This is a genomic window from Cytophagales bacterium (assembly GCA_033344775.1).
In the GTDB taxonomy this organism is placed as follows: Bacteria; Bacteroidota; Bacteroidia; order Cytophagales; family Cyclobacteriaceae; genus JAWPMT01.
The window spans coordinates 2576374-2634044 of the sequence record JAWPMT010000005.1; the positions used below are offsets into that span (position 1 = coordinate 2576374).

A 57671-nucleotide genomic window follows, 5' to 3' on the forward strand; every position below is an offset into this window, starting at 1 on the left:
CTCTAACAGGAAGAGATGGTGGAAAGCTTGCCGGGATGACTGATCATGAGATACGAGTCCCGCATCAAGGTCACTCTGACCGCATTCAGGAGGTGCACATCAAGGTCTTGCATGTCCTGATCCTACTCATCGAAAAACAACTAACTTAATATGCTATCAAAATCTTATGGAAGCGCCGTATACGGTGTGAATGCCACCACTATTACCGTAGAGGTAAGCGTTGGTCAGGGTACTAAATTTTTCATGGTGGGTTTACCGGACTCAGCGGTGAAAGAAAGTGAACAGCGCGTCGAAGCTGCGCTCAAATATTATGATTTTCGGATGCCGCGACAGAAAGTTGTCGTTAATTTGGCTCCGGCAGATATCCGAAAGGAAGGGTCTTCGTATGACCTGCCCATTGCACTGGGTATCCTGGCCGCCTCCGAACAGATCCACGCTCCCGAATTAGAAAAGTATATTATCATGGGCGAGCTATCTCTGGATGGCATTTTACGACCAATCAAAGGAGCGCTACCTATTGCCATTGAAGCACGTAAAAAAGGGTTCAAAGGGTTTATCTTGCCAAAACCCAACGCTTCTGAAGCCGCCATAGTCGATAACCTGGAAGTGATTGGCGTAGAAAACATCATGGAAGCCATTCAACACCTGGATGGTAGCAAGCCGATGGCTCCTTTGGATCATGATACACGTGATATTTTCCAATATGAGCAGGATACCTATGCCGTAGATTTTGGCGACGTGCAAGGACAGGAAAACATCAAACGGGCCATGGAAATTGCCGCAGCTGGTGGCCACAATGTTGTCATGGTTGGTCCTCCTGGAGCGGGCAAAACCATGTTGGCCAAGCGCATTCCTTCGATCTTGCCACCTCTTTCTCTTCATGAGGCACTAGAAACCACGAAGATCCATTCAGTAGCTGGCAAATTGGGTGAAGATGCTAACCTGTTGGCCATTCGTCCATTTCGATCACCGCATCATACCATCAGTGATGTAGCCCTGGTCGGTGGAGGTGGAGTCCCACAGCCTGGAGAGATCTCTCTAGCGCATAATGGGGTACTGTTCCTGGATGAGCTTCCTGAATTCAAACGTACCGTACTGGAAGTACTGAGACAGCCACTGGAAGAAAGGCACGTGACCATCAGTCGTGCCAAAATCTCGGTGGATTTCCCGGCGAATTTCATGCTGATAGCCAGTATGAATCCATGTCCATGTGGTTATTACAATCACCCGGACAAAGAATGCGTCTGCCCTCCTGGAGGCGTTCAACGCTACCTCAATAAAGTCAGCGGGCCACTACTAGATCGCATTGACTTGCATGTGGAAGTCACTCCGGTTTCCTTTGACCAGATGACCGCTGATCGAAAAGCCGAATCGAGCCAAGTGATCCGTGAGCGAGTAATCATTGCTCGGGAAACACAGAAAGAACGATTTAAGGAACAGAAAGACATCCATCACAATGCCATGATGGCCAGTCAAATGGTGAAAGACGTCTGTAAGATCAATGAAGCCGGGAAAATCCTCCTAAAAACGGCCATGGAAAGACTTGGGCTTTCTGCCCGTGCTTATGATCGTATTCTTCGGGTTTCCCGAACCATCGCGGACCTGTCCCAAAGTGAAGAAATCAAAATTGAACACCTAGCCGAGGCCATCCAGTACCGCAGTTTGGATAGAGAGAACTGGGCGAATCATTGATCAATCTTTTGGGTTTATCTGTTCTCGACATGCCCTACGGAACATGTCGAGACGCGAGGCACAATCATAGGGGAATCTGGCTTTCACTTCAACCGTTCATATATGATCATTGAATGCTGAACAAGTGCGATTGCGACTGACGTAACTCGAAGTACTACTCTCAGCGATGTTTATGCTCCAAAACAGTTCTACTGTAAAATATTTCCAAATAACTGCATTTATACTGATATTTATTAGCGGGATCATTGTGGGGCATTCGATGATGAGAAGTGTATCCTAGCTGAATCCATTAAAATAATCGCAATAGACAAGTTAAATACAACCTACCATGAACACATCCATTACCATCATAGGTACAAGATACACCGTCACTGGAACGGTAAAAAACCGCACAGATACCCAAGGCATCCCAGGGCTACATGTCCTGGTTTATGACAAAGACACCCTGACCAAAGATGACTACCTGGACACCACAACTACTGATGCACAAGGAAAATTCATCGCTACTTTCAACTTATTGGATTTTAGCAGCTTTTTGGGAGATCGGAAACCCGACCTTTACTTTATTGTAAAAGACGGAGCTGAAGTGCTTCTAAATACGCAAGATGATCCCATCAAGAATGCCGACGAATCCACGGGACCCATTGAACTCTGGGTCAATGATTTCGACAGCAATGCACCAGGAGCAGGGAAGGTACCAGCACTTGGCTGGGTAGGTGGATTTGTAGAAACCAATCCGGATTTTGCTTACCCCAAGCACGATTTAAGTTCATTAGGCCCTTTGAAAGGAAACATGGATAACATCGGCCTTCTCCAACGTCAGCAAAAAGTACTTTGGCCGGAGTTCAGCTGGGAAACTGATCCCGGGAATGCAGATTCTCGTTGCTATACCATGTTTGCGCCGGACATTTCCAGGTTAGGCTACACTAATGAAGGTCGTGTATATTCCATCATTTGTCCACAGCAAGGAACTTGTCTCACCGGACTAGGCTGTATGAATGTGGAAGTCACTGTGACTGGTAATCGCGGTTGGGCCGATGAAACCTCAAAAGCCCTTTATGCTGATATGGGGGTAATCGGGCAGATCTGGTTTAGCCCTAGTGCACACCAAAATCCAATTATCAAAAGACTTTGGGATAAGTTCGCAGCAAGTAAACTTCCATTCCCTACGGATAAAGCGAACGCCATCCAAATCGTTACCTACCTTCCTGGCGGCAAACCAGAAACAACATTCCCCCTATTGAAGGGCCAAACACCTGCTTCTGAGTTTCCTATTCCAGACTTTGCTAAACATGAAGCGGACGCCTGGAATGTGGCCCACCTGGATGTAGAAATAGGTCCCATCAAATCAAAAAATAATGAGATCGTTGATGAGTTCAACCAAATTGTCCTGGACTTATTCAATGATGCCTCCGGCCACATGCTGCAAGATGGAAATACCTTGTCATGGAACGTTTGGTTCATTGCTCCACAGCATGTCGATCAGGAAGAATGGAAAAACCATGCCGAAAAATGGCGAAAGTCAATCGATGCAGATCACGGCAGCCCGATGGGTGGCGGGACCAGTCCAAGGTATTTTGATGGAAGTCCGTTCAAGCCTGTTAAATCATTGCTAGATGGTGCAAAAGATAAGATTCTGGAATTTGAACAGAAGCATTTTTAAACGATTAGTGATCTGATGAGCCAGGCTTTGCATCGGTGTGGCCCAAATTGAAGAAATCAAAATCGAACATCTCTCCGGGCCATCCAGTACCGCAGTTTAGGTCGGGAGAACTGCGTGAATCATTGATGGGTTAATAGATGAGTAAGCATAAATAATGCAGAATAAGATTCAGTCGCAATACAATTGCGACTGAGCTGTGTTGTTTAATTGTGTGAATTTTGAAGCTAACTCTATTTCCACCAATCAATACTTTCAATTCTCATGGCTTCTTCTATTTCCTCCTGGGTATAGGATTCAAAATCGTCAGAGCTTCTGGATTCAGTACTGTAGAAATCTTTAGGTACTGACACATATCGGTTATACGCAGCTATTACATAGGTTTTCCAGCCACGATGCATAAATGCTGAATTGAAAATATGGAACTCATTGTCATAATGCCTGAATAAATTATCCTTTTGAGTTGGAGGAATGATAAGCCCCCAGGCACAATACTTAGGTTGATCACTATTGTAATCTTTCCATGTACCAACGAATTCAGTACCTCGATAAACAGAACTCACTGTGTTTGAAGCATAAGAAAACTTGGAATTAAGGTCTCCTTTGAAGGTGCCGACATGTTGTTGTGTTAAGTCCTCGTTCATCACATAAGAGGCAGTGACATATCCATAAGGGTAGTCTGCTCCTTCACAATAAGGATTCGTTTGATCAACTACAAAAACCGTGTCGATTTTGATGATCCCCTGGAAATCGCAGATGTTTTTATTGACTTTTGATTTTCCTATGACCCGATATTGACTGTTTGACTTGTCTGATTTCTTTATATCTAAAAACCTAACCGAGATACGCTGGTTAGCATTTCCGATCGTTCCTTGAAAGGTTTTATTGAGCCAAAGGATTGAATAATCGTTGTTTAGTGCATCGCTCGATGGGTGATAGCATTCCTGTGAAAGTGACTGGAAGCCTGTAAAGAGCAAGGCAATGAAGGCTAGCTTTTTCATTTATTCATTCCTGTAATTGAATGTACTGATTTGAATTTATCAAATCCTGATCGGCTGTGGAAATTCAACTAATACGTCTTTGTCATATCACTATCCACACAGATAATAAAATCGGCTTTGCTTTGATTTTCTTCTAAAAATTGATTGACATCATCCTGAGAAACCGTACTGATTGTCGCGTATTGCAAATCGGCCCGTGCTCGTTTCAGGTACCAAATGATCCCTTCGTAATAATCAGAATGATAGGCGCCATTGTAGTGGATGAATTGATGTCCTGATCGATAGTTTGTCAAAATAAAATGGGCCATCGTGGCATCTTTCATCGCTTGTGCTTTGACCAATTCGGGCGTACCATGATCTCCCATTTCTTCGAGTATCTTTTGATAAGTAGGCAACTCAGGATCAAAAGGAATGGGCAAAGGAGCTATCCATGATTTTTCTTCCGCTGAAAGTGAATCGAGTGACCCAAATCCCTTTTTGTAAACTAAGCTGGCGTACCTTCTGGGGATGTTCGTAGCAATGAATGGAAGCTGTTTTTCTTTGGCAAAGTCAACTAATGGCGCGTAATCCGTTTTGTAATTGCGCCACAACCTGGCCAACGAATCCAATTCTGCATAAGCAATATCATTGTCGAGATAATCATCAAGGAATAGCTGATTATCAGCTTCCAGCATTTCCGCTCCCAAAATTAGCTCTCTTGAGCTGTACAAATCTGAAGTTAATTCGTATTCCAGCCAGTGAGCAATAGGGTTATTATGTAGTTCACCGAACAAGACAATGTCTTTCTTCAGCAAAGCTTTCTTCATCTTTTCATAACTCACCTTTTTGCCTTTTGCATTATAGATCACATAAGGTGTCTTTTGGCCAAAGGCATATCCAGCCACGACAAAAAGGCTCAAAATCAAAACAACTTTTCTCATCTTATTTTTCTGATGAAGTCATAAGTCCACAATTACACCTTCGAAACTAGTGAAACTGTGCTATGGCCACAAAGCGTCCCATTAATCATGAAAGCTTCAGCTCATGTGTCACTGATCACATTTCCTTTTGACATTAAAATTGCTCTTTCTACATTGGCTATTCTATAAACCTAATCTGAATATGATCCGCTTTTTATCATTAACCTTCACTTTTTGTTTGCTTGTGCTTGGTTCCATGGCGCAGGAAGTTGATTCAAAGACTTTTGCAGGACTGAAATTTCGAAGTATCGGTCCGGCATTGACCTCAGGAAGAATTGCTGATATTGCCATTCATCCCGATAATGAAAATGTCTGGTATGTAGCTGTTGGCTCCGGTGGTGTCTGGAAGACAGTCAACTCAGGAACAACCTGGACACCCATTTTTGATGGTCAGGACAGCTACTCAATTGGATGTGTAACCATCGATCCTAACAACTCAGAAACGATCTGGGTAGGAACAGGTGAAAACGTAGGTGGACGTCACGTCGGATTTGGTGACGGTATCTATGTCAGTTATGATGGGGGAAAGAGCTGGAAAAATAAAGGACTTAAAACCTCGGAACACCTTTCTAAAATCATTGTTCATCCTACCAATCCTGATGTCATCTGGGTCGCAGCACAAGGGCCACTTTGGAGCAAGGGAGGCGAAAGAGGATTGTACAAGTCTACCGATGGCGGAGATACCTGGAAAAAAACATTGGGAGACAGTGAATGGATTGGAGCAACCGATCTCGTGATCGATCCGAGAAATCCGGACGTGCTTTATGCCGCTACCTGGCAAAGACACAGGACTGTAGCAGCATTGATGGGTGGCGGACCCGGTTCTGGCATTCATAAAAGTACAGATGGCGGAGAATCCTGGACCAAACTAAGTTCAGGCTTACCCGCAGGACCAATGGGAAAAATCGGCTTAGCAATCAGCTCTTTCAATCCTGACCAGGTATATGCCGTCATTGAGGAGATCAGATCTAAAGGAGGCACTTATATGACGACCAACCAGGGCACGACTTGGACCAAAATGTCGGATCAAATCTCCGGAGGAACCGGACCGCATTACTATCAAGAACTCTATACTTCACCGCATCAGGAAGGAAGATTGTACCTCATGAATAATGTCGTGATGATCTCCGACGACCATGGCAAGACCTTCAAGGCCATGAATGAGGACAAGAAACACGTGGATACACATGCCATGGCCTTTAAGATGTCAGATCCTAATTATGCGCTTTTTGGAACAGATGGCGGACTTTATGAGACCTTTGACCTTACCAAAACGTGGAAATACATCGCCAACCTCCCTGTGGTTCAGTACTACAAAGTGGCCGTGGATGATTCCTCGCCTTTTTACAATGTTTATGGCGGAACGCAAGACAATGGTAGCCACGGCGGACCTTCCAGAACCGCCAATGATGCAGGTATTCGCAATGCAGATTGGTGGATCACTTTGGGTGCGGATGGCCACCAGAGTGCAATTGAGCCTGGAAACCCCGACATCACCTATGGTGAATTCCAACAAGGATGGTTGTGGAGAATCGATCAAACGACCGGTGAAATTGTCTTCATCCAGCCACAACCAAAGGCTGGAGATCCTCACGAAAGATTCAATTGGGATGCGCCAATCTTGGTCAGTCCGCATAATCCTACGCGGTTGTATTTTGCTTCTTACCGGGTATGGAAATCAGAAAACCGTGGTGATGACTGGACCTCCATCTCCGGAGACCTTACCCGAAACGAGGAACGCCTGGCCTTGCCAATCATGGGAAGGACCCAAAGCTATGACAATGCATGGGACGTGGGCGCCATGTCCAACTACAATACCATCACCTCGCTAGCTGAATCTCCGATACAGGAAGGGTTGATCTATGCAGGAACTGATGATGGTATCCTACAAGTAACGGAAGATGGTGGTCAAAACTGGAGAAAAGTTGAATTGGGCAATATCAAAGGAATTCCATCCACGCCATTTGTGAATGATGTTCGTGCTGATCTTCACGATGCGAATACGGTTTACCTGATTTTGGATAATCATAAGTACGGTGATTTTAAACCCTATGTCTTACGAAGTACCGACAAAGGAAAATCATGGACTATCATCAATAACAATCTACCAGACCGCTTGCTGACTTGGAGAATCGTTCAGGATCATGAGAAGAAAGAACTATTGTTTCTGGCCACAGAGTTTGGTGTTTATTTCTCTAATGACAGTGGTAGCAAGTGGATCAAATTGACAGGTGGTCTTCCCACCATTTCATTCAGAGATATCACGATCCAGCGAAGAGAAAATGATCTGGTTGGAGCGTCCTTTGGTCGTGGATTCTACATCCTCGAAGACATCTCACCTTTGAGGGATTGGGACAATGCCATGCAGAATGCGGAGGCCACAGTATTCAATACCAAACCTGCGCACTGGTACGTACCACGCGATGAGATCTATGGGCAAGGTAACGCAGATTATCAGGCCAAGAATCCTCCATTTGGTGCCGTTTTCACATACTATCTGAAGGATAAATACAAGTCTCTGGCCGATGGCAGAAAGGAAACAGAAAAAGACTTGAATAAGAACCAATCAAATGTTTCCTTTCCTGGGTTTGATGCGCTGGATAAGGAGCTTTCACAGAACAAACCTATGGTTATACTCACCATTCGGGATGCGGATGGGAACGTAGTGAAGCACGTCACCGGAACGAATGCAAAAGGATTTAACCGCGTCGCATGGGACTTGTCTTACGTCAACAGAAGTGGAGAGCAATTGAATTCCGGAGGCGGAGGCGGGTTCTTCTTCGGAGGGGGAGCGAAAGCCACTCCCGGAACCTATACCATGACTTTATCCAAAGTGATTGACGGGGTATGGACAGAGTTGTCCGAACCGCAGAAATTTGAAGTCATCAAGCTCAGAGAAGGAGCCTTACCCGCCAAAGATGTTTCAGAAATTGACGCCTTTCGAAAAAGATTTGTGGCCTTTCAGCAAGACATGACTTCTGTGAATTCGGTCTTGTCTCGAAGTAAGTCTTTGGTAGATGCCATGAACAGGGCGTTAAGCAGTGCGACGAAACCAACTGCCGAACTGGCAAAATCAATAGAAGACGCCAGAACTGCGTTGTTGAAGCTGGATCGAAAAATGAATGGTAGCAAAGCCAGAAATGAAGTAGGAGAAAGAAACCCACCTGCACCTGGTGATGGACAGTTTGTAGGAATCGTTGCGCTGAGCAGCACATACGGACCAACGGGTAATCATATAGCCGCATTTGAAAGAGCCGTTGCTCAGTTGGCTGAGGTCAAATCCGAACTAAAAATTATTAGTGAAATGACATTACCAGGCTTGAGATCGGCATTAAAAGATGCAGGAGCTCCCTGGATTGAAGGAGATGGATTAAGGTAATTTAACTCAATAGAAATCGGAAGCCAGATCGAAACATATTGATCTGGCTTTTTTCTTTATGCTTTAGAAAGTGTTATGACTAGTGCGAATTCTATCCATAAACCATCAACTTTTTAATTCTGCAAGATTTGATCGGTCTTTCTAAGATGCTTAGGAAGTTACACATTATTGGAATCGTGACTTTCACGGTGAATGACGTCTTTGCACAAATTGACTATGGGGTCAAAGCAGTGCTAAACCATGTCAATGTCGTCCGTACAGACCTTACCACAAACTTCAGAAAACATAAACAGTCTTTCCACTTGGGCGGGTATGTGAACTTGAATCTTGGTGATGAGTTGATCACTCAAGTTGAATTACTTTATTCAAACAAAGGTTACAAGAATGATACAAACAGCGTCACCGAGATAGGTCATACCAATCTGAATTACATCAATATGCCTGTTTTATTGAGATATCAGCTTTTCAACAAAGTTAGTTTCAGTTTTGGTCCAGAATTCGGTTACTTGATCTCAGCTTTTCGTCGGGATGGCGATATCAAGCAAAGCCAAAAATGAATTTTGGGATAACAAACTCGACCTGGGGGAATCGTAGGACACAGTATCAACGTCCTTCCAAAGTTGATATTGGACTTTAGGTATACACACGGGTTCCGTTCAGTAGCTAAAAACTTTGTTCCTCCTCCGGGTCTTGGAACAGAAGGCAGGCTGATCTATTTAAATCGGGCCTTGCAACTATCCGTACTTTTCAGCCTGAAAAAGTAACATCCGTATTAGCCCATAATCGGTAAGCAGAGAATAGAACTCCTGTTGAAAAATCGCTGCTAGAAGCTACGAACCGGAAAAATCATCAAGCTTGTAATCGCCTGACTCGCCAGCCCGTTGGGGTCTTTTGATAACAAGAAAAAAAGCCCCGAATTTCTTCGAGGCTTGCTTATTTACTGCCTGGGATATTGGAGTTCCAGGATCTCTTTTGGGAATGTATCTTCCCAACAACAAGCGATAAATTCCTTCATCTCCAGTACTTCCATCTTTCGGTCCGTATCGAATAAAAGCACCCTCAATTCCTTGTCTTTTTCAGCAAAATAAATGTCGCTTGGTGCTGTGTCAATCCGGAGTATTCTGTCCGGCTTTTCTTGCAACTGATAATCAAGCAACTTTTTCTCTACCTGATAAGCACTCCTTGCCAGTAGTTTTTCATGGTAACAAAAAACATTCGATTCTTCGGCATTACCAACTACCTCTTGATCCTGATTGAAAATGACACCATAACTGATGGGAAAGTCAACCTCTTTTCTGTACAACACTTTCAGTTTTTCAATAGCAGCCCCCTCCAGAAATAATTCAGGACTGGGCTGCTCTTCAAAATCGTAAGTGTAAATAAAGAACATACTGAAATCGTCCGATGATTTGAAGCACTTGGTGGCTTCAAACTGCCCAAGAAGCTCCTTTTCTTGCTTGCTGACCCGCTTAGCTTCTGGTGCTACCCCTAAAAGAATATTGCCCTGTGCCATGGTACAGAAAACGATTAAAATCAATGTAGAAAAGCAAATTAGCTTCTTCATTTCAATCACGGGAAGAATAAGAATGTATTGTAAGCATTGATCAATGTACTGTTAGATATATTAACGTATTGACCAACAGCAGGATTCATCACTTCAACAATAAGCTTGTTCACTACTTTTCCAGAAACTTTTGTGATCGTCCTCTCCGTGATTCGATTAATTGTCACTGCATGTCCCACGCTGGTGGTACCCCGGATGTTATAAGTCACATCATATCCACTTCGCATGTATTGCAATGCGCGATTTGGATCCAGTCCTCCGGCAATTGCCCTGTTTCTGATCCCGGATTGAGCCGTGAATTCGTTGGCAACATGTAAATCGCCTAGTGGAGTTGTATTTGCATTACCTCCCAAACTATTTCTAATTGATTGCTGAGTTACGCCTCCACCACGAGATTGACTGATAGATTCACAATTGGCAGGTCCACAGTTCATGTTTCCTTGTTGCCGTACAAATTGAAGTTGTCTATCAACTAATACTTGATCTTGCACCGTGGCGCCATCAAAGAACCTTCTTCCATCTTTGACCGCTTTGTATCCACCCGCAACTCCTCCAATCAGACCTCTGGACAGGCCACCGATAGCTCCCTCTCTAAGACCTGACCTCAGGGCTTCCTCAATGTTTTCTCCACCGACCAAACCATTTCCTAGTCCGGTAACAAAACCGGATCCCACTCCAGCAATACCACCAATAGCCGCTCCGGAAAAGAAGCTGGTCGTGGCGGCGGTCAGACCGGAACCAGCCAAGCCCGCACTCCCCGAAAATGCTGCCGAAAATCCTGCCCCGAAGCCAGTACCACCCAACGCCGAACTAACTCCCGCTGAAAGACCTCCACCTAAAGCTCCTGCTGCTGCTCCAACCGCAGCGTAACCTAGACCATCCCAGAAGTTATTTATGTTGCCTTCATAGGCGTTGATGCCCACATTCACCGCTGCCCCAATGATAATCGGTACGAACCAGGCAATCTCTCCATCTGGATCCACCATCATTACCGGATTGTTACCCATGGCCGTATAAGGTGATGAAAACTGATTTTGGGGGTCAGTAGAGTAAAATGCTCCGAGCGTGGCGTCGTAAAACCGTGCTCGATAATTATAAACGCCAGTCTCGTTATCGTACTCCTGACCGGTGTATCGATAGGTGCTCAGTTGGTTGTTGTAACTGGCTGCCAGATTGCCATACGTCTTGTAGTCAAACCACGCTGATATTGACCCTCCCTGCTGGAAAAGGACACGGGTCGAACCATGATAATCTTTTACGTGGAAGTAATCAATGTTGTCAATATTGGAGGCGACCAATCCCATAGGGCCATAGATGTAGAACCGTTTCTTAATGGTTCCATTATCATTGATACGCTCAACCAATGGATAATCACTCAGTCCACGGACGTACATGGTCTTGACTTCAGGGGCAGAACCTGACGGATCAGCTCGTTTCATTACCCGCTGATTGTTGGCTCCGTACTGGAACCATGAGTAAGAACCATATCGTGAGAAGTAATCAATCTTGTCAAATCCTTTGTCATACTGCATCGAAGCATAATTGGTCGCATTTGAAGTTTGATTCCCGCTGGCATCATACTGATGCGTCAGACTCGTAGACCCACTACTATTCTTAACACGATTTGTTCCCTCATAGTAGGAGAACTGCTTATGGTTGTAAGAACTATTTCCCGTTCCTTCCTGTCTTCTCAACATGTTACCATTGGCGTCATATTGATTCTCACGTCCATTGTATATCCCTATGTCCAGACCTGAATTAGTCGTGTGATCTGCTACCTTTAACTGACCAATTTTGTCATAATTGTATCGGTACTCATGAGAAGTAGGCTTACTCGCCAGGCCATTGAAAAATGTGGAAGTAGTACGATAAGTATTGACCGTCCTGTTTATTACACCCGTGTTATTCGTGCCACCATAACCACTGGTATAGTAGAGGTTTTGGTCATAATAATAATTGTAGGTGTCGTCGATACTGGTCAAACGACCAGTGATATCGTAGTTGTACTTGAAAGGCTTGGTCTTCCAATCCAGGTACTCATACTCAAGGTTCCCGTTTTTATCGTATGTATAGAACCCGTACTCACTCGAATAACTGCTGGAGCCAATTTCCTTCAGCGCTCCATTCTCTTTGTAGTAACCGTAAAGCACCGGACTGAATCCTGAGCCATAATCGGTAGATAATGCCTGGCCGCTGTTGTTGTAGGTATAACTGATCTTGTGGTACGTGTTGTCAAAATCAACCACTCTTGTTTCATGGTCGGTTATCTGCCCGAAAACATCATAAGTATACCTTTCATACACTTCTACATCACTGCTCTCATCGTTGTTGACCTGCACTTCTCGCAATCTGTTTTTCTCGTACAGTTTTGAGGATGTATAGGAACCATAAAGATATTTTTTCCTCCAGGTAGCTAAGGTGGGCACGCTGGTGCTAGCAGTCAATCCCGTCCAGGACCTGTACCAGTACCCTTCTTCAATCAGGCGATCGTAACTATCGTACTTATGATATTTCACATAATTAGATGAAGAGCCATTGGCATCCTGATAAAACATCAACCTGTTCTCGGAATCGTACAGGTATCTAGTAGTCCCCTGATCCGGTGTTGTAGATGTAGCGATATTGCCCTGATCATCATAGGTATAGGTCGAGGTATAATCATCACGATCCACTCCAGCGGGTGGCAGGTCAAAATAATTCGGATGGTAGATCTTCACTAATTCACCATCATAATTGTAGTCGTACTTTGTCGTGAGGTAGGCATCCTTTTCTATCACTGCGGCATTGCCACAAAGCATGGAGACGCTCACAGATCCGACGTACCCTGAAGTCCAATTGAAATAGACCGTTTGACCACCCGTCAGATTCACGGTATAGGTTCCTGAGCTAGATGAGCTGAAAACATTACTGAGACCATAACCATAAAACCCAGTACCAATTTGGAAGCTCCCGTTGGTACTATACTTAGTCATATTAATGGTAAGGGTCACATCATTGGCAGGTGTATAGGCCTCCTGACCAGGTGTACTGGGTGAAGCATACCAGGAATAATATCTTGAATCCACCACATCATTAGGCGCGCACTCTCGAGTCGAAATTTTTACCGGACCCTCTTTTTCCATGATCAATCGACCCTGCTTATCGCGGAATGTAATTTTCTTGGAACCATCATTATCGGTAACTCTCGTCGCACTATAGGTATTGGCGTTGTAACCCGTTCCCATGTAGAAATCGCTAGTCGAGCTACTGGAGTTCGTACTGTAAGTATAAATGGGGTTCTGACCGCCATTGACGCGATACAAGTATCCCGGCATAGAAGACTCCAACGGTCGACTCAATGGGGTAACCTCATACCTGGTTCTGCTAAATGCATAGCTATCATTGTTGTTCCACGTTTTCACTTCACCTGAAAGAGTCGAAGGTGGTGCTGTACCGGAATTGGTTACAAATCCTGAACGGTAACCAAAGTTAGCTGTGGACGAAGTTCGGGTGGTTTTGGTTGTGATAGCTGCCCTACCAATTTGATCGTAGAAGCTTTCGCTAACCAAAATTTTGTCATTGGGTTCCTCGGTTTGAGTCTGAATGACTTTTCCTCCCGCGTCGATAAAGTTCAATTGATGCACAGGATTTTCATAAACCACCAGGTTATCGATTTTCCATTCGGTGGAACTACCTCGTCCATAATTAAGCAGTCTGATCTTTCTGATCACCGAACTAGCTTTCCTAAAAGTCAAATCTGATTTATATAGTCTACCATTAACATATATATCGGCTTTATCGGTATCTGTATCGGCGATGATCTTTACCCGATGCTGCTTGCCATAATGTACCTGTGAAGTAGCTGTAGACCAGCCGGAAGTTGCCGTACAATTGCTCGAATTACAGTAGTCCAAAATGTTGGCACTCCGAAAAGACAGCATGATTGCTGAAGTGTTACTGTATTGGTTCAAACTTCCGTCTCCAATAGCAATTCCGAAACCTCTATTACCCGTATTGTCCCTTTGTCTCACGTTGAACTCAATGCCTACTCGGCCACTGAAATCTTTGCCGAGATCAATTTTATAAGCATCTGGAGTACTAACGGTATTTCCTCCAAGACTCGATAGCCCCAACTTGCCATTAGTTAGATACCATATAGATTTGGTAGAATAACTCTCAGTAGACCACCTGGGATTGATATGAGCAAAGTCTTCGACAAATCCGGTTAAACCATTGACGGCAGTTGATAAGGCTGTCCCTGGATCACTGCTGACATAGTTACTATTAGAACGGAACCTCGAAGATGAGGCCATATTTGTAGTCTGGGGAATGCCATTTTCATTGATCGATGCAACACTCTGCTGCCAATCGTTGTAAAGACTTTTAGAGATCGCCCCATACTGATCAGTTACTGATTCTAAGGTCTTGAACGTTTTGTCATAGCTGGTAGATTGGGCCACACCGTCCTGCGGATACATCCTGAAATTATCAAAATCTACGGTACAGGAACCGTAGGCTGAAAATCCGTGATAAGCACCGGAACCACTTCCTGGCACATAATGGGATATCACTAAATCCCCATCCACAAATATCTGGAAGTTTGAGTTGTTTTGTCGTTCGATTCGGAAGTGCTTCCATTCGTTGACATTGGTCACCCCCCCATAAGGTGAAGAAACCAGTGCTGTACCATTCCTGACGAGTTGAACGATACCTACATTGGGATAAAATTTGACCACATACTCCCCGTTGCCTGCAGTAGAACTGGTTCCTTTCATTCTGAACCCAACCCATGAGCCATAATTCGACGACCTTACCCGGGCATCATACTCTACGATGAAGCTCGTTGCAGAATGATAGCTGGTCATTGTCAGTGTTCGCTCAGAGGATGCACTGGAACTATTACTGATCACTCCATTAAGATTCGTCCACGAACTGCCATTCCAACTGACAGGCTCTCCATCGGACAGATTACCATCATTGAAATCATCAACAAAAATTTCATGGTCGTACGCATCGTATACCGATAGTAAGGGCAATTCATCATCATAGCCATATCGGAGGGCTGTATATCGATTATCGACATCCCGGCTTTCTTTCACATTACCATTACTGGTTCTTGCCGTAATGTCATTGGTCCTTTCCCAATTTGTAACTGTACCTCCATTGGTAGTCCATGAAGTAAATGTGGGTTCGCTGCCCGTACCCCGCCAGTTATAATTAGAACGTGGCGCCCAGGCCCCGCTTCCCCAATCTTTCCAGGTGGTAACCGATCCTGCTCTCCAGGTTCCGGAATCCTTCCATTTTGTATAAACTACTGGCGACAACAAGTTGTGTTGTTGTGCCGCCGTGGGATAGTATTCCCAAATGTAATATTGATAGTGATTCACATAGTAAGTGCCATACCCTTTGACATAACTTGTTTCTGTCCTCGATAATTGATTTAAGCTATTGTAGTAATAGTTATAGGACCTTTCTAAAGCATCCTTTTTATCCACTTTAGCTACTGGTTGCACCTGATACTGGTAAGCCAATGGCCCTAAAAAGCTGGTAATTGGGGTTTTCACCACTTTCATATAATTGTAGGTGTAGGCTTGCTCCACAGATCCGCTACTGTACACCTGTGTCTTATACACCTGGCCAACCAGGTGCTCTTCAAAATCCTCTTCATTGGAACCGTTTCTATTCGGATGAGTGTAGCTCAATGGTAAACCATTGTAGAAATGAGTGACGGTTCGTCCGGCAATACTAGAAGACTTGTTGCTCGTCCCAGGATATGTGGTTGCCTTGGAATAAAATGCCTTTGAACCAGTAGCGTCCATCTTAGCTGAGCTTTCCTCAAAGTCAAAAGAAGTATAACGAAGGTTGACTCCATCATAGTAGGAAATGTAGCTTACCGGATAATGTTTTTGGGCGCCAAGATATTTAGCATTGTTGTTCAGGTCTGGCTTCACCTTGTACAAAGTGATGGAAGTCGCATCTTCATAAGTATCAGAAGAAGAGCTTGTGGTGTACAAATGAAACTGATCCAGTCCTGCGGCGATGTTATTGTACTCAGGCACTCGTTTGCCAGATATGTAAGTACTTACTACTTGATTATTCTTCAAGTAATGGAAATACACGCCAGTACTCGTCGTGTAGCGATTTTGGATCACAAAGTTTCCGCCAGCTTGATGTGTTTCATCTTTCCCCCTATTTGAAGCAGCAGAAGGAATATAAATATCCAGATAAGTCCCATTGTTATTGAATTTCCTGAAATAAGGCCAATAGTACGTAGCACCAGGAAGTGAAAGAGCGGGTTTACGATTGCTAGTACTTGCACCAGGCAGGCTCACATAAGATGACCAGCTCAACGTATTTGGATTAAATCGATGTAGTTTACCGCTACCACTCAAGAGATAATCATCACCAATAGCGCTGAATTCTGCCCAATAATCTGAATAGCCCTGAGTTTTCCATGTGGCCCCATCAAACCGGGTCATAAACATGGCATTGGCCTGATTGAAATTGACATTTCCGGCATTAGCTTTATCATTGAATGAAACCAGCGAGTTGCCGATGGAAATTAATCGGTTGGTGGTTGTAGTACCATAAGACGTTAGTGTGTAGGTATTTTTCAGATTATAATCTGTGTCCCAGTCAAAGGCAATTTCTGAACCAACTGATTTAATGCCAAAGACCGCAGAATTCACAGCATGCCACGTTCTGTCATTGTTATAAGCTATATCTACTACGGGCCCTATCTTCTCTGTCCAAAGACCACTTTCTGATAAGAAGAAGGTATAGTTACTAATGTTGGGGCCCCTTTGCGCCATCTGTGGGTTGTGCACCGAAATGAAATTCGTCCCAGCTGTGGCGTAGTAATACTGCGAAAAATTACTAGTGATCTCAGGCTTGACTAGGTCATAATCCCAGGTCTCTCCATCAAATCGAAGTGCATGCAAGGTTCCTTTGGTCTGCTCTTGCAAGCCAATGAATTTATCCCCGGAGACCAATTGGATGCTTACTTCCGTGTTGAGGTTTTTTGAATAATTCCCCCACTCTTGCTCGTTAGGATTCCTGCTGTACGCATACAGGTAGGTAGTACCGGCATAACGGTGTACGATTCCTACAAAATCCTTCTCCAATGTGATTTGAAGATTGGTATATCGTGCCTGAATATGGGGATTTGCGTTGGTCTGTCTACCTACGTCATGGTAGTACCTGGTTTCTACCATGTTCCATTTGCTGTCCCATTCATAGATCTGGACCAGCGCCATGTCATTCGTTGGGTTACGCCACGCAACTACGGCGTAGTTATTACCATGGAATACCTGTGGCATCTCATAGCCCGAGGGTGCATTGATCGTGATGTCCAGGTCACTATGCCCAATGTTATGTCCCAGGCTATTATAGTTGTATTGGATATAGGCGCCACTCGGGCTTGTCACACGTGTCAATGATCCTTTGTATCCAGCCACGGTATGGTTATAAGTGAATTCCGTCGGCAAAGCTTCTTCCCCTTCGGCATTTACATTGGTGACTTTCCACAAATACCGCTTCCTCAAATCGCCGCTTCCGTAGATGGCATAGTCCAGGTATACTTTCTGCAAAAGGTTGTTGTATTCATTGTAGCTCCGAACCTCCGATAAATACTTCCTTTCATATCTTTCCTGATATCCATCAGGCTCTGCGACATTGGTAGATGAATTATAATTGATCTCTGTATGAGGCTCGTAATATTCGTAGTTATTCTTGTTACCATAGATCAATTCGATTCGCTTGCCATTGCCATCTTCAATCTCCGACAGGTAACTTGCTTCGGTGTGATATAATCCTCCTGAGCCAGCGGATACCCGATGTTCTACTTTGTCGTACGTATACGTAGTGGTATTGCCCCAAAGGTCTTCTACATTGGCGAGGTTCCATACCATTGCCTGTCTGCTTTGACCGGATGTCTTGGCACTGTGTCCTATCCAGTTGTCCCAATGCACCACCCACTCAACAGAAGTAGGGTGATTGGTTGCATCTCCATAGATCACCTTAGTACCGTCTTCGCGGATGATCTCCCACATCTCCAGATCCTCCATGTAGTAAATATCCCAGTGATTGTATGCTCCAGTTTTGTAGATTTTAGCATTGTAGCTTGCTCCGTGACTTTCTACATATCGGAATGTACTGTAGGTAGCAGTGAGTGGCGTACTATTCCCATCCACAAGGAAAAATTCATCGTCAGTCCTAGTCCCTGTCTGCTTATTATCTACTACAATTTTGGGGACATTCATTGACCAACCGACACCCAGGACACTAGTAGGGGCGTCTCGATTCCAGGTATTTACTTGTGTATTTACATTGGAATTGTAGGAAGCCGCTACTCCCATTCGCATGCCGCCATTGGCAACAGACGAAATTAAAGTCATCGGAAACTCCACTTCTCCAGTGAAAAGATTGACACTGTTTTTCAGTGCCCCAAAATCATTCGAACCGGCGGAAAAAACAGCTTCACTTTCAGTCCGGGTCTGAGATAAAATTTGATGTGAAAATAGGATCAGCACTAAAAGTACTGTGGCTCTTAAATGTTGCAGGTACATAATTGTTTCAATGTTTTAGGTGCCGAAATATAGACCCAGTTATTCAAAATATTGTCAAGAACACGACACGAAACCAGCAACAAATTTCAATATTTCAGAAGTATGAAATTTCAGTAAGTTTTGAACATTGGAAAACAATTCTTTTTGATAACTTCTTCCATTATTTATAATTATAATATAAAATTGACTCTTAGTTACTGATTGACAGTCAAGTAGGCATCGTAATCGACTATTTTATCCACTAATCACCATTAATTTCGGAGACAAAGAATCCGGTTAAGGTTTACCGATTGTAAATTCATAGATAACATCTACAAAATCGACTGAAATTAAATTGTCCTGATTGGTATTGAATTTTCATAGGGTTTAGGCCAAGCTAAATGTAGGTTAAATAAGATCAATAAGCACAGAAATTGGGGCATCAACATTTATATAAAAATTATTGTTACTTAAAACGTCTTGATATTCTTATAGTATCATAATAAATTAAAGAGAGTGCCATGGTAATCTTCTTTTGTAACTTATGCTTTGAACCTTTAAATCGATCATAGCAGGCACTTGCCTGCCCCGCTTATAGGAGGGCCACGAAATGATTGGTGGGATGGGGCATCCTTCTAGAACCTCTCCACACCCTTTGAAAGGTTTTATGGTGATTAGCCCCCGAATTACGCCATCTTTGAGTCATGCCCAAGTGGTCGAAGTACTTAGTTGCATTTTTTGCTCTGCTGTCGCTGATCTCCATTGCTTGTCTGCAACCGGTCGACCGGACACCCTATCAAGAGGAGGCCTATTATCTAACGATGATGGAACGGATCGATTCGTTGTATCAGGATCGGCTAGTCCCCAGAGATTCGGATACTTTACTCATCGGCTGGTCCAAGGTAAACATCACTCCTTCGAAAACGACTCCTATGGCAGGTTATGGTGGCCGGGAACCCATGGAATTTGAAACGGTCCGTGATTCGATCTACATCCGGACTGTGGTTTTTGATGACGGCAACAGACGCTCAGCTTACGTTTCAGCTGACTTGCTGATCATGCCACCTGAAGTGACTGAACACCTGAGACAGATGCTGCCCAAGTTGGGCTGGGACCTGCAACAAGTATTTCTCACAGCGACCCACAGTCACTCCAGTATCGGGGGCTGGTCCCCAGGTTTGGTAGGCGAACTCTTTGCCGGGGAATATGATCCTGAATTACCAAAAAGCCTGGCTGAAAAAGTCCTGACGAGTATTCGGAAGGCAGAGGAAAATCTAGATGCGGGATATGTTTCATATAATGAGTTACAAGCACCGGAGCTGGTGAAAAACAGATTAGTCAAAAAGGAAGGTGTGATCGATCCGAATTTTAAGATCATCGGATTGTTATCGGGCGATAGAACCGCCTACCTAACCTCCTATTCGGCGCATGCAACTTGCCTCAGTAGACACACCCATGAACTTTCAGGAGATTTTCCCTCACACCTGGTCGCAAACCTTGAAAAAAACGATGCCATAGATTTTGCATTGTATACAGCTGGCCCGGTTGGTAGCATGGGTCCACGTACGATTGAAACCTCAGATGAATACGATGAAGTAATCGATTTTGGAGACAAATTGACCGAGTATGTTGACCTACTTGGGCTATTGGGCCCATCGTATGTAGCCGACGTTAGTCTGGATTTTTGGCGGGTTCCACTGGAAATTAGGACACCTATGGCAAAAATTTCAAGAAATATTGCCTTTAGACCGTGGCTTTTCCGCATTTTCTTTGGAGAATACCCCATAGAGGTGTCATTTTTACAATTCGGTAATACAATTTTTATCGGCCTGCCTGGAGACTTCTCCGGAGAACTAGCATTACCACTATATGAATCAGCGAGAGAGAAAGGCCTAAATCTTGTCATTAATTCATTCAATGGCGGATATATCGGCTATATTATTAAGGACCAGTGGTATGATCTGAGCAAGTACGAAGCAAGGACCATGAGTTGGTATGGACCTGACAATGGAGCTTACATTTCTAACGTAATCGAAAAGATTATTGAAAAGATTACCATAGAAGAGTAGACTATTTAAACCATGATGACAATCAAGCGGCCTACCTTCGTGATCAACGAAGGAATAGCGAGGGCCAACATTAGAAGAATGGCGGAGAAAGCTAATGCCAGTGGCACTATTTTCCGACCACATTTCAAAACGCACCAATCCAAAGATGTGGGGGATTGGTTCCGACAGGAGGGAGTGACAAAAATAACGGTTTCATCCGTTTCGATGGCACAATATTTTGCGTCCCACGGCTGGGATGACATCACCATCGCTTTTCCTTACAATCCCCTGGAAATCGATGAGATAAATGAGCTGGCTTCAAAAATCAAATTGAACGTTCAAATCGAATCGCGAGAAGCATTGGATCACTTACTGGTGACTGCTAAGTCACCACTGGGGTACTTCATCAAAATTGATTTGGGAACGCGCCGCACAGGTCTTTTGCACAATCAGAGCGACATCATTCAGGACCTGATCAATCGGCAAACGGATAAAGTTGCTTTCAGAGGGCTGCTGTCACACGCTGGCCATTCCTATAATGCACGTTCTCCCCGAAAGATCCTGGAGATGCATGAAGACAGCATGAAAGTGATCAAGCTGATCCAAAGCAAGCTCGATCAGGAAGTATTTATTTCATATGGAGATACCCCTTCCTGCAGTGCTCTGGAATCCTTTGATGGCATCGACGAGATCCGAGCTGGCAATTTCGTGTTTTATGACATCCAACAAACGAACATTGGATCGTGTACCATGGAAGACATTGCCGTAGCGGTATTCTGCCCCGTAGTGGCGGTTCATCACAACCGTGACGAAGCGGTGATCTACGGAGGTGCGATCCACATGTCAAAAGACCATATCAAGCGTGGCAATGACGATGTGTACTTTGGGGAAGTTGTGACCTTAACTCCTTCTGGCTGGCAATATCAAGGAGATGCCATTCTAGACCGTGTTTCTCAGGAGCATGGCATCATCAAAGGTTCAGAACGGTTCTTCAGAAATCTGAAAGTAGGAGATGTGGTAGGAATCTTGCCTGCGCATTCGTGTTTAACTGCTAACTTGGCGTCCGTTTACTACAATTTGTCTGGTGAGCGATACGAAAAAATGGAAAGCAATTTCTACTGACACCAATCACATGAAAATCTACCTCCTGTCCATCCTGCTCCTCTTGTCTTTAGTCACAAAATCCCAGGAGCAGGATTCACTGGACATCATGATCGGGCAAATGATCATGGCAGGAGTCAGGGATTTTCAACAGACTGATCTTCGGGAAGAGCTACTTCTTAATCTTGAACAAGGAAAAATTGGCGGAGTAGTTCTTTTCGAAAAAAACGTCCCTAAAACAAACACAAAGCAAGGCTTGATCGCCATGATTGACACCTTGCAGGCGCATGCCAGCATCCCTCTTTTAGTAAGCATTGATGAAGAGGGTGGTATTGTAAACCGACTCAAACCTAAATATGGGTTTGATGATCCGCCTTCTGCACAGCAGCTTGGAGCATGGGACAATACAGACACCACTTATTTCTATGCCCAACGCATCGCGGATAATCTGAAAAGCTTAGGGATCAACCTTAATTATGCTCCAGTCGTAGACCTGAACGTCAATCCAAAAAACCCAATCATCGGGGGCATTGGGAGAAGTTTCTCGGCAGACTATCTGGAAGTGGTCGAACATGCAGCAGTTTATATCCAGGCACATCGAGATGCCAATGTTGGCACCGCCCTGAAGCACTTTCCCGGACATGGCAGTTCGGCCAAAGACACACACAAAGGCATTGCCGATGTATCGAAGACCTTTGTGATCGAGGAACTCTATCCTTACAAAATGCTGATTGACTCGGGTAAAGTAGATGCCGTGATGACCTCTCATGTGATGAATCGCATATTGGCGGACTCCTTACCCGGGACTTTGTCAAAAAGAGTTGTTGACGGTGTTCTACGAGGCTTTTTAGGGTATGATGGTGTCGTTTTCTCCGATGACATGCAGATGAAAGCCATTACCAATCATTATGGATTGGAAACTTCCGTGAAACTTTCCATTCTGGCTGGAGTAGATATCCTGGTATATGCCAATCACGTATTAGAAAAGGATGTGATTCCCGTCAACAAGCTATTCAACCTCATGAAACAACTGGTGAATTCTGGTGAGATCCCTGAAGAACGGATCAGGGAGTCTTACAAAAGAATCATGGACTTTAAGGTGCAATTGGGGTTGTTGGAGGTTAGGAGGTCTTATGAGCCTAGGAAGTGATTCATATCAATACTTTTGAATCAAAAGAAACAACCAATTTTCGGACTAGTATCACCGTGTTTTCTTAAGTTAAGCATCATTCCTGCCGTTCCCGGATGGGACTTTGTTCAGGAATCTCAAACTTTGATTCTGCTATTTGATCTTGAGATTCCGGCATTCGCCGGTGGCCGATGGTCCGCCGCTGCGGTGCCATCGGATTGACGAATAATTTTTTAATGGCTTAACTTAAGAGAATTGTCGTCTCTTGGAGTTGTCGATCACTCTCCCTGTCATTAGTATGATATCCTCCTCTAAATAAACTTCTCCCTGTACTGCAGATTGTACATCCCATAGAGCAATGATAGAGCCGTACCGATGGAAAGGTAGATCCTGTTTTTGTAGATCACACTCAGCCAAATAAACTCACTCATATTTCTTGGCTCGGAGAAAGGATTCAGGAATAGGTTATATGCACTATACTCTAAAGGCTCTGCGAAAATGAAAAAGATGAAACTCACGATCACTAATGTGATCGCGGTACCGTTTCCGTTTTTAATTTTCGTAGACAACATGAAACCAACAGCTCCCAGAAAGGTGACTGGGAATAGTACCTGACCTACCATTGGCATGATATTGAATCGGTACAGCGTGACATAGGCAACGATTCCCAGCACGATCAAAATGGCAAAAGCAACAAGAATGGTCAGAACAAATCGGACGAGCCAAACCTTGTATCGGTAATTCGGAATGCCGAAGATGGTTTCGATCATTTTGGAATCATCATCATTTTGCAGGCCGTAAGCAAGCGGATAAAAGATCAACAAGAGCCCTGGAAAAACCAGGAATCCAAATATGACTGCTTCATTGAAATTTGGATCTTCAAAAATGGTGATCGTGATGATGAAAGCGAAAAAAGCAAAAGCCGCCAATACGAAGTAAATGAACTTATTCGCGAAGATCACCTTGATGTTATATCTGACTAGCCTAAGCAGTAGCGTGAGCGAGCTCTTCATTTTCGTTTCTGTTTTTGTTCTTCATTAACCACAAGTACGAGTCTTCCAGATTGGCACGAACCTGATACGCGTTTTCTACTGGCTTCTCTTTTGCGAGGCACTTGATCTTTATGTTTTCACCATCGCGCATGTGATGTACGATGAGATGATCTTCCTTGATTTCCTCAAATTCCTCTGGCGAAACAGAAAATTCCCACACATTATCCTTGGCCAGTTCTGCCATGGTCGTAGGACTTCCGATGTACTCAATGTTCCCTTTGATCAATACCGCCAGGTGGTTACAGGAGCTAGCGATATCCTCAATGATGTGGGTAGAGAAAATCACAATTCGCTCCCGACTCAATTCCACCAGTAAGTTTCTGAATCGGATACGTTCCAGTGGGTCCAGACCGGCAGTCGGCTCATCCACCACCAGGATTTTCGGCAGGTGCAACAAGATCTGAGCGATCCCGATCCGCTGCTTCATTCCTCCGGAAAAGGAACCTATCTTTTTGTCCTGATGATCCTGCATGTGCACCGCCTTTAGTACGTACTGCACGCGTTCTTCCCGAGCCTTTTTGTTGGTGATCTTTCGGAGGATGGCCTGATAGTCCAGAAACTGGTATGGCGTCATGTTTTCATAGGTACCAAAAGCCTGCGGCAAGTAGCCGATCAATCCTTGTAGCTCTTCCCTGCGTAGGTTCGTATCATGGCCATTGATCCAGATCTTACCGTAACTCTGATCCATGATACCACAAAGGATTCGCATAAGCGTGGTTTTACCTGCGCCATTCGGACCCAGCAATCCAAACATGCCCTGCTCGATTTTCAGGCTTACGCCGGAGAGTGCTTTGAAAGGCTCTTTCTTTTTACCTATGACAGGAATGGAGAGAATGAATTTGAAATAGAGTCTCCTGATCTTCTTCAGCCTTCCTTTCATATTGTCAAGATCCACCGGCCTTGCTTCCAGTCTTCTGGCCGTGCTCACCAGGAACAATCCGATGAACCATAGGATAATCAGCACCAAACCCAGTGCCTTCACTTGGATATCAGCGTATAAATAACTCGCACTTACAACAGGGAATCCCCAAAGCACCACGGTATGGATGATAGAAGCGAGCCTTCTTCGCTTTTTCATCAAATAAGTCACCTGATTTATGATCGAAATGATGAGCACATGCAAAGCAATCATGAAACACAGCTGCCAAAAGGCTTTGTCCAGGTAGAAGTAGATGAAGTATACCAGGAAGCTGATCAACGCAAGTTGCCAGATCAGATTTTGCAGGATTGATCGCACCGAAATTGGTTCTTCATCCCGCGCTTCATAAAGGCTCTTGTTCCCTCTCCACTCCCTCAACCATCGCTTATCTCGGCCATAGACTTTCGTCAAATTTTGGATCGTGATATGCATCGCTTCATCAGATGCAACCATCTTGGCATTGGCCTGGCGCAATGAGGTCATCACAAAGTGCGTAGTTCCTGGAATCAGAATAATAGCCGCCAGGAACCATATCATTTGCCACATGAATCCTTCAATTTCCAGGTAAACCAGGGTGCAAACCGCAATCATAGCTACGATTTGAAAGACCCTCAAATACGGGTTCAAGTTCCTAAACCACTTCAAAACACTCTCTAACCCGGCACTCATGGTTGGGATATAGATAAGTGTGAGCAGCGTGCTCAATGCTAAACCTCCCATCACCGTCACGGCAAATGGCTGACCAATACTGGTTACGTATTCTGCTTCTCCCAAAGCCAGAGGAAGCATCGCCACGATCGTAGTAATGGAAGAGATTAGAATAGGTCGAATTCTGGAGATGCCACTGATCATCAGCGACCGGTATTTTGTAAATCCTCTTCTGCGCAAAATCCTGGAGTAATCAATCAAAATGATGCCATTATTCACTACCACACCCAGTAGGATCAGGAAGCCAATCAAGGTATTCGCGTTCATCAGGGAATTGCCTGTCAAAGTCAACGCCAGGAATGCCCCGATCGCCGAAAGTGGAATAGAAAACATAATCACCACAGGCAGGTACAATGACTCGAAAATGGCCGCGAGGATCATGAAGATGATCACTACCGCCGCGAAAATGAGGAAGTAGAATTCATCAAATAGCGGCTCTTCGTGAATTACGTCTATCACTATTCCGGATGGGACATTAATCCCTGCCACAAGTTGATCAATTTCAATTCTAGAGGCTTCCAGCAGCGATTCGGAACCGATCACATCCTCAATGAATTGGTAGGTGATTTCAATTTGTTTTTCCTGGTTGAGACGGTTGATGCTACTCTCCCCTGAAGAGTAAATCACAGAGGAAAAATCTTCCATCTCATGGGTAGCTCCGGCAGCATTCTCCACTGGTAGCGCCCGGAGATCCTTCATCTCTTTCGCGCGTTGCGTTTCCTGATTGTTGGTTTTGATGGTGATTTCAAATTCCTCATTGCCGCTGAAGAAAGAGGACCCGGATGCGAAGGAGGGTTGAAAGTCGTTGAGACCTGACATCACGTTTTCCTGCGTCACGCCATACTCACTCATGCGCAGCTGATCAAAAATGATGTGTGCTTCAGGACGTTCCGGGCTCAGATTCACGTAACTCGATTCGATGGATTGTAATCCACTGATGAAGGAGTTAAGATCGTTGGCGATGGTTTGCATCAATTCAAAGTCCTGACCTTTCAGAATGATCTGTTCCGTTTGCGTACCCAGCCCCAGCATCTTTTCGAACGTATTCGAGTTAGAAGGTCCGCGTGCCTGACCTCTGCTACTGGCCTGCTGTTGTTGATCCATGGTGATTTCCAGGTCCTCATAGCCATCGGCAATGTTGCTGAGCATGCTTTTCACTTCTCCGACTGAGATGGAATCCAATTGGTCAAAACCCTCCACGAGTTGGACCGTGAGCACCGACTCTCCTTCTGAAATTTGACTGATAAGATTCCCTACTACTGGGATTTCCAGCACATCTTTTTCAATCTGTTGCACTTTGGTGTCCGTAGCGGCAAGGGTCGACCCTTCAGGCATGGTCACGAACAAGTTCATCTCGTCAGTCTCCACTTCATTGAGGCTGGCAACACTGACTAAAAAGCTCAATCCGATGGTGAGAAAAAACAACACCAACCCACCGATGATGGTGGCTGCCGGCTTTCGGAAACAAGCTTTCAATACCACCAGGTACATTTGGATGATGCGCTGCCGAACCGATGCATTTTTGATCAATGGAGCATCGGCTTTCTTATCGTTCTTGATCGTGGCATGGGCAAGCATAGGTATGAGTACCAATGCGACTACTAGTGAGACCAGCAATGTCGATATGATTGAAACGCCAATGTGTGAACCGATCAGCGTCACCAAAAAATTGGACGAGAAGATAAAAGGCAGAAACACAGTCACGGTGGTGAGTGTCGCCGCGATCACAGACCTCATCACTTCCTTAGTTCCGTCCACTACCGCATCCTCAGCTGGCTTCTTGCTCACTACATGTCGATAGATGTTTTCAATCACTACCACACTATTGTCCAACAGCATCCCAATGGCCAGGGACATCCCGATCAGGGTGAGGCTATTGACAGTGATGTCGTAGGCATAGAAAAAGTTGAAGGCGGTGAAAACAGAGATAGGGATCGCCAACGCAATGCTCAGGATGAACTTGATCCGTCGCAGGAAAATCCAAAGAACAAATATCGCCAGCAATCCACCCAGCAATGCCAAATTCTGGATCTGATCAATGTTCTTGACCATGATTTCAGCGGTGTTGCTTTGTACCACAATTTCAGCTCCCATTGGCTCAAGATCCTTGTTGATCTCATCAATGGTCGCCAGGGTGTTTTCAGAAACCTCGATCAGGTTGGCTTGTGAAGCTTTTGAGACGCGAATAGAAATGGCATCCTTTCCATTTACCCGACTCAACGTCGTTTGCTCTTTCACGCCGAAGAAGACATCCGCTACATCACTTAGCAGCAGTGGTCCTCTTTCTGAAACAACCAGACTCTGAATGTTTTTGATGTTCTTGAGATCAGCCGATACATTCACAAAAACATTCTGACCTTCAGTACGGACCTGCCCGACAAATTCACTCTTGTTGGAATTTTGAGCGAGTACATTATTGATCGTATTAGGAGTGATACCATTTGCTTCGCAGATCGCATCATTCATGATGATTTCTACCGTCTTTTGACGGCCGCCGAATACTTCAACTCCTCCTACGCCTTCCACATTGGTCAATCGATCGGTGATGTATTGATCGGTGACGTTTCTGACCCGGTCTACTCCCCCCGATCCAAGCACCTGAAGCTCCATGAAAGCGTTGGTGAATTGCTCCGTATCGATTTTCACGATATTGACGAAGAACTCTGGACCAAGATCTGCTTTGATGGCATTGACTTTTTGTTCCAGCTTGAGATAGGAGTACTTGATATTGGTGCCTTGAACAAAGGAGATGAAAATCATCCCTTGCCGGCTATCTGCCGATGCATTGATTTCCTCAATTCCCTCTAACGAGCTGATCGCTCCCTCCAAGGGTATGATGGCCTGTCTTTCCATGTATTTGGGGTCCACCTCATTACTGGAGCCCACCTGAACAATCAGAATAGGAAATTCAACATTGGGAAACAGCTCGACAGGTAGCTTATTGTAGGAAATGTAGCCCATCACTGAAAACCCAATGAAGAGCATCGATACCAGAACTTTCCTGCGAATGATCGTATGGAGTATGCCTGTCTTACCCATTGCTTCTGGAAGTCAGGTTCTTAATTCTGGTCATCAACTTTTCGATGCTCTCGTAAAAGCACGGGATCACGATCAGTGTCAGCAAAGTAGATGTCACCAATCCGCCAATGACGGCAATGGCCATCGGAGCCCTTAATGCAGCGCTTTCCCCAAAACCAAACGTCAGTGGTAGCAAGGCCAAAATGGTCGTGAGACTCGTCATGATGATGGGCCTGAACCGTTTTTGTCCTGCATCTAAAATGGCCGTTCTCAAATCAAATCCCGCCTGTTTGTTTTTGTTGATGCTATCCACCAAAATGATCGAATCATTTACCGCAATTCCAGTCAGCATAATGATCCCAATAAAGGCCATCATGTTGAGTGGCATTCCAAGGAAAAAGAAGGCGAGCAATGCACCTACTCCTGCCAATGGAATTGTCAAGAGAATCGTGAATGGATGCAGTAACGACTCAAACTGTGAAGCAAGTACCATGTAAACTAGTAGCACAGAAAGGATAAGCGAGAATGTCAGGTTCTTCATCGACTCTTTGCGTTTCAATTCCTGACCTACCACATCGATTTTATATTGCGGCGGTAGCGAAAGTTGCGAAAATCGTGATTGAATACCATTGACAATCTTGTCATATGCCAGATCCTGGTTCACCCTCGCACTCACCGAAACAAATCGAGTTTGGTTTTTCCTGAAAATCGAGCTGGAAGCATATTCGGTGGTGATATTGGCAATTTCTCCCAACCTCAATTCCTGCTGTGCCCCTTTGATTTTCATATTTTCCAACTCAGAAAGGCTGATCTTTGGAATCTTGATTTCAATGTCCTGCATCTCTCCTCCTCGCTCAATGGTACCGGCGTTCTTGCCTTTCAGCTGATCTTTGATCTGACCAATCACCTCTTCGATGGAGAGGTTGAACAGACCAGCTCGGTATTTGTCTACGTCGACTTGCACTTGAGGTACGCCTTTTTCCATGTTGGAAAGCGGTTCATAGATGTTGTTGTCACCATTCATGATCAGGACTACTGAGTCAGAAAGTGGTCGAAGCGTTTTCAGGTCGGACCCAGTAATGTCAATTACAAGAGGCATTTCCTCCTCACCAAGTACTGAGTTGAGTGCACTTTCGTCATTAGAAAATGAAGCCTCCAGATTGGGAATGTTCTCGAAATAGCCAGAAAGCACTTCAGTAATTTGAGCTATAGGCAATTCGCTTACCTGGCTGAAAATGAGTTTCAGGCTTGCCTTGTTTTCCTCGTACAGGTTTTCATTTTCGATCCCAGATTGGCTTTTCTCCGGGCCAATGTGACTATAAATTTTATCAAGGTTACCCTCAAAAATCTGGAACAATTGCTTTTCAATTTGAGCCACCGTACTTGACGTTCTTTCTAGCGGAGTGCCCTCATTTAACCTCAGGTCTACCGAAATAGCACGGGTATCAGCTTTAGGCATATATTCACTGCCGATCAACGAAATCAATTGGTAAGAACCAATGACCAGCACAAAAGAGATGGCAATGAAGGCCAATCGATACTTCAGGACTTTGTCCAGGAAATTTCGATAGCCCTGGAATTTGATGGATTTTTCTTCCTTGACCGCTTTGGCTTTTTTGAAGACCCGAGCGAACAACATGGGGATTACCAGTATCGCAATCACCAGGGAAGAGACCAATGAAAAGGCCACGGTCAATGCCTGATCTTTGAAGAGTTCACCTGATGGACCTTGCAGGTACACGATCGGCAAGAACACGATGATTGTCGTCAATGTAGAAGCGGTAATTGCTCCACTCACTTCACTTGTCCCTTTGATGGCCGCATCAATCACGCTGAGACCTTCTTCCCTTTTTCTAAAAATGCTTTCGACCACTACAATGGCATTGTCGACTAACATTCCTGCGCCTAGTGCCAGCCCTCCGAGGGTCATCACATTCAGGGTTAGTCCATTGAAGTACATAAGATTGAAAGTAGCAACGATGGAAATAGGGATCGCTACACTGATAATGGCGGTAACACCAACTCTCCGGAGGAAAACGAAAAGAATGACCATTGCGAAAAGGGCGCCATAAAGCCCGGATTCCTTCACTTCATCAATGGCCTGCTGGATGAAGCTCCCTTGATTCTGAATGATCACAAACTCATATCCGGGAACGGTTTTCTTCAGGTCTTGTAGCACCTCTTCCAGTTCTGTTACTGCATTGACGGTGTTGTATTTCGTTTCCTTGTAAATGGAGAGACCAAGGCTTCTTTGTTGATTGACCCGGACGATGCTGCTGGCTTCTTTGTCCATCACTTTCACCGTGGCAACTTCTCTTAAAAGCACTGGTACTTGATCTGAAGTGGGAGTTTGAATCGATGCATCGGTATTTTCTCCTTCAGCTGGAATGGGTTGACCTCCTTGACGTGTGGTGTACCCTACAACCAGGTCTTCCAGGTCTTCTGGTGTGTTCAGTATCCCAAGTCCTTTGATCACATACTTTCGTCCCAATTCCTCAATGAAGCCCCCAGAAACATTCCGGTTGTAATTCTGAATTTTCAAAACAAGCTCATCCACAGAAAGCCCGAATGATGCCAACAGCAATGGGTCAGTTTCGAGGACCACTTCTTTTTCCTGCTCTCCTGCAAGTCTCACTTCCGCGATTCCTGGGAGCCGGATCAGTTCATTTCGGAAATTGGTTTCTGCTATTTTGCGCAGGGCATCAAAATCATTGTTCGTGGGATGGTAAATCCCCATGATCATGATCGGGGTAGCATTGGGATCGAACTGCGAAATAGCAAACTCTTCAATCTCCTCGTTGGAAGAGAAGTTGGAAAGCGCCTTTTGCAGATCAAGGAACGCCTCATCCATGTCCTTGCCCCAGTCGTACCTTACGGTCACTCGACCATATCCTGTTTGACAAACGGAGCTGACTTCTACGGCTCCATTCTGCCGGATCGCTATGGACTCAATGTCTTCTATGAATTGTTTTTCTACCTCAGATGGTGGTCTTATCCCAACCTTCATCTCTACAAAAAGTGTAGGATTCTTCAGATCAGGGAACAACTCAATTCCCAGCTTGCTGAATGAGATGGACCCGAGGAGAATAATGGCTAACACCATCATCAGGATGGAAATGGGGTAGTTAACCGCCAGCGAAACAACTTTCTTCACGATAGATGCATTTTGCGTTCAAAATTTGTGATGTGTGCTGCGTCTGTATTTAGACTATTTGATCACACTCACTTTCGAATTGTCTCTCAGTGTTTCATATCCCGAAATCACCAAGCGGTCGTTCACTTTTAGTCCGTCGAGGACCTCAATCACATTCTGGTTTTCCAATCCGGTTTTGATCGTCTTTTCACTGGCGATCCCATTTTCGACAATGTAGACGACCTTGCCATTTTGCCGGGAAATGATAGTTTCTTTAGGAATCACCAGCGTATTGTCTCGCTGCTCCGCCAGAATGGCCGCCTTCACGAACATACCTGGTCGAAGCATCAATTCCTCATTTTTGATTTCCAGCATGCTCTGAAAGGTTCGGGTATCGGGATTGATCACTGGTGAAATTTGACTAATAAAACCAGCCAATGTGTCCTTATCCAGGTTGTAGTTGGTGATGTGTACCACCTGACCTTTCCTTACCTCTAACAAATACTTCTCTGGTAGTTTGATGTCCAACAGTAATCGGTCGAACTTCATGATCTTGAATAAGTCTACTCCTTGCTCAATTTTCACTCCACCGGTATAGTAAGGCAGCTCTACGATGGTCCCATCGAATGGTGCTTTTACTGACATTTTCTCCTTTTGGATCAACGCATTTTCGTAAGAGTACTTGGCATTGACATACTCCACAGACGCATTCTTCAATTCTGTAAGTGTCACCCCTCCTTTCTCATGAAGCGATTGTTGCTTTTTGAGGTTATTATCAGCAAGTTCTAGATTCAGCTTTTTACCTTCCAGTTGGAGACCGTTTTCAAATTCAGCATCTTCCAAGGTGATGAGAATCTGCCCAGATTTCACAAAGTCTCCCAAGGCAAATGACTTCCCGGTCTGCGGATTAGTTTGCAATCGATAGCTCCCGGAGAGTTGAGATTTTTCAACACCTTCTTTCGAGGAATAGACCGTTCCAGTCGTCTCAATAAAGTTGGAAATAGATTGTACCTTCAGAGCAACCACGGATACGGGAATCTTGATCTCAGTATCAATCGATGACTCTTCATTGTCGCAGCTCGCGAGCACGCCGATCAGACAGACTAGGGCCAGGAGTTTGGAGTATGTGTTCAAGTTATTCATGATGGTCGCTACTAAAAGGTTTGTGGTACAACAGGTTGATTGGTTTCGAAATCGAAAAGTGATTGAATCTTCAGGTTGAGCAATTCAATTTTGTAGTTGATCAACGCACTGGCAAGCTCACTTTTCTTATCAGATAGCTGGTTCTGAAATTGATTCAGGTCCATACTGGTGAGATCACCATTTCTGTATCGTTCCAGATTGATTTCATAGGTTAACTCCGCATTTTTGACATTTTGCTGAGCAATCTCAATCTGAGTTTCAAGGTTTTGCAAGTTTCGATAGACTTTTCTGATATTGATTACGATGGTATTCTTTTCGTTCTCAAGGTCAATTTTGGTGATCTCCATATTGGCATTCGCAGCTGCCAGGCGGGCTTTTTTCTCGCCCCAGTCCCAAAGCGGAATATTGAAGGAAACTGCTACCCTGGGGTTGGTTGTAGGAGATTCGTAAACGCCTGGCACATTCGTGTTATCCCCGAAGATCCCCATCGATAGGGAGATCGACCCCTTGAATTCATTCAATGCATTGGTCCGCACCAGTTCAAATTGAGACCGTTCGATATCAATAGACCGTTGGCGCAATTCCATGCGATGCTCCAAACCGTATTGGATGGCTTTGTTGAGATCCACTTGCTGGGTAATAAAATTGATGTCTACCTGCACTTCAATCTCTTCGGTAAGATCAATACCCAGCAACAACTTGAAATCATCCGCTGCATTATCCAGAGTCACCTGCTGATTTTGAAGCGTTGAACGGGAGGAAGCAAGGTTGAGCTGTGCTTGATACAGTTCTTCTTCTGCGAGAAGGTCAGCTTCTACTTTATTCTTGGTAATGTCAAAACTGACCTGCTGGTTCTCATATTCATCTTGCGCAATCTGTAGGTTATTTTGGGCCTGATAAAACGTATAGAAAGACTGGGTTACATTACGCTCCAACGTCAGCAATTGCATGGCATTACTTAGCTGTGCATTTTCCAGGTTCAACTCCAATTCTTTGAGCTGAAGCTTGTTTCTGTTGTAGGTGAAAATGGGCTGATCGAACTGAAGGAAAAGGTTGTTACTGTAGGTTTTCAATCGCACATCCTGTGCCTCACTAAAGTTGTCACGATAGCCAAACCGGTTGTTCAGTGAAATTCGTCCATCCGTCTGGGTAATGGGCTTAGAGATGGACAGGTTCGCAAATGAATTGTAGTCCTCATTGGTGTTCCACACGGAAAAGAACTCATTGAAAACCCGACTCCTGTTAAAGTCGAATGGAGTAACATCCAAGGCAAATCTCGACTTCATACTGGCGCGTTGCGCATCGAGGCTCTTGCGATTACTCAGTAGGTTCAACATGGACTTCTTGATGTCCGGACTGCTCGTTTTGGCAATGGTGATGGACTCCTCCAGCGTGAGCGTTTTTTGAGCCACTCCCGACTGCCAGGCAAAGAACGCAGCAAGTGCAAACGCAAGACTTAAGATCCTCTTGCTACTAATTTTCGAATGTCGATTCATGCTTCTCTCCAATTACAATATCATTTCAATTACTGCTTGACCCATTTGATGGCATCCGCATAGACGGACCTTAGGTCACATTCGTCGGTTAGCACCACACTGCCGCCTTCTTTCGTGAAGTAGTACGATCCCAGGTAGTTCCAGCCGTTTTCAGCATTGGTTACATTAAAGTCAATTTTGTCTTCCCCATCGCCATGATTGATGGTGTAGTGGTAAGTAAAGGTCCGGCCTTCGTTTGTGTTGCCGTTGTATTGATTTTGGTTCTTTCCGATCATGTAAGTGTACAGATCGTAAAATCCCTCTTCCTTCAATTCTGGAGACCATTCGCAGGTTTTGTCCCCTTTGCCCGCACGGGTGAAATGGGCGGATCGGACATGCTGCCCGTGAAAACTCGAACCTGTGGTCGCTAACCACTTTGAATAGGAGCGATTCCAAATGCCAAAGTACTTTTGATCAGAAGGGTTTCTCTCATCCAGATAGGCTTTCAAATACGTATCTTTTATTGGACTGAAGGTCGAAAACCCGGTATCTTCATTGTCTACGATCACTTCATACAATGCATCATCGCTTGATGAATCGATGACTCGCTCTCCTTCAAATGGGCGCGCTTTTTCCCTGGTCTCTAGTTTGCCAGGAAAGATGTAAACAATCGAAGGAATGTTCTTGGATACGAGTGTATTCACTGTGTACTCGCTCGGAGGATTATCTAAAATAAATCCATATTGTTTTGTTTGTCCGGCTTTGATCAGGGATAGATAACCAGGTTCATCGGAGGCTACTTCTTCGTTTCTTTCACGGAAAAACCCCCAGCCGGTAGTTTCATTTGCTGAGGTGAAGTTCACTTTAATCACCCCATCATTTGAGCCAGTGTTCTTCACATCGAATTTCACCTGATACCGCTTTCTGTCCCCGTCTAACAATTCGTACTCCTCATTATTACTGATCTGAAAGGAAGGTTGATCTGTGTCAAAATACACCTGCCTAATGATTGGGTCCAGGTCAAGGTTGAATGCTTCTAAAAGGGCTTCTCTAAAATCTTCATAGGTAGTGACCTGATGACTGTGAGACTGTATCCAGTTGATTAAAAATGCTTTGAAAATCTCCTCCCCAATAAGCTGACCCAGATAAGCAAACAAATACTCACTCTTCAACGTGACCGATTTCTGGATCTGATTGAATTCAATTTCTTGCGTCAACATCTCCATGATGTTGGTCTCGCGCATCAGTTGGTTGCACTCCTCGGTGAATGAAATGCCTTTTATGTTTCTGGAGTAGTCATTTCTGGTAGAAGTCTCTTCCGTACTTAAGTAGGCCGCAATGCCTTGATTCAGGAGTATCCATTCGTCGCTCACTACCCCGGAATTGAATGCATAGAAATTGGAATAGATGGAAAGGTTTTCTTCATCAGCATTTCTGCCATCAAAAAACCACCGGTCGGATAGCTGTCTGGTCAACACTTTCTTGATGACCGTATTGAACACACTCGCCTGTTTCTCTTTGTCTTCCATGACCTTGTTTTGTTCCTTGGCCTGCCGGTCCATGTTGGTGAATTGACGACTGAAATCTAAATCCCTTAGGTCTCCTCCCTTTTCCGGGACCATGATCATTTCTGGTTGCGTTCTGGCCTGACCGCTCTGATAGATTTTGTCGTAGGCAAAGAATTGGCTAGGCACCTCCACCAGCTGTAGCCGATTGAAAGGATAAGCAATTTTCTGATCATGTTCGTAAGTATTGACCAGATCAGTGATCAATACACCCAGGGTATCACCAAGCTCTTCGAAATAAGTGGTGAAGTAGTCATGCCCGGGATAGTGGTAAATCGAATACTCCACACTATCTACAGTGATTGCCTTCTTCTCGTAGTTGCCAATTGCCAAAGAAAGTTGTGGCAGTGGATATTCGGGACGAAATGTATACTTGTTATCAGCAATTGACTCCATTTTGCCTTGAGAAACGGGCATGGATCCGCTAGCTACTTCCACATCAAGTCGGAAATCAATGAAATTGGAACGCTCCCTGATCGGAGACTTTTTGCTATAGCCAATCTGCGTGTCAGGATACCAAAGCAAGTCATTAGTCAGCAGCAAATAGTCAGGCTGAAGGAACGCGTATTCCTTCTCCAATGCATAGATAAAAGAGTAATCTACTTCTTCGTATCGCTTCTGGTCTACTTCAAGGTGGGCAACCTCTTGATTGATTTTACCCCGATAAGTGATACTTACCTGCACTTCTTGGTTGGCTTGAATTCCTGACTTAACCGATAATACCTGTCCGTCTTTTTCAAATGACACAGGGCTTTCATCGACCCTCACTTCCGATACGACCAACGCAGGATTTAGGGTGAAATAGATGCTATCTAATGACACTGGGCTATTGTTCTTGATCGAAAGTTTTGCCATCACATCGATCTCGTCGGCAACATGTTTCAATTGGATGTGATTGGCCAGGATATCCACATTAGGCACATCCGTCCAGGCATCATTGATGGCGATCATTTCCTGCCGCTGTTTCTCAATTCCCTGCTGTTTGTTCCATAGAGAGCTAAACATGAATCCAGCAAGTGCTGCTACCATGACAGCCAATAACCCGGAAGTATACCTGGCACTTTTCTTACTAGGCAGTCGGTCAATGAAAAATGCTGTTGCAAGCAGGAAGGCAATTCCGGCCACCACATACATGCCCCGTTGCATTAAAATCTCCCAAAGGCTGGTAAACCCAACCATATCTGAAGCCTGCAGGGTCACCCGAAATGCCATGTAGTCGAAGATGTTGTAGTACTTCTGATGGAAGTAGATCAGGATCACCCCAGAAACACCCAAAAGCAGTACAATTGTGATCGGTTGATTTCGTATGATGGTGACCAGGAAGAAAGAAAGCCCTGTAGCAAATACGATCGTAGGCAGGCTCATCAACATAGGATATACCACATAGGCCATCGGATTGAAGGTCATCTTTGGATTGGTGATGTTGATGATGAAGATGATCACCATGAAGGCTACATGTAACCAAAAGAACAGCTTAAAAACAGAGAATGCTTTTCCCAGGACAAACTCCAGGTTGGAAATTGGGCGTACGTAAAACACCTCGTTGGTGTCTATCTTTTTGTTTTTCAATATGATCCCCGAAGCAAGAAAAATGACCGCCGCTGCAAGTCCGATACTGATGAGAATCATGCTGGCATAAGGTGGTCCCCATGTAGAGCTGATCATGTGTTGCCTGCCATCACTTACTGCCGAATAGGCAGCCATATTGAAGACGAAGGTGAAGAATATGCCGGCGATGGCGAGAATTCGAAAGAACCAGTTTCTCCAGAGAACTTTGGATTCGAACTTGGTGATGGTCAATATGTTGCGTATCGAGATCATACCAAAGAGATTCCTAGTTTGTTTTCCATGAAATACACATAAGCGTGTTCCAGATTGGGCTCAATGTTATATGCCTCTGGATGAGGTTTTTCATCAGCGATAAGCTGCGTTTCCCACTTCCCATCAGTTGGAATGGTCGAGATCACCGGATATTTGGTTTTCAGCATCGCAAACTCCTCATCGTCCAGCATGATTTGCCAGATGTGATTTCTCACGGCATCAATCATCCCTTCAGGAGCACCTGCAAAGGCTACCTGGCCCTGATGTAGCATCGCCATGTTGTGACAGGTACTACTGATGTCTCCTACAATATGCGTGGATAGAATGATTGTTACATCTTTTTGACTCAGGTCCGAGAGGATATTTCTAAAGCGGATTCTTTCTTCAGGATCCAAACCTGTAGTGGGTTCATCAATCACCAATAACCTTGGCTTTCCAATCAAAGCTTGTGCTATGCCTAAACGCCGTTTCATTCCTCCTGAAAGTTTGTTGGCCATCCGCTCACGAACATCCAGCAAGCCCACCTGATCGAGCATTCGGTCCACTTCCTTATGTCGTTCCTTCTTTTTCAGCCGGGTAGATAATCGGGCCGAGTAATCAAGAAATTCCCAGGTCTTGAGTTTGGAGAAAAAAGTAAAGTCCTGTGGCAAATAACCAATCCAGGGGCGGATTTCACTTCTGAACTGGTTGATGTCTTTTCCATCCATCAGAATGGTTCCCCCGGTCGCTTTCTGAATGGTCACCATGATTCGCATCAAACTAGATTTACCGGCACCATTTGGACCAAGCAAACCAAACATACCACTGCCTATTTCCAGGTTGATGTTTCGGATAGCTGCATGTCCATTGGGATAGACTTTGGATAGATCTTTGATTTCGATATTCATCGTTGAGGTAGCATCGAGTTAGTAGTTGGCAACAGACCGTCTAAAGAGAAGAGGCTGATCATAGTGGATTTGTTACACCTGACCGCCAGATTTTTTTAAACCGCGTCTATACTTCGTGAATGTGAACCGAATAACGAAAAAGCAAAATGCCTTTAAGCCACTTCCATGATAACAATCAGCGGGTGGTAAAGAGGTGAGATAAAAGAGGAATGTCGTTAACTCCTCAAGAATCCATTACTGTAATCCTTATCCGATATGCACTTTAATGGGTTGTCCTAACTGCGTGTGTTCATTTTGAGCTAAAAATTCATTTTAAGTTTTTGACCTTTACTGTACTATTATACTAATACAGTACAACGATAGAGCAAATTTTTATAAAAACAAAAAGACATCAACATTTTTTGAGGATTGGTCCGGGCAATCTATACCCAAGAAAGACAGAATCACGATTGAGGAGCTATTTCACTATAATCATGAACTGGGCGAGTATGTAGAATATCGCCCTCGGGTTAAATAGTATTGATTGTACAAGTCAATCAATCCGACGAAGCTGACGCAGTGATTGCAGCTCCCTTTCAAGGGATAATGGAGCTAATCCTATTGCCATTCCTCTGTTATCGAGGTTTGGGTAGTCAAAAATATCTTCGGTAGTTGCGTTTTGGTAAATCCCGTAAAGAAACCTATCTATTCTACCTGAGGCCCTTTGTCTACTGTCGATCATACTTCCTAAAACAGAAGGCGGGGCATGCCCCTTTCTTATTTCTTCCAATAGTATTGGTTTGAAATAAGCCGTATCCGAAAAATGCATAAAGAGTGTATTAACACCCATATGGCTATCGCCTTTAAAATAGGGACCTACTTTTAATTCATTTGGATAACCAATTTCATTTAATATTTCTTTCATCTGATTCTGATTGAAAGTATCCGTTGCCTCCACTTTCTCCCAATCAATTCCGTCTTCATTATTTCTTACTAGCTGATCATTTTGGCATATTTTCTCGAGTTGCTGACGAATATCGTAATGGATGTTGTTTTCATAGACCCTCCGGTGTTCCGGATAATCAGCAACCACCTTTGGCCAAGATTCAAGAGATACAAGTGCTGAAAGAGTTGAGTGGTTTTCAATAGCCTCCAACTCGTAGCCTTTTTCGAACATTTGTCGCACAAAGTCCAGGGCTTCATTGTAGTATCCTGTCTTGATCGCGCAAATAGTAGCGATCCGAAGCTCATAAATGATCGTTTGATCGAGTAGGTCACAAGTTTTAGATAGACCGTTTAGGATCTTAAATGCCCGATCATAATCTTCTAGATGATAGAGTTTCTCAGCTAGATATACACTTTGATAATAGTCTGCGATATAATCACAAGAAACCTCTCGTTTACTGCTGGTGCAGCCATAGAACAGAGTAGCAATCAAAAGGACAAAATGAATCAATCGCATTTATGAAAATTACTCTTAAAAAAAACCATATGAGCAATTTGCGACAGAAAGTCTTTACAACTACATTTCTATTTTAACGCATGAACTTCTTTGGAAAGTGACACGTTAGCATCCGAAAATAAGATGAAATGAAATCCTTTGGTTTATTCGCACTGGTTGCCCTTGTTATTGTTTCCTGTTCTCCGAAAAATGAGACAGACAAAGCCCAGGAAGTAATTGATGCTGCCATATCTGCAAACGGAGCACACTTGTTTGCTACAAAAAAAGTAGCCTTCGACTTTAGAAAGAAGCACTATTCAGTTGCTCGAACCGGAGCTGAATACACCTATACTCGTTCTTTCGAGGATTCCTTAGGACAGATCAATGACGTATTGACTAATAGTTCCAACTTCAGCCGTAGCATTAATGGGAATGAAATCAACCTTTCAGAAGAATGGCAAGGCAAATATGGCAATTCTGTTAATTCCGTACTCTATTTTGTAGAGATCCTCTATCGATTGAATGACGCTGCCGTATTCAAATCCTATTTAGGGAAAACCACCATCAAAGGAGAAAACTATCACGTGATCAAGGTGACCTTTAGTGAAGAAGGGGGTGGAACGGACTTTCAGGATGAGTATCGTTATTGGATCCATGAAACCGAATATACCCTTGACTACCTGGCTTACAATTATGAAACTGATGGTGGCGGAGCTCGATTCCGGGAGGCTTATGATCGTACAAAAGTTGGAGGAATCACCTTTCAGAATTACGTGAATTATAAACCTATCCCTGACGTGAAAGAAACTCCTCTGGATGACCTGCCAAAACAGTTTGAAGCAGGTCAGCTTAAAGAGCTTTCCAAAATTGTCAATGAGAACATCGAAGTAGGGTAATTCCTTCACACCAAAATCGATCAGATTTTCTTCAAACGATTGTAATTGCACATCTCAAAAAAAGTTGTTCTGAAAAGCCACCTTTTTTAAGAATATTCAAGAAGAAGTGACTGGATAGACTTATTTTTTCAATTCGACATGGGCATCCCATGTGTAGAAAGCATTGAAATATGAGTAATAAGCCCAGACTCTCCTTTTGGAATATTTGGAACATGAACGTCGGATTTTTCGGCATTCAGTTCAGTTTCGGATTGCAACAAACCGCTGTAAACCCCATCTTTTCATTCCTGGGAGCCGACCACTCCGAGCTTCCCTTATTAAATCTGGCAGGACCAGTAACCGGACTGATTATTCAACCAATTATCGGGGCGATCTCGGATAAAACCTGGATACCGAAATGGGGAAGAAGAAAACCCTTCTTCATGATCGGTGCCATCATTGCCAGTTTGTGTCTGTTTGCTTTTCCTTACAGTTCGGAGCTTTGGTTTGCCGTGGGACTGCTATGGATTCTGGATGTTGGGAATAACACCGCGATGGAACCTTACCGCGCGTTTATTGGTGACAAGCTCCCTGATGATCAATTAACATTCGGCTTTCAGATGCAAAGCCTGTTTGTAGGCGCGGGCATCACACTGGCTAACTTCTCCATCTTCCTGTTTCAGGATTGGTTTGGATCTGCCGAGGCCGCGGCTTTATGTGATACAGGTGCCGCCAATGTCAGCGCCATTCCTACCTGGGTGTATTATTCCTTCTTCTTAGGTGCAGTTGCTTCCATAGTAACCATCTTATGGTCCGTGGCCAAAACACCAGAGATTCCACCTCCGGATGAGGAATTAGCAGAAATCAATAAGAGCAAGCAGTTGCCTTTTATTGAGAAGGCAGCTGAACCTTTCAAAGAAATCATTGGCGCCATAGGAGACATGCCCAAGTTGCTCTGGCGACTCGCCGGCGTATATCTTTTCCAATGGTATGCCTTATTCATTTATTGGCAGTTCATCACGCCAATGCTTCGGAAAAGTCTCTATGGAATCAGCAACGATGATTTGCATAAGTTCGAAGAGATCAAAGCCGCTTGCGAAAGTGGTGCTTCCGTAAGTACCGCAGACATGAGTTTCGCTCAAAACGTCCAAAGTATGTCTGAACAGGCTTTAGCGCAAACAGGGCTCATGAATGGTACTTACAACCTGGTTACCATGATTTCGGCATTAGCCCTCGTTCCTTTCGCAGCGAAGTTTGGTAACAAACTCGTGTACGTGGTGAGTTTGATCATGACCGGAGTTGCTTTGCTGTCCATGCCTTTTATCAATGATCAGTACGTGCTATTGGCACCCATGGTCCTATTTGGTGTGGGCTGGGCATGTATGATGGGTGTTCCTTACTCCATGGTTTCGCGCGCCATCCCCCAAGAACGCCGAGGTGTGTACATGGGTATTGTGAACATGATGATCGTGATCCCGATGTTCATCCAGACGTTGACTTTTGGTCCAATCGTGAAACACTTATTGAATGATAGTGCCGTCAACGCCATCGTATTCTCAGGAGTATTTTTCATGATTGCTTCGGCCATTGCAGCGACTTTGCCTGTGAAGAAGGGAGAAGGCTAGATTTCCAATTGAATATGTAGCACATCAGTTACCGCCCAAAAGCGATTAACTTGTAGGTTCATGCAAGTAGTTAAAATCTTTTTGGTGGGGCTGATTAGCCTTTCGTGTCTGCAACGACAACCAGCCGAAAACGCTCGAGATCAAAGTGCCCACCTTCAGCGTATCGTTGTTTGGTTCAATGATCAATATTTACCAGCGGGTGATTCCTTCTTGAAAAGGGCAGCAGCTTTCAATGGACGTAAAAGAAGTGAGGTTCGCGAGGAAGTAATCACTGAATTGAAATCAATAAGCAGGCAGTCTTTTAGAAGAGTCAAGCCGGCATTGGATCAACTCGTGGCATCCGGACAGGTCTCAAACATCAGGAAACATTGGATCATCAATGGATTCAGCTGTGAGGTGACCACAGAAGGATTTACGGCTCTTCAAAAAATGGAAAGCGTAGCTTATCTTTTTACCAAACAGCCACTTGGCACTACCGGAGGAACTGACATGGGACCAGAATTCCTGTCTTCTATTCCTCCATCACGATTCAAAATTGAGGAAGTAGAAAAATATCCCTGGAACATTAAAAAAATCCAGGCTCCGGAAGTCTGGAAAGAATTTGGCATTACCGGTAAGGGGACTCTGAATGTCGTCCATGATGGGGGATTCAAACTCGACATTCCTCCCCTCGCAGAAACAATTTATACCAACCCGGGTGAAATCCCTGGAAATGGTGTAGACGATGACGGGAATGGCTACATCGATGATTATCACGGTTTCCACTTTGATGAAGGCACTCCCAACCTCAATGAACCAACCATACGTCGAGCGACCAACATCCACGGAAATTTATGCGCGGCAATGATTTGCGGAACTTTCGCAAAAGGTAGGAAGCAAGCCATTGGCATTGCGCCAGCTTCTCAATGGGCACCGGTCATCGCCGTTTCCAACATTGAGGAAGCCGTGGAATGGGCAATCGAACAGGGAGCGGATACTTACAGCATGAGTTTTTCCCAACCTAATCTGGGGGAATACCGAAATCACTGGCGCAAAGTCATCGAACAGGCTACACTATGTGGGGTAGTCTTTATTTCCGGTGCCGGCAATTTTGCGGCTGGGCCTAATGCCGCTCCTATCCCGGTACAAATGAGAAACCCAGAAGACATTCCTCATGCCGTGCTAGGTGTAGCAGGAGTGGGTGAAGACGGACAAAGACCACCTTTCAGCAGCCAGGGTCCTGTGGTTTGGGAGACCGAACATTATCAGGACGGACAGGTGAATAAGCCGGATTTCGCCACGATCAACCACCGTGTTCCTTGCGTCGATCCGGAAGGGAACTTAACGAATATGGCCAGTGGTAATTCTTTAGCAGGGCCTCACATGGCAGGAATTGTGGCTTTGATGTTTTCAGCCAATCCGGACCTACTTCCCTGGGAAATCAAAGACATCCTGAAAGCAACCGCGGAAGATATAGGCGATCCTGGATTTGATTTCGAATCCGGACATGGTTTTGTCAATGCTTATCATGCAGTTAAGGCTGTTATTGATAAGGAATAGACTATTTGTCTTGTAGACCTGATCCAACATAATACGTATCCTTCATTGCTGCCTGAAATGCAGTTAATGCCTCGGGAGAAGAATTCACCCTCCAATCAAGTTCCTTATTAATGTTGAACCATGTAAAAATCTTTACTCGTGGATAGTCTGTTTTGATTTTTTGGAAAGCATCTGACATCCAATCCGCCTTATTACTTCCTTTATACTCAAACTCCCCTGTTCCAAACTCGGCAATCATCATTGGCTGCTCTCCTAAATTCGCACAATCGTCATACAATTTTCTGAAGCAGTTATCAAAATCCCGGTAAGGCCGGTCACCTCCCCAAGGGTCTTTTGGGTAGAAGTTGTAACCATCCAGTCCAATCCAGTCCACGTACTCATCCCCTGGCCAGTATTGGGAAACATGATTCCAGGGTTCTAAAGACATGTCCGTAGAAGGTCCATGAGGGACCCACAACCATTTTACATTGTCTGCGCCTTTCGCTTTGAACCGGTCCACTACATATTTCCAGACTGCTATTACTTGTTCCGGTCCTCCGTTCTCCTTTCCATTTTTGTTCCCACTCCAGACATACCAGTTGCCATTGAATTCATGTAGAAACCTCATCAGGACCATCCTGTCAAAAGCTTTGGCGTCCTCTGCAAATCGATCAATGTAGGCATCGTATTTCCCATCTAATACATCAAGGAAGCCCTGATAACCGTTGATTCCAGTTTCACGTGCGTTATTGGGGTCTTGTGAAGGCCAGAACAATTCCCAGGTCAAATGAGGCATGATACCTCGTTCGGCAAGTTTATTACAGGCCAAAGTAGGAAATTCATCATCCCAGGTTGGAAACCACACAACTGACCCGACTTGTCTGCCAATATTGGCTTCAAATTCGTCGATCTCATGAAAGTCTCCGGAAGGAATTAGTTCATTGCCATGTTCGGGATACATTCCAATCATACAACCTTCCCAGTCAAACGTTGCGGAAGCCAATGATTCAGGTTCGTCAACTTTTTCCTTAGTAGCGGATTGTTGGGAATTGTTCATACAGCTTGATAAAACTAGAATGGCGATAAAAGTGTAGGTCAACTTATTCATAATATGGAAAGAATGGTTCAAACTAATCAATCCTTAGTTGATATAAGTCATATCAATCGATATAAGCCAACGACGTTAAGTGGTGTAACTGCGAATCGCATACACAGATCGATATAAACCGATCTTGTAAAACCGGCATTTCAGACTTTTAGATAAAAAGCAGTTTTCTTTCGTTCGATGACCTTTTAATCTATTTAAGCACAAGAGGCTGTCTCAAAAGCATTAATTCAAGTAAAATTTATCGACCTATACTTTTACCAGTAGCTGTTAAATAGCTAACCTAAAAAAAGAGAGTGCCTTTTGAGGCACCCTCTTTTTAGACCTGGTATAGTGTTGAAGGGATTAACTCGTCAGTGCCATATCTAGCATCCAATTTATTCTTTTATCAAACGGAATACTTGTTGATCATTATTCTTCCCCCGAAGAATTAACAAGTAGACCCCTGAGTTCAATGAACGTAAATCCAAAGTTCTATTGCTGGACTGCACTAATTGCTTTCCGGATAGTTCCAGGACGCGGGCCTGATCGAAATTGCTCCACTTGATGGTCAAAAAAGTTTTGACGGGATTAGGATATAGTTCTATTTCCTGTTGACTTGATGGGTCCACGCTCAATACACGCTCGAAGTGGGCCACCAAATCTCTGTTTGAAGTCACCGTGAATTCATAGGTGGCGTTCGTCGAAACTTCTGTTCCATCCTCGGTCCAGTTTATAAAATCGTAACCCGATTCCTCAGAGGCTACTAAAGTAGCTGTCTTATCATAATCATAAGTGCCACTCCCGCTAACTGTTCCTCCCGATGAAGGATCGGCACTCGCCGTGATTGTGAAGGATTGGATTATGAAATTAGCCACGAGCGTCCGTGTTGAGGTAACTGTAAATTCGAAGGTGGCATCCGTCGAAACTTCTGCGCCATCCTCAGTCCAGTTTACAAAAGCGTAACCCGGTTCCACTGTGGCTTCTAAAGTAACTGTCTTACCATAATCATAGGTACCATCTCCGCTCACCGTGCCTCCCGAAGAGGGATTGGCACTCGCTATGATGTCGAAGGATTGAATCTCGAAATTGGCCACGAGCGTTCGTGCCGAGGTAACTGTAAATTCATAGGTGGCGTCCGTTGAAACTTCTACCCCTTCCTCAGTCCAGTTTATAAAATCGTAACCCGATTCCTCAGAGGCTACTAAAGTAGCTGTCTTATCATAATCATAAGTGCCACTCCCGCTAACTGTTCCTCCCGAAGAGGGATCAGCACTCGCTGCGATTGCGAAGGATTGAATCTCGAAATTGGCCACGAGCGTCCGTGCTGAGGTCACTATGAATTCATAGCTGGCATCTGTTGAAACCTCAACATCGCCCTCAGTCCAGTTTAGAAAATCGTAACCTGTTTCCACCGTAGCTGCTAAAGTAGCTGTCTGACCGTAATCATAGCTCCCATTCCCGCTCACGGTGCCTCCCGAGGAAGGATCGGCGCTTGCTGCGATTGCGAAGGATTGAATCTCGAAATTGGCCACAAAGTCTCGTGCTGAGGCCACTGTGAATGCATAGGTGGCATCCGTTGAAACTTCAACACCATCTGCAGTCCAGTTTACAAAATCGTAACCCGGTTCCACAGTGGCCTCTAAAGTAGCGGTCTGACCATAATCATAGCTCCCACTCCCGCTCACGGTGCCTCCCGAAGAAGGATCTGCACTCGCTGAGATTTCAAAGGATTGAATCACAAAATTGGCCACAAAGTCTCGTGCTGAGGCCACTGTGAATGCATAGGTGGCATCCGTTGAAACTTCAACACCATCTTCAGTCCAGTTTACAAAATCGTAACCCGGTTCCACAGTGGCCTCTAAAGTAGCGGTCTGACCATAATCATAGCTCCCACTCCCGCTCACGGTGCCTCCTGAAGAAGGATCTGCACTCCCTGTGATTTCAAAGGATTGAATCACAAAATTGGCCACAAAGTCTCGTGCTGAGGCCACTGTGAATGCATAGATGGCATCCGTTGAAACTTCAACACCATCTTCAGTCCAGTTTACAAAATCGTAACCCGGTTCCACAGTGGCCTCTAAAGTAGCGGTCTGACCATAATCATAGCTCCCACTCCCGCTCACGGTGCCTCCCGAAGAAGGATCTGCACTCGCTGTGATTTCAAAGGATTGAATCACAAAATTGGCCACAAAGTCTCGTGCTGAGGCCACTGTGAATGCATAGGTGGCATCCGTTGAAACTTCAACACCATCTTCAGTCCAGTTTACAAAATCGTAACCCGGTTCCACAGTGGCCTCTAAAGTAGCGGTCTGACCATAATCATAGCTCCCACTCCCGCTCACGGTGCCTCCCGAAGAAGGATCTGCACTCCCTGTGATTTCAAAGGATTGAATCACAAAATTGGCCACAAAGTCTCGTGCTGAGGCCACTGTGAATGCATAGGTGGCATCCGTTGAAACTTCAACACCATCTTCAGTCCAGTTTACAAAATCGTAACCCGGTTCCACAGTGGCCTCTAAAGTAGCGGTCTGACCATAATCATAGCTCCCACTCCCGCTCACGGTGCCTCCCGAAGAAGGATCTGCACTCCCTGTGATTTCAAAGGATTGAATCACAAAATTGGCCACAAAGTCTCGTGCTGAGGCCACTGTGAATGCATAGGTGGCATCCGTTGAAACTTCAACACCATCTTCAGTCCAGTTTACAAAATCGTAACCCGGTTCCACAGTGGCCTCTAAAGTAGCGGTCTGACCATAATCATAGCTCCCACTCCCGCTCACGGTGCCTCCCGAAGAAGGATCTGCACTCCCTGTGATTTCAAAGGATTGAATCACAAAATTGGCCACAAAGTCTCGTGCTGAAGCCACTGTGAATGCATAGGTGGCATCCGTTGAAACTTCAACACCATCTTCAGTCCAGTTTACAAAATCGTAACCCGGTTCCGCAGTGGCTTCTAAAGTAGCGGTCTGACCATAATCATAAGTGCCATTTCCGCTCACGGTGCCTCCCGAAGAAGGATCGGCACTCGCTGTGATTTCAAAGGATTGAATCACAAAATTGGCCACAAAGTCTCGTGCTGAGGCTACTGTGAATGCATAGGTGGCATCCGTTGAAACTTCAACACCATCTTCAGTCCAGTTTACAAAATCGTAACCCGGTTCCGCAGTGGCTTCTAAAGTAGCGGTCTGACCATAATCATAAGTGCCATTTCCGCTCACGGTGCCTCCCGAAGAAGGATCGGCACTCGCTGTGATTTCAAAGGATTGAAGCTCGAAATTGGCCACAAGGTCTCGTGCTGTAGTCACAGAGAATTCATAGGTGGCATCCGTTGAAACTTCTGTGCCATCCTCAGTCCAGTTTACAAAATCGTAACCTGTTTCCACTGTAGCTTCCAAAGTAACTGTCTGACCATACTCATAGGTACCACCTCCGCTCACGGTGCCTCCCGCCGAAGGATCCGCACTCGCTATGATTTCAAAGGATTGAAGCTCGAAATTGGCTACCAAATTCCTGTCTGAAGTCACAGCAAAACTCAACGTAGCCGATGTTGAAATTTCGGTGCCACCTTCAGACCAGTTTACAAAATCGTAACCTGTTTCCACTGTAGCTTCCAAAGTAACTGTCTGACCATACTCATAGGTACCACCTCCGCTCACGGTGCCTCCCGCCGAAGGATCCGCACTTGCTGTGATTTCAAAGGATTGAAGCTCGAAATTGGCTACCAAATCCCTGTCTGAAGTCACAGTAAAAATCAACGTAGCCGCTGTTGAAATTTCGGTACCACCTTCAGACCAGTTCACAAAATCATAACCAGTTGAAGGGATGGCAACAAGTGTAGCCACTTGAGAATCCAGGTAATTCCCGGTGCCATCAACCGTTCCTCCATCCGAAGGTGAACTAGTGGCAGATATAACAAATGGATTCTCATCAAATTGTGCTACGAGATGAAGGGTTTCCGTAACGATAATATCAATAGATGAATGCGTGGAGTATATCTCATTGTTTAACGTCCAATTAACGAAAGTATAATTGGCATTTGCTGTAGCAGAAAGGCTGGCTGGCTGTCCGTAATCATAAGTACCTGCTCCGGTCACCGTGCCTCCTTCGACAGGTAAAGCCTCAATAGTTATATCGAAAGATTGAATGACGAAATTGGCCACAAAATCCCTGTCTGAAGTCACAGTAAAACTCAACGTAGCCGCTGTTGAAATTTCGGTGCCATCTTCGGTCCAGTTCACAAAATCGTAACCAATTGAGGGAGTGGCAACAAGTGTTGCCGTTTGAGAATGCAGGTAATTACCAGCTCCATCAACCGTTCCTCCTTCTGGAGGTGAGGAAGCGGCAGTAATAACAAATGGATTCTCATCAAATTGTGCTACGAGATGAAGGGCCTCAGTAACAATAATATCAATAGATGAATGCGTGGAGAATACCTCATTGTTCAATGTCCAATTGACGAAAATATAACCGGCATTTGCTGAAGCAGAAAGAGTGGCTGTCTGTCCATAATCATAGGTGTCTGCTCCAGTCACCGTTCCTCCTTCGACGGGCAAAGCGTCAGTAGTTATGTCAAAAGTCTGAATGACGAAATTAGCCACCAAATCCCTGTCGGAATCCACAGTAAAGCTCAATGTAGACGCGGTTGAAATTTCAGTGCCATTCTCGGTCCAATTCACAAAGTTGTATCCCGTTGAGGGAGTGGCTTCCAGCGTTGCTGTCTCACCAAACTCATAGGTGCCGCTGCCAGTGATTGACCCGCCCTCGGAGGGCGACGCACCTGCCGTAATCGTGAAGGATTCAAGTGCAAAGTTCGCCACCAAACTACGATCCGAAGTAACGATGAAACTTAGTGTAGACTCAGCTGAAATTTCGGTCCCGTCTTCCGTCCAGTTCACAAAGTAGTACCCTGGTAAGGGAGTGGCTTCCAAAGTTGCTGTCGCACCATGCTCATAGGTACCACTACCGCTAATTGATCCGCTATTTCTCGGGGAAGCACTGGTAGTAATGTTATAAGTCTGGTCTTGCGAAGAAACTGGAAATGTAAATGTATCAGTCCAGGCACCTTCGTCGGAAGTGATGTCCAGCGTGAATTGTATATCTTTTTCTGCGGATGATCCTGAAATAGAGAATTCAAAATCTCCATCCCATTTCCGGGTATCCGAGGTGATACTTCCCCAGTTTTCAGAATCATCGATAATGGTGATATCCGTATCTGTCGTAGATAAAGTCGCCTGCACATTATTGGCATCAGTGGTGCCGCTGTTGTAAAGCTCTACTTCCAGTGAGATCACTTCACCCGGCTCCGCTCGTCCATCCCCATCACCAGTGCCTCCACCTGATCCATCCTTAATCAGTAAGTCACTGTATTCCAGGTTTACATCATTGGTAGTGCTTGGTATCGCCCTTACAGATACTGTTACATTGGACTCATCCGCATCATTGGACTGAATGACAATATCACCTGTAGTTTCCACATTAATTTGTGTCCAATCTATTCCTACAGTCAGTGTCACACTTTCATTTGCTGCCACGTTTATCGGGAAAGTAGTCTCTTCTAACAAAATCCAATCCTGAGTGGTGATATCAGAGATCGTTAATACTTGTCCACCGGTATTAGATATGGTAATGGAGTTGCTGGCTGCATAAAGACTTAAAATTCCATTAATATCGTCCTGACCTAGCCCATTTATTGGCCCGGAATAAGTTGGGAACATCACTGCGTCATTATCACTGGAATGTCTCAAGCCAAGCGAGTGCCCTACTTCGTGCAGCGCGACGCTGAACATATCAATATCAGCAGCAATCCTCCAGAATTCATCTTCATCGAAATGGATATCTCCTGCTATGGTCTCGGGGTTTGGATTGACAGGAAAATATGCATGAGCTAAAACGCTTCCGGGCCCGTCAAATGGGTTACCATCACCATGTTCGCCAGAAGCGAATAATATATCAAGAGAGCGATTTTGTCCCGCTGTTTGAATTTCCTGCCAGGAGATAGCGGCATGTCTACTCCACTCTCGTAGCGCCCTCCTCACTTCATCTTGCTCAAGGTCCCCTGAAATATCAGGTGTTCCATTAATAAAGACATATGACAAATCTGCTGAACCAAGGCCTGGACCATCCCAACCGTCACCCAGTGTTACGAATGGAGCAACTGGCCCATATTCAGTGACTGCTCCGGGGCAAAACCATTGGCTTTCTGCATTACTTTCCGATGGATAAATCCAGGCAACCTCCTCATTAAGAGCTAGCGTTTCAAGGGTTGATCGATTCATCGAAACCTGCAAAACATTCGGCAGATTAATTCTTTGTGACGTAATAGTAGCCCTGGAATTGATAACAATTTCCCTTAATCGATCATTGGAGACATCACTAAATGCTTGTACATAGAAAAAAGCTTCGCTCTCCATTGAATTCTCCAAACTTTCATTTACCGAAGGAGCGTACTTATTAGATAACTCCATTTTTGCAATTCTGGTGGCTTGAGGTAATCCAGACCAATTAAAACCAACTGGAATTTTCACAACGATCGTATTATCAGGTACATAGTTAACTGGCGAAAGGTTCCAAGTATTAAGCTCCTTAAGCGTAGGTAATGACTGAAACTGAATCATGAGGTAATGGCCTTCGTTGGACTTCAATTCTCCCGATTCCACAGCGCTCACTTCCTCCGTATATATCAACTTATTTCCCAATTTGATAGCAGCTCTATTTGAAGACTCCTCTGATTCATTATTTAATATCCCGGAGGCATCAGAACCTTCATTAATGACTAACTCCGTCGGAGAGACATTGATATCCGGCCCCGGAGCCCCTCCAGTAATCGTCAACGGGTCAAGCCTGTACCAATATTCATTTTCTGCTGGGATTATCATACCTACATAGTAATCTCCTGGGGTTACACCTGAGATATCCTGCGGTATAAAGGATATACTTTCTGTGCCCGAACCATTCGCTGGTAAGGATACAAAGTCGTTCCCGATGTAGAAATCGGAGGTTTCTATCGTCGTGTTCGTTGATAGATAATATTGTATCTCTCGGTTAGAAACTGACGATCCACCAACCTCATTAACCGTGATCGTGAGGGTTTCCGTTTCATCCATCCCTACCGGGTCCAAACTCAGCGTACTTGTTGGTATTTCCAGGTTTGGGGATCCCGCTGCGGTGATTGTCAATGGGTCGTTCCTGTACCAATATTCATTCTCATCAGGTATGATCATTCCGACATAATAATCTCCCGGAGATACACCAGTAATGTTCTGAGGAACGAAAGATATGCTTTCCGTTCCGCTACCATTCGCGGATAGAGTCACAAAATCATTGCCTAGATAATGATCAGTGGAGCTAATCGTGGTATTTGTGGATAGGTAATAACGAACCTCCCTGTTCGATACAGAAGTCCCACCTACCTCATTCACCGTAATGGTAATGGTCTCCGTTTGATCCATTCTTACAGGATCCAGACTCAACACCGTAGTAGGGATTTCAAGATTTGCCACTCCAGCAGCGGTGATGGTCAATGGGTCGTTTCTGTACCAATATTCATTCTCATCAGGTATGATCATTCCGACATAATAATCTCCCGGAGAGATGCCGGAAATATTTTGAGGAATGAAGGATATGCTCTCCGTTCCGCTACCATTCGCGGATAAAGTCACAAAATCATTACCCAGGTAATGATCAGCGGTGCTGATCGTGGTGTTTGTAGATAGGTAATAACGAACCTCCCTGTTCGATACAGAGGCGCCACCTACCTCATTCACCGTAATGGTAATGGTCTCTGTTTGATCCATTCTTACTGGGTCCAAACTCAATACCGTAGTAGGGATCTCAAGGTCTGGGGTTCCTGCTGGGGTGATGGTCAAGGGATCGTTCCTGTACCACGATTCATTCTCATCAGGTATGATCATACCTACATAGTAATCTCCCGGAGATACGCCAGTAATGCTTTGCGGAATGAAAGATATGCTTTCCGTTCCGCTGCCATTCGAGGATAAAGTCACAAAATCACTCCCTATGTAATGATCGGTTGTGGTAATCGTGGTGTTTGTAGATAGGTAGTAACGAACCTCCCTGTTCGATACTGAAGCACCACCTACCTCATTCACCGTAATGGTAATGGTCTCTGTTTGATCCATTCTTACCGGATCCATGCTCAACACCGTAGTAGGGATTTCAAGATTTGCCACTCCAGCAGCGGTAATGGTCAATGGATCATTCCTGTACCACGATTCATTCTCATCAGGTATGATCATACCCACATAATAATCTCCCGGAGATACACCAGAAATGTTCTGAGGAATGAAAGATATGCTTTCCGTTCCGCTCCCATTCGCAGATAAAGTCACAAAATCATTGCCTAAGTAATAATCAGTAGTGCTGATCGTAGTATTTGTAGATAGGTAGTAACGAACCTCCCTGTTGGTTACGGCGGCCCCGCCTACCTCATTCACTGTAATGATAATGGTCTCCGTTTGATCCATTCTTACCGGATCCAGACTCAATACCGTAGTAGGGATCTCAAGGTCTGGGGTTCCCGCTGCGGTGATGGTCAAGGGGTCGTTCCTATACCATGCCTCATTCTCATCAGGTATGATCATACCTACATAAAAATCTCCCGGAGATACACCAGAAATGTTCTGAGGAACAAAAGATATGCTTTCAGTACCACTTCCATTTGCAGATAAAGTCACAAAATCTCTACCTATATAATAATCGGTTGTGCTAATAGAGGTATTTGTTGATAGGTAGTAGCGAACCTCCCTGTTCGATACTGAAGCACCACCTACCTCATTCACCGTAATGGTAATGGTCTCCGTTTGATCCATTCTTACTGGGTCCAAACTCAATACCGTGGTAGGGATTTCCAGGTCTGGGGTTGCCGCCGCATTGATGGTCAATGGGTCGTTCCTGTACCAATATTCATTCTCATCAGGTATGATCATACCTACATAATAATCTCCCGGAGAGATACCGGAAATATTTTGTGGAATGAAGGATATGCTTTCAGTGCCGCTCCCATTCGCAGATAAAGTCACAAAATCATTACCCAGGTAATAATCAGTGGTACTGATCGTGGTGTTTGTAGATAGGTAGTAACGAACCTCCCTGTTCGATACAGAAGCCCCACCTACCTCGTTTACTGTAATGGTAATGGTCTCCGTTTGATCCATTCTTACCGGATCCAGACTCAACACCGTAGTAGGGATTTCGAGATTTGCAACACCATTGGCAGCGGTTATGGTCAATGGGTCATTCCTATACCAATATTCATTCTCATCAGGTATGATCATACCTACATAATAATCTCCCGGAGAGATACCAGAAATATTTTGAGGCATGAAGGATATGCTTTCCGTACCGCTCCCATTCGCAGATAAAGTCACAAAATCATTACCCAGGTAATAATCAGTAGTACTGATCGTGGTGTTTGTAGATAGGTAATAACGAACCTCCCTGTTCGATACAGAAGTCCCACCTACTTCATTCACCGTAATGGTAATGGTCTCTGTTTGATCCATTCTTACCGGATCCAGACTCAATACCGTGGTAGGGATTTCCAGATTTGAGGTTCCCGCTGGGTTGATCGTCAACGGGTCGTTCCGATACCAATATTCGTTTTCATCAGGTATGATTATACCCACATAATAATTACCGGTAGTTAATCCACTGATATTCTGAGGAACGAAAGATATGCTTTCAGTTCCGCTTCCATTTGCCGACAAATACACATAGTCGTTTCCAATGTAGAAGTCTGAAGTGCTAATTGTGGTATTGGTAGATAAGTAATAGCGCACCTCTCGTCCCGATATCGAAGCACCCCCCACCTCATTTACTGTAATCGTGATCGTTTCTGTTTGATCCATTCTTACCGGATCCAGACTTAAGGACGTGAATGGGATCTCCAGGTTTGCTCCGCCTGAGGATGCGTGAACAGGTTCCCCTTTGGAGTTGTTATTCGTTGTAGTATCTGCCTCAGGTGATTGAAGTTGCGCATTGTAATTCTCATCTTCAAGAATATTCGCGGCGTTTTCCGTCCAGGATGCACCATCGGTCCTTTGATCTGCAACTCCAAATGTATTTAAATGGTCACTCGCGGATGGCTCGAGTTGGGAACCCGTGGTTTTGCTCTTGGTTGCGTCCACTACCAAAGTTGATGTTGCCTGATCCAGATTGGCATGTCTTTCAGTCCTGGACAGGTTTGACTGATCGATCTCAGAAGGTAAAGTCTCGACTTGTTTTGTTGCTTCTTTCAGGCTATCTCGTTCTGGTTTCCGATGAGTCAGGCTGCTAGTGCTTCCTTGATTCTCAGATAAAGCACCTGAGGAATTCTTGAAAGATTTGAGATCAACTCCACTCTGTTGGGACTTGTTGGCGGATTGGTTTTCCCGAGACTTTAACGAGTCTTGAAGGTTAAGCTTCTCATGATCTGCTTTGTATTTTACTGAATCACGACTTTGCGAAAAAGCACAAAAACCCAGGTTTACTAGAATAAAAATCAAGAAGTAATGTCTCATGGCGGTGGTGATTAAAGGAATTCACAGAATGCTAATGTAAAAAAAAATTCAATCACAAATAGTTAAGTGTGATTTTTATTCTTAGGACATGAAGTTCATGTCTAACAATTACAGACATTCCCAGAGAATTTGAATAGTCAAATCCGTCAATTACTAAATATACGAATATTAAACCATTGCCTCCAAGTGTTTTATGAGAAAAAACTGAACTAAGGAATAGCATTCTGATTTTTCGGCCACCAATCATTAAAAAACCCACAGACCTTTTTAATCCATAAAAACCAGGGATTCATTGAAAACACACGTTTCTGAAAAATGTCCAAATCCACTCAAGGACAATTACTACACAGCGGATCATTGAATTTATTAGTAGAAAGCGCTTACAACTTCAAGTTTGAAATTGAGCATCATTCTTACTCTTGCAGATAAATCACTAACAGAAACAAGGACTTATAGGAATTTGAATATCAATTAGCCTTACGAACAAAAAAATCAAGTGAAATTAATGGCCGCTTCAGTGTCTGGTCCCGGAGGTTATTTCTGCTCCAGATTCAGGGCAATTCCCTTGAGCAGGTGCTTCTGAAAGGCATACACAACCCACCGAAAAGAAAGGTGCATCAGTCTGCCGAGGATACCATGTAGTTCGTAATTGCTGGATAAGATCAGCAAGATCCCATCTTCGTGATCGAGTAAATCGTACCCTCCCGTAAGGATCTGAAATGGCCCTTTTGACAAGTTCATGAAGTGCCCGACACGGAAGTTCTGCGTGGCATTAAATTGGAAGCGATACTTCCTGTTGACCTCCCATTCCAGGATATTTTGATGGAATTCGGCCCCATTGGAAAATTTTGCCACACGATATCCTCCAACTCCTTCTTTGATGACTTCCGCCGATAAAGGTTTAGGAACTCCTAGCAATCTGAACAACCACGGAAAATCAAAATCTGCTACACCGACATTGGTAATTTCTCTCCAGATGTCATCCGGTCTGGCATTCAACACAATAGCATTGTGCACGTATTTGGTCCGGTATCCTTTGAAGAAAGTCAATTGCCAGATTCTTTGTCAATTCAAATGTCGCCAGAATAAGCAATTACGCAAGAGATCTTGATGAAAAGATACATTCCCTATCGGGCCACACTCAGAACTTCCTTCAGCTTCCTTTTTCGCTCTCTATAGAGCCCAATGATCAAAGCTGTAAATCCAATAGCTACGCAAATCAGAAGCCAAAAGAGAAGGTCATACCGATCAACAAACAGTCGATACAAAAAAGTGAAAAAGAACATGCTAATTCCCGTAACCTCCCAGAGTTGATCCTTTTCAAGTCTGAATGAATGGTCCAGGGTCATCGGTAAATTGAAAAGGACCTTGAATTGATCCCAGTCCCAAGTAATTAAGCAGACATTGGCAAATAGCATTAATCCTGTCACGACGGGAGTATAGGCGAAATCGTACGATAGCGTAATCACGAAAATATTGGCGATGATTGTAAAATAAGCCAACGCTCCCAATTTGGCATATCGTTGGGTCATCAACAAGAATCCAGCAACTAATTGTCCAATCCCAATGAATTTCCAATACAACCCGGATTGATACATGGTCTCAAAAAAATGCCAGGCGCTATCTATGGGGTTAGCTGCTCCACTTTCTGAAGTGAAGCGTTTGCCTTTGATTTTGATTAAACTAGCAAAAACGAAAGCTCCGCCGAGGAGATAACGGGTGTAAATGATTAAAACCTGGGCCCAGACAAATGTTTTGATTCTTTGCATCAGAAAAAGTATTTGAAAGTGTGACGCAAAGAGTATTGGGATGTTACAGTTTGATCAACATGGTAATGTCCAAAGGTTTTT

At 44.5% G+C, this 57671-nt stretch carries 27 protein-coding genes (1 of these 27 running past the window's edge); 11 read left to right on the top strand and 16 right to left on the bottom strand.

The features are described from left to right. The 3 genes from lpcA to R8G66_28540 all read left to right on the top strand — a co-directional run. A protein-coding gene (gene lpcA, locus R8G66_28530; GenBank protein MDW3196354.1) for a D-sedoheptulose 7-phosphate isomerase crosses the window boundary here: on the top strand, window positions 1-149 show its end. Its footprint begins 430 nt before the window's first position; 149 of the gene's 579 nt are visible here — the last part of the coding sequence; its start codon lies off the left edge, out of view; the stop codon is at window positions 147-149. Between the two features lies 1 nt (window position 150). Next, a complete protein-coding gene (locus R8G66_28535) occupies window positions 151-1692 on the top strand; it encodes a YifB family Mg chelatase-like AAA ATPase (GenBank protein MDW3196355.1) in 1542 nt (513 codons plus the stop codon). A 328-nt stretch (window positions 1693-2020) separates the two neighbouring features. Further along, complete coding sequence (locus tag R8G66_28540) at window positions 2021-3355, top strand: hypothetical protein (protein ID MDW3196356.1); 1335 nt, start codon at window positions 2021-2023, stop codon at window positions 3353-3355. Between the two features lie 230 nt (window positions 3356-3585). On the opposite strand, the gene R8G66_28545 is transcribed toward R8G66_28540, so the two are convergent. Continuing rightward, on the bottom strand, window positions 3586-4353 hold the full coding sequence (locus R8G66_28545; protein MDW3196357.1) for a hypothetical protein: 768 nt from the start codon (window positions 4351-4353) through the stop codon (window positions 3586-3588). A 68-nt stretch (window positions 4354-4421) separates the two neighbouring features. Beyond that, window positions 4422-5273, bottom strand: coding sequence for a ChaN family lipoprotein (locus tag R8G66_28550; GenBank protein ID MDW3196358.1), 852 nt, complete (start codon window positions 5271-5273; stop codon window positions 4422-4424). Window positions 5274-5454: 181 nt separating this feature from the next. On the opposite strand from R8G66_28550, the gene R8G66_28555 reads away from it, so the two are divergent. Continuing rightward, window positions 5455-8691, top strand: coding sequence for a glycosyl hydrolase (locus tag R8G66_28555; GenBank protein ID MDW3196359.1), 3237 nt, complete (start codon window positions 5455-5457; stop codon window positions 8689-8691). Between the two features lie 146 nt (window positions 8692-8837). Beyond that, on the top strand, window positions 8838-9248 hold the full coding sequence (locus R8G66_28560; GenBank protein ID MDW3196360.1) for an outer membrane beta-barrel protein: 411 nt from the start codon (window positions 8838-8840) through the stop codon (window positions 9246-9248). A 380-nt stretch (window positions 9249-9628) separates the two neighbouring features. Here the strand turns inward: R8G66_28560 and R8G66_28565 are convergent, their stop codons facing one another. Then, a complete protein-coding gene (locus R8G66_28565; protein ID MDW3196361.1) occupies window positions 9629-10255 on the bottom strand; it encodes a hypothetical protein in 627 nt (208 codons plus the stop codon). Between the two features lie 5 nt (window positions 10256-10260). After that, window positions 10261-18801, bottom strand: a complete 8541-nt coding sequence (locus R8G66_28570; protein MDW3196362.1) for an RHS repeat-associated core domain-containing protein — start codon at window positions 18799-18801, stop codon at window positions 10261-10263. A 683-nt stretch (window positions 18802-19484) separates the two neighbouring features. Here R8G66_28570 and R8G66_28575 point away from each other — a divergent pair. Genes R8G66_28575 through R8G66_28585 form a run of 3 tightly spaced genes read left to right on the top strand, consistent with a single transcriptional unit; the run spans window position 19485 to window position 23079 of the window. After that, window positions 19485-20849 carry a neutral/alkaline non-lysosomal ceramidase N-terminal domain-containing protein gene (locus R8G66_28575; GenBank protein ID MDW3196363.1) on the top strand — a complete coding sequence of 455 codons (1365 nt, stop codon included), beginning with the start codon at window positions 19485-19487 and terminating at the stop codon, window positions 20847-20849. Between the two features lie 12 nt (window positions 20850-20861). After that, window positions 20862-21950, top strand: coding sequence for an alanine racemase (locus R8G66_28580; GenBank protein ID MDW3196364.1), 1089 nt, complete (start codon window positions 20862-20864; stop codon window positions 21948-21950). Between the two features lie 10 nt (window positions 21951-21960). Next, window positions 21961-23079, top strand: a complete 1119-nt coding sequence (locus tag R8G66_28585) for a glycoside hydrolase family 3 N-terminal domain-containing protein (GenBank protein ID MDW3196365.1) — start codon at window positions 21961-21963, stop codon at window positions 23077-23079. A gap of 290 nt (window positions 23080-23369) precedes the next feature. Here R8G66_28585 and R8G66_28590 read toward each other — a convergent pair whose 3' ends face one another. The 8 genes from R8G66_28590 to R8G66_28625 form a co-directional block, all read right to left on the bottom strand. Next, entirely contained in the window at window positions 23370-24071 is a 702-nt protein-coding gene (locus R8G66_28590; protein MDW3196366.1) for a hypothetical protein, read from the bottom strand. After that, window positions 24043-28776 carry an efflux RND transporter permease subunit gene (locus R8G66_28595; protein MDW3196367.1) on the bottom strand — a complete coding sequence of 1578 codons (4734 nt, stop codon included), beginning with the start codon at window positions 28774-28776 and terminating at the stop codon, window positions 24043-24045. Before R8G66_28595 ends, R8G66_28590 begins: the two co-directional genes overlap by 29 nt. Next, window positions 28769-31909 (bottom strand): efflux RND transporter permease subunit, encoded by a 3141-nt coding sequence (locus R8G66_28600; protein ID MDW3196368.1) that lies wholly within the window; start codon window positions 31907-31909, stop codon window positions 28769-28771. The genes R8G66_28595 and R8G66_28600 overlap by 8 nt, the downstream gene beginning before the upstream one ends. Window positions 31910-31963: 54 nt before the next feature. Next, entirely contained in the window at window positions 31964-33031 is a 1068-nt protein-coding gene (locus R8G66_28605) for an efflux RND transporter periplasmic adaptor subunit (GenBank protein ID MDW3196369.1), read from the bottom strand. Window positions 33032-33042: 11 nt separating this feature from the next. After that, window positions 33043-34527: a TolC family protein gene (locus R8G66_28610; GenBank protein MDW3196370.1), complete on the bottom strand. Its 1485-nt coding sequence runs from the start codon at window positions 34525-34527 to the stop codon at window positions 33043-33045. A gap of 29 nt (window positions 34528-34556) precedes the next feature. After that, entirely contained in the window at window positions 34557-37892 is a 3336-nt protein-coding gene (locus R8G66_28615; GenBank protein MDW3196371.1) for a hypothetical protein, read from the bottom strand. Beyond that, on the bottom strand, window positions 37889-38779 hold the full coding sequence (locus tag R8G66_28620) for an ABC transporter ATP-binding protein (GenBank protein MDW3196372.1): 891 nt from the start codon (window positions 38777-38779) through the stop codon (window positions 37889-37891). Before R8G66_28620 ends, R8G66_28615 begins: the two co-directional genes overlap by 4 nt. A gap of 532 nt (window positions 38780-39311) precedes the next feature. Beyond that, window positions 39312-40220 (bottom strand): hypothetical protein, encoded by a 909-nt coding sequence (locus tag R8G66_28625; GenBank protein MDW3196373.1) that lies wholly within the window; start codon window positions 40218-40220, stop codon window positions 39312-39314. 128 nt (window positions 40221-40348) lie between these two features. Here R8G66_28625 and R8G66_28630 point away from each other — a divergent pair, with 128 nt between their 5' ends. The 3 genes from R8G66_28630 to R8G66_28640 all read left to right on the top strand — a co-directional run bounded on the left by R8G66_28630 (window position 40349) and on the right by R8G66_28640 (window position 44238). Beyond that, the gene (locus R8G66_28630; protein MDW3196374.1) at window positions 40349-41095 is read left to right on the top strand and encodes a DUF6503 family protein; all 747 of its coding nucleotides are present in this window, start codon (window positions 40349-40351) and stop codon (window positions 41093-41095) included. Window positions 41096-41265: 170 nt separating this feature from the next. Then, window positions 41266-42699 carry an MFS transporter gene (locus R8G66_28635; GenBank protein MDW3196375.1) on the top strand — a complete coding sequence of 478 codons (1434 nt, stop codon included), beginning with the start codon at window positions 41266-41268 and terminating at the stop codon, window positions 42697-42699. Window positions 42700-42759: 60 nt separating this feature from the next. Beyond that, complete coding sequence (locus R8G66_28640; GenBank protein ID MDW3196376.1) at window positions 42760-44238, top strand: S8 family serine peptidase; 1479 nt, start codon at window positions 42760-42762, stop codon at window positions 44236-44238. Window position 44239: 1 nt separating this feature from the next. Here the strand turns inward: R8G66_28640 and R8G66_28645 are convergent, their stop codons facing one another. The 4 genes from R8G66_28645 to R8G66_28660 form a co-directional block, all read right to left on the bottom strand. Then, complete coding sequence (locus tag R8G66_28645; protein ID MDW3196377.1) at window positions 44240-45274, bottom strand: glycosyl hydrolase; 1035 nt, start codon at window positions 45272-45274, stop codon at window positions 44240-44242. 425 nt (window positions 45275-45699) lie between these two features. After that, window positions 45700-55821, bottom strand: a complete 10122-nt coding sequence (locus R8G66_28650) for a matrixin family metalloprotease (protein MDW3196378.1) — start codon at window positions 55819-55821, stop codon at window positions 45700-45702. A 534-nt stretch (window positions 55822-56355) separates the two neighbouring features. Continuing rightward, the gene (locus tag R8G66_28655; protein MDW3196379.1) at window positions 56356-56871 is read right to left on the bottom strand and encodes a hypothetical protein; all 516 of its coding nucleotides are present in this window, start codon (window positions 56869-56871) and stop codon (window positions 56356-56358) included. A 77-nt stretch (window positions 56872-56948) separates the two neighbouring features. After that, window positions 56949-57590: a hypothetical protein gene (locus R8G66_28660; GenBank protein ID MDW3196380.1), complete on the bottom strand. Its 642-nt coding sequence runs from the start codon at window positions 57588-57590 to the stop codon at window positions 56949-56951. Window positions 57591-57671 lie beyond the last annotated feature (81 nt).

Coding starts and splice junctions, on each gene's coding strand:
- R8G66_28535 (MDW3196355.1), top strand. CDS start 151: ATGCTATCAAAATCTTATGGAAGCGCCGTATACGGTGTGAATGCCACC.
- R8G66_28540 (MDW3196356.1), top strand. CDS start 2,021: ATGAACACATCCATTACCATCATAGGTACAAGATACACCGTCACTGGA.
- R8G66_28545 (MDW3196357.1), bottom strand. CDS start 4,353: ATGAAAAAGCTAGCCTTCATTGCCTTGCTCTTTACAGGCTTCCAGTCA.
- R8G66_28550 (MDW3196358.1), bottom strand. CDS start 5,273: ATGAGAAAAGTTGTTTTGATTTTGAGCCTTTTTGTCGTGGCTGGATAT.
- R8G66_28555 (MDW3196359.1), top strand. CDS start 5,455: ATGATCCGCTTTTTATCATTAACCTTCACTTTTTGTTTGCTTGTGCTT.
- R8G66_28560 (MDW3196360.1), top strand. CDS start 8,838: ATGCTTAGGAAGTTACACATTATTGGAATCGTGACTTTCACGGTGAAT.
- R8G66_28565 (MDW3196361.1), bottom strand. CDS start 10,255: ATGAAGAAGCTAATTTGCTTTTCTACATTGATTTTAATCGTTTTCTGT.
- R8G66_28570 (MDW3196362.1), bottom strand. CDS start 18,801: ATGTACCTGCAACATTTAAGAGCCACAGTACTTTTAGTGCTGATCCTA.
- R8G66_28575 (MDW3196363.1), top strand. CDS start 19,485: ATGCCCAAGTGGTCGAAGTACTTAGTTGCATTTTTTGCTCTGCTGTCG.
- R8G66_28580 (MDW3196364.1), top strand. CDS start 20,862: ATGATGACAATCAAGCGGCCTACCTTCGTGATCAACGAAGGAATAGCG.
- R8G66_28585 (MDW3196365.1), top strand. CDS start 21,961: ATGAAAATCTACCTCCTGTCCATCCTGCTCCTCTTGTCTTTAGTCACA.
- R8G66_28590 (MDW3196366.1), bottom strand. CDS start 24,071: ATGAAGAGCTCGCTCACGCTACTGCTTAGGCTAGTCAGATATAACATC.
- R8G66_28595 (MDW3196367.1), bottom strand. CDS start 28,776: ATGGGTAAGACAGGCATACTCCATACGATCATTCGCAGGAAAGTTCTG.
- R8G66_28605 (MDW3196369.1), bottom strand. CDS start 33,031: ATGAATAACTTGAACACATACTCCAAACTCCTGGCCCTAGTCTGTCTG.
- R8G66_28610 (MDW3196370.1), bottom strand. CDS start 34,527: ATGAATCGACATTCGAAAATTAGTAGCAAGAGGATCTTAAGTCTTGCG.
- R8G66_28615 (MDW3196371.1), bottom strand. CDS start 37,892: ATGATCTCGATACGCAACATATTGACCATCACCAAGTTCGAATCCAAA.
- R8G66_28620 (MDW3196372.1), bottom strand. CDS start 38,779: ATGAATATCGAAATCAAAGATCTATCCAAAGTCTATCCCAATGGACAT.
- R8G66_28625 (MDW3196373.1), bottom strand. CDS start 40,220: ATGCGATTGATTCATTTTGTCCTTTTGATTGCTACTCTGTTCTATGGC.
- R8G66_28630 (MDW3196374.1), top strand. CDS start 40,349: ATGAAATCCTTTGGTTTATTCGCACTGGTTGCCCTTGTTATTGTTTCC.
- R8G66_28635 (MDW3196375.1), top strand. CDS start 41,266: ATGAGTAATAAGCCCAGACTCTCCTTTTGGAATATTTGGAACATGAAC.
- R8G66_28640 (MDW3196376.1), top strand. CDS start 42,760: ATGCAAGTAGTTAAAATCTTTTTGGTGGGGCTGATTAGCCTTTCGTGT.
- R8G66_28645 (MDW3196377.1), bottom strand. CDS start 45,274: ATGAACAATTCCCAACAATCCGCTACTAAGGAAAAAGTTGACGAACCT.
- R8G66_28650 (MDW3196378.1), bottom strand. CDS start 55,821: ATGAGACATTACTTCTTGATTTTTATTCTAGTAAACCTGGGTTTTTGT.
- R8G66_28660 (MDW3196380.1), bottom strand. CDS start 57,590: ATGCAAAGAATCAAAACATTTGTCTGGGCCCAGGTTTTAATCATTTAC.